The sequence below is a fragment of the Fretibacterium sp. OH1220_COT-178 genome, assembly GCF_003860125.1.
Classification (GTDB): domain Bacteria; phylum Synergistota; class Synergistia; order Synergistales; family Aminobacteriaceae; genus CAJPSE01.
Genome location: NZ_RQYL01000024.1, coordinates 1 through 47,742 on the forward strand (window position 1 = coordinate 1; position 47,742 = coordinate 47,742).

The 47,742-nt window shown below is 63.9% G+C and carries 42 protein-coding genes and 1 tRNA gene; 20 read left to right on the forward strand and 23 right to left on the reverse strand.

The genetic code is table 11. The features are described from left to right. Positions 1-289: 289 nt before the first annotated feature. From EII26_RS09860 to EII26_RS09920, 13 genes are all read right to left on the reverse strand, one after another. Positions 290-1,912, reverse strand: a complete 1,623-nt coding sequence (locus EII26_RS09860; RefSeq protein WP_124888992.1) for a dipeptidase — start codon at positions 1,910-1,912, stop codon at positions 290-292. A gap of 485 nt (positions 1,913-2,397) precedes the next feature. After that, the gene (locus EII26_RS09865) at positions 2,398-3,156 is read right to left on the reverse strand and encodes a hypothetical protein (RefSeq protein ID WP_124888993.1); all 759 of its coding nucleotides are present in this window, start codon (positions 3,154-3,156) and stop codon (positions 2,398-2,400) included. A 133-nt stretch (positions 3,157-3,289) separates the two neighbouring features. Further along, positions 3,290-4,417, reverse strand: a complete 1,128-nt coding sequence (locus tag EII26_RS09870) for an NAD/NADP-dependent octopine/nopaline dehydrogenase family protein (RefSeq protein WP_124888994.1) — start codon at positions 4,415-4,417, stop codon at positions 3,290-3,292. Between the two features lie 55 nt (positions 4,418-4,472). Beyond that, positions 4,473-5,765, reverse strand: coding sequence for a TRAP transporter large permease (locus tag EII26_RS09875; protein WP_124888995.1), 1,293 nt, complete (start codon positions 5,763-5,765; stop codon positions 4,473-4,475). After that, entirely contained in the window at positions 5,762-6,241 is a 480-nt protein-coding gene (locus tag EII26_RS09880; RefSeq protein ID WP_124888996.1) for a TRAP transporter small permease, read from the reverse strand. Before EII26_RS09880 ends, EII26_RS09875 begins: the two co-directional genes overlap by 4 nt. Before the next feature lie 150 nt (positions 6,242-6,391). Next, positions 6,392-7,393 (reverse strand): TRAP transporter substrate-binding protein, encoded by a 1,002-nt coding sequence (locus EII26_RS09885; protein WP_124888997.1) that lies wholly within the window; start codon positions 7,391-7,393, stop codon positions 6,392-6,394. Between the two features lie 151 nt (positions 7,394-7,544). Further along, entirely contained in the window at positions 7,545-8,222 is a 678-nt protein-coding gene (locus EII26_RS09890; protein WP_124888998.1) for a GntR family transcriptional regulator, read from the reverse strand. Between the two features lie 225 nt (positions 8,223-8,447). Beyond that, a complete protein-coding gene (rbsB, locus tag EII26_RS09895) occupies positions 8,448-9,323 on the reverse strand; it encodes a ribose ABC transporter substrate-binding protein RbsB (RefSeq protein ID WP_199735170.1) in 876 nt (291 codons plus the stop codon). Between the two features lie 59 nt (positions 9,324-9,382). After that, the gene (locus tag EII26_RS09900; protein ID WP_124888999.1) at positions 9,383-10,306 is read right to left on the reverse strand and encodes an ABC transporter permease subunit; all 924 of its coding nucleotides are present in this window, start codon (positions 10,304-10,306) and stop codon (positions 9,383-9,385) included. Beyond that, complete coding sequence (locus EII26_RS09905) at positions 10,300-11,841, reverse strand: sugar ABC transporter ATP-binding protein (RefSeq protein WP_124889000.1); 1,542 nt, start codon at positions 11,839-11,841, stop codon at positions 10,300-10,302. The genes EII26_RS09900 and EII26_RS09905 overlap by 7 nt, the downstream gene beginning before the upstream one ends. Positions 11,842-11,848: 7 nt before the next feature. Further along, positions 11,849-12,256 (reverse strand): D-ribose pyranase, encoded by a 408-nt coding sequence (gene rbsD, locus EII26_RS09910; protein ID WP_124889001.1) that lies wholly within the window; start codon positions 12,254-12,256, stop codon positions 11,849-11,851. A gap of 96 nt (positions 12,257-12,352) precedes the next feature. After that, positions 12,353-12,736, reverse strand: coding sequence for an MmcQ/YjbR family DNA-binding protein (locus EII26_RS09915; protein WP_158612259.1), 384 nt, complete (start codon positions 12,734-12,736; stop codon positions 12,353-12,355). Positions 12,737-12,796: 60 nt separating this feature from the next. Continuing rightward, the gene (locus EII26_RS09920; protein WP_124889003.1) at positions 12,797-13,588 is read right to left on the reverse strand and encodes a sulfite exporter TauE/SafE family protein; all 792 of its coding nucleotides are present in this window, start codon (positions 13,586-13,588) and stop codon (positions 12,797-12,799) included. Between the two features lie 187 nt (positions 13,589-13,775). On the opposite strand from EII26_RS09920, the gene EII26_RS09925 reads away from it, so the two are divergent. Both EII26_RS09925 and EII26_RS09930 read left to right on the forward strand, forming a co-directional pair. After that, on the forward strand, positions 13,776-15,086 hold the full coding sequence (locus EII26_RS09925; RefSeq protein WP_124889004.1) for a TolC family protein: 1,311 nt from the start codon (positions 13,776-13,778) through the stop codon (positions 15,084-15,086). A 50-nt stretch (positions 15,087-15,136) separates the two neighbouring features. Next, positions 15,137-15,676 carry an O-acetyl-ADP-ribose deacetylase gene (locus EII26_RS09930; protein WP_124889005.1) on the forward strand — a complete coding sequence of 180 codons (540 nt, stop codon included), beginning with the start codon at positions 15,137-15,139 and terminating at the stop codon, positions 15,674-15,676. Between the two features lie 46 nt (positions 15,677-15,722). On the opposite strand, the gene EII26_RS09935 is transcribed toward EII26_RS09930, so the two are convergent. The 4 genes from EII26_RS09935 to EII26_RS09950 form a co-directional block, all read right to left on the reverse strand. Next, positions 15,723-17,780: a methyl-accepting chemotaxis protein gene (locus EII26_RS09935; protein WP_158612260.1), complete on the reverse strand. Its 2,058-nt coding sequence runs from the start codon at positions 17,778-17,780 to the stop codon at positions 15,723-15,725. Between the two features lie 297 nt (positions 17,781-18,077). Then, entirely contained in the window at positions 18,078-19,154 is a 1,077-nt protein-coding gene (locus EII26_RS09940) for a hypothetical protein (RefSeq protein ID WP_124889007.1), read from the reverse strand. Positions 19,155-19,201: 47 nt separating this feature from the next. Continuing rightward, the gene (gene mrtS / locus EII26_RS09945; protein WP_124889008.1) at positions 19,202-19,747 is read right to left on the reverse strand and encodes a Synerg-CTERM system glutamic-type intramembrane protease MrtS; all 546 of its coding nucleotides are present in this window, start codon (positions 19,745-19,747) and stop codon (positions 19,202-19,204) included. A gap of 49 nt (positions 19,748-19,796) precedes the next feature. Then, entirely contained in the window at positions 19,797-20,072 is a 276-nt protein-coding gene (locus EII26_RS09950) for a hypothetical protein (protein WP_124889009.1), read from the reverse strand. A 205-nt stretch (positions 20,073-20,277) separates the two neighbouring features. Between EII26_RS09950 and EII26_RS09955 the strand changes: the two genes are divergently transcribed. The 10 genes from EII26_RS09955 (at position 20,278) to EII26_RS10000 (ending at position 30,508) form a co-directional block, all read left to right on the forward strand. Next, positions 20,278-21,186, forward strand: a complete 909-nt coding sequence (locus EII26_RS09955) for a peptidyl-prolyl cis-trans isomerase (RefSeq protein ID WP_124889010.1) — start codon at positions 20,278-20,280, stop codon at positions 21,184-21,186. Between the two features lie 175 nt (positions 21,187-21,361). Next, on the forward strand, positions 21,362-22,159 hold the full coding sequence (locus EII26_RS09960) for a nucleotide-binding protein (RefSeq protein ID WP_233572699.1): 798 nt from the start codon (positions 21,362-21,364) through the stop codon (positions 22,157-22,159). After that, positions 22,156-23,409, forward strand: a complete 1,254-nt coding sequence (locus EII26_RS09965; RefSeq protein ID WP_124889011.1) for a nitrogenase component 1 — start codon at positions 22,156-22,158, stop codon at positions 23,407-23,409. The genes EII26_RS09960 and EII26_RS09965 overlap by 4 nt, the downstream gene beginning before the upstream one ends. Then, positions 23,409-24,614, forward strand: a complete 1,206-nt coding sequence (locus EII26_RS09970; protein WP_124889012.1) for a nitrogenase component 1 — start codon at positions 23,409-23,411, stop codon at positions 24,612-24,614. The genes EII26_RS09965 and EII26_RS09970 overlap by 1 nt, the downstream gene beginning before the upstream one ends. Positions 24,615-24,676: 62 nt before the next feature. Then, positions 24,677-25,819, forward strand: a complete 1,143-nt coding sequence (locus EII26_RS09975; RefSeq protein WP_199735172.1) for an ABC transporter substrate-binding protein — start codon at positions 24,677-24,679, stop codon at positions 25,817-25,819. Between the two features lie 2 nt (positions 25,820-25,821). Then, positions 25,822-26,820 carry a FecCD family ABC transporter permease gene (locus EII26_RS09980; protein ID WP_124889032.1) on the forward strand — a complete coding sequence of 333 codons (999 nt, stop codon included), beginning with the start codon at positions 25,822-25,824 and terminating at the stop codon, positions 26,818-26,820. After that, a complete protein-coding gene (locus EII26_RS09985; protein ID WP_124889014.1) occupies positions 26,817-27,602 on the forward strand; it encodes an ABC transporter ATP-binding protein in 786 nt (261 codons plus the stop codon). Before EII26_RS09980 ends, EII26_RS09985 begins: the two co-directional genes overlap by 4 nt. A gap of 88 nt (positions 27,603-27,690) precedes the next feature. Then, on the forward strand, positions 27,691-28,785 hold the full coding sequence (locus EII26_RS09990) for an ABC transporter substrate-binding protein (RefSeq protein WP_199735174.1): 1,095 nt from the start codon (positions 27,691-27,693) through the stop codon (positions 28,783-28,785). A 176-nt stretch (positions 28,786-28,961) separates the two neighbouring features. Then, positions 28,962-29,489 (forward strand): peptidylprolyl isomerase, encoded by a 528-nt coding sequence (locus EII26_RS09995; RefSeq protein ID WP_233572700.1) that lies wholly within the window; start codon positions 28,962-28,964, stop codon positions 29,487-29,489. Positions 29,490-29,542: 53 nt separating this feature from the next. Next, positions 29,543-30,508, forward strand: a complete 966-nt coding sequence (locus EII26_RS10000; RefSeq protein ID WP_124889016.1) for a 2-hydroxyacid dehydrogenase — start codon at positions 29,543-29,545, stop codon at positions 30,506-30,508. Positions 30,509-30,562: 54 nt separating this feature from the next. On the opposite strand, the gene EII26_RS10005 is transcribed toward EII26_RS10000, so the two are convergent. Beyond that, on the reverse strand, positions 30,563-31,375 hold the full coding sequence (locus EII26_RS10005; protein WP_124889017.1) for an alpha/beta hydrolase: 813 nt from the start codon (positions 31,373-31,375) through the stop codon (positions 30,563-30,565). A gap of 564 nt (positions 31,376-31,939) precedes the next feature. Here EII26_RS10005 and amrA point away from each other — a divergent pair. The 4 genes from amrA to EII26_RS10025 all read left to right on the forward strand — a co-directional run bounded on the left by amrA (position 31,940) and on the right by EII26_RS10025 (position 37,445). Further along, positions 31,940-33,310 carry an AmmeMemoRadiSam system protein A gene (gene amrA / locus EII26_RS10010; RefSeq protein ID WP_158612261.1) on the forward strand — a complete coding sequence of 457 codons (1,371 nt, stop codon included), beginning with the start codon at positions 31,940-31,942 and terminating at the stop codon, positions 33,308-33,310. A 77-nt stretch (positions 33,311-33,387) separates the two neighbouring features. Then, the gene (gene ggt, locus EII26_RS10015; protein WP_124889019.1) at positions 33,388-35,166 is read left to right on the forward strand and encodes a gamma-glutamyltransferase; all 1,779 of its coding nucleotides are present in this window, start codon (positions 33,388-33,390) and stop codon (positions 35,164-35,166) included. Between the two features lie 84 nt (positions 35,167-35,250). After that, positions 35,251-36,357 (forward strand): deacylase, encoded by a 1,107-nt coding sequence (locus EII26_RS10020; RefSeq protein WP_124889020.1) that lies wholly within the window; start codon positions 35,251-35,253, stop codon positions 36,355-36,357. Positions 36,358-36,359: 2 nt separating this feature from the next. Then, complete coding sequence (locus EII26_RS10025; RefSeq protein WP_124889021.1) at positions 36,360-37,445, forward strand: deacylase; 1,086 nt, start codon at positions 36,360-36,362, stop codon at positions 37,443-37,445. Between the two features lie 103 nt (positions 37,446-37,548). Here EII26_RS10025 and EII26_RS10030 read toward each other — a convergent pair whose 3' ends face one another. The 4 genes from EII26_RS10030 to EII26_RS10045 form a co-directional block, all read right to left on the reverse strand. After that, entirely contained in the window at positions 37,549-38,337 is a 789-nt protein-coding gene (locus tag EII26_RS10030; protein ID WP_124889022.1) for an IclR family transcriptional regulator, read from the reverse strand. Between the two features lie 85 nt (positions 38,338-38,422). Then, positions 38,423-39,919: a sodium/pantothenate symporter gene (gene panF / locus EII26_RS10035; protein ID WP_124889023.1), complete on the reverse strand. Its 1,497-nt coding sequence runs from the start codon at positions 39,917-39,919 to the stop codon at positions 38,423-38,425. Then, a complete protein-coding gene (locus EII26_RS10040; protein WP_124889024.1) occupies positions 39,916-40,269 on the reverse strand; it encodes a YhdT family protein in 354 nt (117 codons plus the stop codon). The genes panF and EII26_RS10040 overlap by 4 nt, the downstream gene beginning before the upstream one ends. A 282-nt stretch (positions 40,270-40,551) precedes the next feature. Further along, positions 40,552-42,228, reverse strand: a complete 1,677-nt coding sequence (locus EII26_RS10045) for an amidohydrolase (protein ID WP_158612262.1) — start codon at positions 42,226-42,228, stop codon at positions 40,552-40,554. 541 nt (positions 42,229-42,769) lie between these two features. Here EII26_RS10045 and EII26_RS10050 point away from each other — a divergent pair. The 4 genes from EII26_RS10050 to EII26_RS10065 all read left to right on the forward strand — a co-directional run bounded on the left by EII26_RS10050 (position 42,770) and on the right by EII26_RS10065 (position 47,082). Next, positions 42,770-42,845, forward strand: a tRNA-Arg gene (locus tag EII26_RS10050). 335 nt (positions 42,846-43,180) lie between these two features. Then, the gene (locus tag EII26_RS10055; protein WP_158612263.1) at positions 43,181-45,232 is read left to right on the forward strand and encodes a methyl-accepting chemotaxis protein; all 2,052 of its coding nucleotides are present in this window, start codon (positions 43,181-43,183) and stop codon (positions 45,230-45,232) included. A 180-nt stretch (positions 45,233-45,412) separates the two neighbouring features. Then, entirely contained in the window at positions 45,413-45,721 is a 309-nt protein-coding gene (locus EII26_RS10060; protein WP_124889027.1) for a hypothetical protein, read from the forward strand. An 83-nt stretch (positions 45,722-45,804) separates the two neighbouring features. Continuing rightward, complete coding sequence (locus tag EII26_RS10065) at positions 45,805-47,082, forward strand: ATP-binding protein (RefSeq protein ID WP_124889028.1); 1,278 nt, start codon at positions 45,805-45,807, stop codon at positions 47,080-47,082. On the opposite strand, the gene EII26_RS13695 is transcribed toward EII26_RS10065, so the two are convergent. Beyond that, the gene (locus tag EII26_RS13695; protein WP_124889029.1) at positions 47,028-47,507 is read right to left on the reverse strand and encodes a nitroreductase family protein; all 480 of its coding nucleotides are present in this window, start codon (positions 47,505-47,507) and stop codon (positions 47,028-47,030) included. The two genes, EII26_RS10065 and EII26_RS13695, sit on opposite strands and share 55 nt — an antisense overlap. Between the last annotated feature and the right edge of the window lie 235 nt (positions 47,508-47,742).

The following is a 47,742-nucleotide window of genomic DNA, read 5'->3' on the forward strand; positions in this document are numbered from 1 at the left end:
TTACCCCCTGCTGCCATTTCTCAATTAATCCCTTGACTTTTTCTAGCAGGTCTTCTTTGAAGGATTCTCTGTTCCATCATAACATGGGACTGTACATCTAGTGTGGTTTTGTTGCAGCATTTTTCAGGTTCCACGGGCTTATCTGGATTCCGAAGGGAGATGACTCCTTGTTCGGGGTCGGGTAGGGTCATGAGGACTCTCCGTTTTCGCTTTCCGAATCGAACAAAAAAGCCGACGGGAGAGAAATCCCGTCGGCCCTGCTCTTGTCCTGTCACGCTTTGAACGTTGCTCAGCGGTTGTTGGTGTACTTCGCGATGCTGGTGGCGTTGAGCTCCCAATAGGCCTTCTCGGCCTTGCCCATGCACTCGATGGTGTAGTCGGTCAGGAACTGGGTGGCCTTCTCCGGGCTCTCCTTGTAGAGCTCGGCCGCCTTCTTCTCCACCTCGGGCTGTTTTTTGAAGAACTCGTCCTCGATCGGGTTGCGGACGGCCTCCAGGTCCTTGATGGCCTCCTGATAGCGCCAGTTCACGACGTCGTCCTGAAGCATGAACGCCCACTGCGCGGAGTCGAAGCTGAACTTGTCCCGGTCGAAATTGCTCTTCCAGCTCTCCTTCGTGTCCCGGGTTCCGGTGTAGACGGGCACGTAAAGCGTATGGGCCGGGTTGTCGTAGCCGAACCACAGGACGCCGCCCACGGGCTCAGGCAGGTCCTTGCGCATCTGCGAGACCCAGCTGTAGGCGCAGCCGTTGACCGCGACGCTGCGGGAATAGGGGATTTTCAAGAGCTTCCGCTGCAGACGGGTCGGGAAGGGGGTCGTCAGAGGGCTCTTGACGGCCTTGCCCTCCTCGTCCGCGACGATCCAGGCGGGGTGTGAGGACATGTCGAAGACGCTGTCGCAGTGGTAGCCGCGGATGAAGCTCATGACGTCGCGCACCGAGATCTTCTTCTCCGGCTTGATGGAGAAGGGATAGGCGTTCACGGGGGCGTAGGGGTCCCATTCCCGGCTGGGGGCCAGGGCCTTGTGGATGGAATAGAGGCGGTTTCGGATCCACATGGAGCTCAGGGCCCAGTCGTCGTTCCCGGTGGCGGGGGAGTAGGCGGCCTGGAAGTCGAACGGCTCGCCGCTCTTGGGGTCGTAAAGGCCGTTGTCGATGGCGTGTTGCATGTAGTTGTCGGAGACCATGAAGTTCTTGGTGTCCTTGGGGTCGATAAAGCGGATGCGGGCGATGTTGGGCACCACCACCACCTCGTCGTCCGGCACGCGCTGCGCCGCCCAGAGGGAGCCGGGTTTGCCGCTCTCGGGGGTCCAGGTGAACCCCGTGCTGAAGACGTGGAAGATCCAGGCCTCGTCGGGATCGGTGATGGTCAGGCACTCGCCCTCCGTCCCGCAGGAGGGGAGAAAACCGTACTTCTGGGACAGTTCCCCGATGACGGCGATGGCCTCCCGGGCGGTCTTGGCACGCTGCAGGGCGAAGACCTCCAGCTGTTCGATGGTCATGATCGCCTTGCCCCCGTTGGGCACGGTCTTGAGGATTTCCTTTTGGCCGATCGTCGTCTCGCCGATGGCGACGCGGTGTTCGTTCATCGCCGGGTAGCCGACGTGGAAATAGCCGTAGGTCTGCTCCACCTGCGGGATCTCGCCGATCTTGACCCAGCCGCCCCGCTCCTCCAGGACGATGTTGCGGAAGACGTCGGCCTTGGCGCCGGCGGGGAACTTCTGACCGGGGATGAAACGGATCTGGGCGTCGTAATAGGCTCCGTCCGCCGTGTGGCAGGTCATCACGGACCCGTCGGTGGAGGCGTCCTTGCCGACGACGACGTCCGTACAGGCCAGCGAGGGCAGGCAGAGGGCCAGAAGGCAAAAGGAACCGAGAAGGATGCGACCGAAAACGTTGCGCCTGGAGCGGATCATATCGATACGATCTCCTTTCTGAAGCGATTGCTTCAAGACTTACCCCAAAACCCTTCACGCACGACTCCAGAGATGTACGGCCCCGGGCTCCACCTCCTTCGCAGCGCTCCGTTCGGGAAAAGGAGCGACGACCTTCCTCTCTTCAACTTGTTCTCTTCAAGGGCAAAGCCCAAAACAGCTCTCCCTTGGAGACCTTCCTTCGTTAGTGTAGCACAACACAGGAAATATACACTTCTAATGTTGCATTATGAACAAACGTATTTTTTCATGTTCTATAAAACTGTCGAGAAGGTTCGATTTGTGGCTTGATTTCGTGCAGAGGGGGCGTTCTTTCATCCAAACGATTCCCCCCGCAAAATAAGACGAAGCTCGAGGAGGACGTTCCCTCCTCGAGCTCCGTCGTTCTGTGTGACGCCAAAGCCTGCCTGCCGAGAGTCCGCGGAGCGCTCCCTGCCGAGCCCGAAGATGAAGTGCGGCGGGGTCCGTCAGTCCAGGCTGCGCAGGTTGAGCACCTCGACCGGCCAGTCCGTATCGGCCTCGCCGGTCGAGCCCTTGTAAAGCTCGGCCTGTTCCACGATCTGAGAGCGCAGCGTGAAGGCCAGAGTCATGTCCCCGTCCGCGAACTCGTAGGAGAGGATGCTGACCTCCGGCTCTCCGCTTGGGGTCTCGCGGACCGTCGGGGTGCCGACCTTGGTCCTCAGCTCGTCCTTGCTCATGCCGATGGCCTCGAAGCCCAAAAACGTCTTGCAGGCCTCGGCGGAGTTGGTCTTGAAATAGACGTCCTCGGCCTTGGGGCCTTCTCCGAGGGTCTGCAGCACGGCCCCGGAGGTGGACCAGGTCTCCACCTCGGCTCCTTCCACCGGGGTGCTCTCCTGTTGAGTCCAGTTCTTGGGCGCTTTGCCGGCGATCTTCCGGCGGGCCGCGACGTAGCGCTTGTAGATGTTGACGGCCGACTTGCTCTTTGGCCCCATCTTCAGGCGGATTCCCTCCTGGAAGAGCCAGCCGGTCTTGCCGTCCACCTTCACCTTGTACCAGAGCATATCCTGCTTGTCGCGGATGGCGCTCGGGACGGATACGCCCGACTCCGGCAGGCTGGCTTCCCACGACTTCGCGCCCTTGTCGGGCTTGGCGTAGAGCGTAACCGGGTCCTCCAGGGCAAACGCCCTCTGCTCCGCCGCCTCGGCCCCCGTTGCCAGCGCCGCCGCCAGCAGCAGGAGCGCTACTCCCATCCATCGTGTTCTCATCGCTTGGCCTCCTGTAATGATGTCGTTTCCCTGAAAAAGCGGTATTGGGATCGCAGGGTCATTTTATTCCAAAGGGACGAGGGGGGAAAGGATGGTTTTCCCAGTCCCGCTGGGGTGGGGCGTTTTTCGGACCTTAGATTTCCCCTTCGTGCAGATAGCGGAACAGATCCCCGTTCGAGAGTTTCTCGAGTCCGAGGCTGCGCAGGGTACGTCCTCTTCGGGCGAAATCGATGCCGGACAGGGAGGCGGCGAGGGAGGCCACCCCCTTGTTGACGGGGCAGGGAATCTCGTGGCGCTCCAGAATCTCGATAAGGGGCAGCAGACCGAAGGGAACGTCCTCCGTCAGGTAGCGGTGCTCGAAGGTTTTCGGCAGTTTGCCCAGGGAAAGGCCGGGGTGGCTGCTCACGATTTCGACCAGGGATTCTCCCCGGACCCCGTGGTAGGCGTACCAATCCTTGATTGTGAACTTCCAGTCCTTCAACGACCGAAATACGCCTTTTTCGAGCAGCTGCATGCGCTCGGCGTTCATATCCTCGTTGACGCGGGCTACCGCTTCGCTCATGGCGCTCAGGTGTTCTCCGTCGTGGTAGAGCAGCACCTCGGCCTTCCGGTCGACGTAACACGCGTTGAAGACGACCGTGGTCGCATGCAGGGAGGGGTTGGGGTTCGATACCCCGGTCTGGACGATGTTCTCGAACTCCACGATCTCGGGATAGAGGGCCTTGAGTTTTTCCACCAGAGCCGTCGCCGATTTGCCGGGAAAGGAGGCGACACCGAGCCCGTGCTTGTACCCGCCTGCCCAGATCGTCGAGGGATTGGTCTTGAATGTGGCGTAGATGGTGTTGTTCATCTCGGCGACCGCGATGGGCTCGTGGTTGCCGTTCTTTTTGAGCGTCCGGGAGAATTCCAGGCTGCCGTACATGTAGCCCGAGGAGAGGTAGACGTACTGTTCCTTCCTCAGGTACGGGGCACAGACCTCCGCGGCTCGGGCCTCTCCGTATGCGGGTACAGCGACGATGACGATCTCCGCATCCTTCAACGCGGCGGCTATGTCCGTCGTGATGGTGCCGATTTCAGCGAATCCCTGGGGAAGGCCGTTGCCCTCGCATATCTCCATGTGGATGCCGCCCAGTTTTTTTATCTCGGCGACGGACTCCGAGAACTCCGGAAACTCGTAGAGGGCGACCTCGTGCCCCTTCAGAGAACAATGTGCGGCGGTCGTGAAACCGCAAGCGCCCGCGCCGATGACTGCTATTTTCATTTAAAAAGGCTCCTTTCGAAGAAAGCGGATCTCCGGATGCCGGCGTCCATCGGCCTCAGACCGAGGAGGGCATGAAAAACCGCGGAATGAACAGGAAAAGCTCCGGGAACAGGATGCCGAGGACGATGACCCCGATCGTGAGGAAGATCATGGGCAGAATCGCCAGGAAGGCACGCGGGGTGCTTATCCCCCCCAGTTGGGACGCGATCAGAAGGCAGATCCCGTAGGGGGGTGTGATCAGCCCCAGGGAGAGGGTCAGGTTGACGATGATCCCCAGGTGCAGGGGGTGGATTCCCACGCTGTCCCCCATGCGCTGGAGGATGGGCAGAAAGATGATGACGGCCGTCAGGGGGCTCAGGAAGGTCCCGACGACGAGGAGGAACAGGACGATCATGGCGTAGACGCCGTAATAGCTGCTGGTCATGGACAAAATCCAGTTCGCCACCATCACGGGAGCGTTCAGATAGGCGATGAGCCAGCCGAAGATACTGGCGTTCGCGACCGCGAACATGGGGACGGCATACCCGACCATGGAGTCCGCGAAGACCGCGGGGAGGTCCCTGACGCCGATATGGCGGTAGACCAGAAGGATCAGGACCAGGCCGATGAGTACGGCGACGGCGGCCGCCTCGGTTGCCGTAAAGTACCCCAGGGTGACCCCTCCCAGGATGATGAAGGGCAGGGACAGGGGCGGAAGGGCCCGGGCGGTCACCCTGAGGCGTTCGAGGTAGCCCTTACGCGGCAGGGAGGGATAATCGCGCTTTCGGGCCAGGCAATAGGTATAGACCATCTGGGCGATGCCGATCAGGATTCCGGGGACGATCCCGGTCAGAAAGAGAGCTCCGATGGAAAGCTGCCCCATCGCGCCGTAGACGACCATCAGGATGCTGGGGGGGATGATCCCGCCGAGCGTCGAGGAGGCCGCCGTGATCGCGACGGAAAAATCCGTGTCGAAACCGGCCTTTTTCATCGCCGGGATCAACATGGCCCCGATGCCGGCCGTGTCCGCCGAGGAGGAGCCGGAAAGCCCTGCAAACAGCATGCTGACCATGACGTTGACGTGCCCCAGACCGCCCTTGATGTGGCCGACCCAGGCGTCCGAGACCTTCATCAGACGGTCGGTGATACCGCCGTCGTTCATCAGTCTGCCGAGCAGCAGGAAAAAGGGCACCGCAAGCAGCGGAAAGGAGCTGATTCCACTGAACATCTGATTGACCATCGACATGAACGGCAGCCCCAGCTGGACTATGGTCAGCAGGGAGGACAGGCCCAAGGCGAAGGCCACGGGCACTCTGATGGCGATGAAAAGGAAGAAAGTTCCCAGAAGAAAGAGCAGAGGAGCGTTCATTTTCTCCCCTCCTCTCCCCCCTGGGGGGTCTTGAAGGCGCCGATGTCGATCAGAATGTTTTCAAGGTTGAACAGAAACATGAAGGCGGCGCTGATCGGCAGGGAGACAAAAAGCCAGAAGCGCGGGATCTCCAAAGCCGTTGTCAGCCGGTACCACCCGAGAAGGGCAAATTTCGTCCCTCCCCATATCAGTGCGAGGATGACGAGCGAGACAAGCAGTTCGGAGAGAACGAGCATGGCCTTGTTCAGTTTGACGTGGCGGGCGGGGATCAGATCGACCACGTAATGGCGCCTCGTCGACAGCGCTACGGCCGATCCCAGCAATATGGACCAGATGAATGCGAAGACGGCGACCTCGGAGGTCCAGTCCATCGATACTTTCAAAATGTTTCTCGAAAGAACTTGCAGCAGAACGGCAACCACAAAAATGCCCAGGAGCGATACCCCGGAGAACAGCAACAGCTTTCGGATCCTCATATTGAATCGGTGAAGAATATTCAAGAGGTCACCTTCCTTGTCGAAATGCGGGGCAAGGCATCCTTGCAGCCTTTCGTGGGCTCAAGGATGGAGCGCGCGCCGAATCTTGAGGCGTCGGGCGGTCGGGCCCGACGCCTCAAGGATTTTTCGTCAGTGGTCCCGGACCTCCCGCATCAGATTCAACAGGTCGGTGTAGCCGCCGTCCTTCGCAAGTTCATCCTGCAGAGGGCTGTAGAGCTTCATGAAGGCGTCCTTGTCCACCTCGTTGACGATGGCGAGTTTTTTGTCGATCATCTCCTGAAGCAGGCGCTCGTCGTATTCCAGGCCCTTTTGGGTCACGATGGCTCCGGCCTCCGAGCACACGCCGGCCACGATGTCCCGATAGGCTTCGGGCAGCTTCCTGTAGGTCGCCTCGCTCATGAAGACGCCGCTGATCATGTATTGATGCTGCGTTTTGCTGTGATATTTCGCAACCTCGTAAAGCTTGCTGCCGTAATAGCCGCTGATCGTCGATTCGAAGGCGTCCACGACCCCCGTCTGAACTGCGGAATAGACCTCCCCCCAGCTCGTCGGCGTGGTGATCGCCCCCGCCAGCCCCCAGATCTTGCTTTCGATGGGGGAGCCGGGCACGCGCATCTTCATCCCCTGCAAATCGTCCGGGATCCGGATGGGTTTGATCCTGTTGGAGTACTGACGGGTTCCGCCCCCGCCGAGGGCCAGAAGCTTGATCCCCAGATTGCGGTCCTGGAAGAGTTTTTGGAAATACTGCAGAACCTTGCTGTCCTTTCCCGTCACCTTGCGGAATTGATCGTAGTCCTTGAAGAAATAGGGGTAGGACAGCACGACGGTTTCCGGGATCATGGAGGACAGGACCATCATGCCCTCGAGGCCGAAATCGATGGTGCCCATGCTGATTTCGTCGAGGATCGCCTGAGAGGTTCCCAGGCTCGAGCTGTGATAAATGGTGATGCTGACCTTGCCGTCCGTTTTTTTTGCGACTTCCTCCGCAATGAAATTGGCGGCGTCGATCCAGGGATGGGGAGGCGTTGCCGTGACCGCCAGCCGAAGTTCGTATTCCGGGGCGGCCAGAGCGGGAGCGGCACAGTTCGACAAAAGGACCAGCAGGGCGAGGACGAACACGATCTTTTTCATGATACAGCTCCTTTCATGCTCTCTTTTTATTTATCCTGGGGAAAACAATGAGCTTCAATACTGAACGGTGCCGTGTATCGGTTGAGGATGGCAGGTTTTGCTGTCTCACCTCCTTGACAGGATTGCGTTGTGGATGGCTGTCCCCGGAAATTCAGGGATCCGTCTCCCAGTCTTTCCCCGGATTGCGCTGACGGGACAGACGTTGTGAGAGAAGACGCCGGAGGCCTTCGAGGTCCTTCGCCCTCAGGCAGTCCAGCATCGCGCGATGCGTTTGGAAGCTGTGTCGCATGTAGCCGTATTTGTAAAGCCAGCCGACAAAGGACAGGCGGATTTGGTAGGAAAGGTTCGTCAGTAATTTCCTGGTCCAAAGGCAGTGGTCCTTCGCAAGAGCGTGAAGCTGCATGTGAAATTCCATCTCCTTTTCCAGGAAACAATAGACTTTTTCAATGCCGTTCTCCTCCTCGGCGATCTCCCCCAATTCGTGGTTGATTTGTTCTGCGGGAAGGAGATCCGCCTCGGAGAAACTGGCGCGGTTGATGGCCGTCTCGAAAAGGGAGTGCTCCAGGAGCGTGCGGATGGTGTTGATCTCCAGGATCTCCTCCTCGCTCGGATCGGCGACGAACCACCCCTTGTACTTGATGGAGACGAGGAATCCCTGGGCCTCCAGTTCCTTGAAGGCCTCCCTCACAGGGGCCCTGCTGATGTTCAGGGCACGGGCGATCTCCCGTTCGTTGATCTGGCTGCCTGGGGAGAGAGCCCGCTCCTCGAATATCTGCTTTCTGACGTGGCCGATAATGACGTCCTTCAGGTCTTCAACAGGTCTGTACACTGTTCAGCTCCATCTGATAGAGTGTTCGGGTGGTCGACCGGTCGACCACCCGAACACTCTATCAGATGGAGCTGAATTGGTCAATAAGTGCGAAAGTTGCGTGCTCTGTGTCCGGGCAGGACAGCTGGAAGGGGCCGGGGCTTGGCGCCACCCCAAAATGGCGAATCCAAAAAGTTCGAATGCGAAAGGGGCGAGGCCTCTCAGCCCCGCCCCTTTATTTGCACCTCACTCCGTCACCAGCATCAGCTCCACGGGGATGAAGGCGGGGAGCTCCTTCTTGTTCAGGAGGTCGTCGGCGGCACCGACGCCCTTCGCTCCGATCTCCGCGGGCTTCTGCGCTACCGTGGCGGTCATCTTCTTCTCCTTGACGGCCTTCACCGCGTCGTCCGTCGCGTCGAACCCCACCAGGACCACCGCCTTACCCGCGGCCTCCAAAGCCCTCAGGGCTCCGAGGGCCATCTCGTCGTTGTGGGCGAAGACGGCGTCGAAATCCGGCTGCGCCTGAACGACGTCCTCCATGACCGTCAGACCCTTGGTGCGGTCGAAATCGGCGGTCTGGCGCGCCACGACCTCCAGCTTGCCTTTGACGGCCTCGTTGAAGCCCTGCCCACGGTCGCGGGCCGCGGTCGTGCCGGGGATGCCCTCAAGCTCAACGACCTTGCCCTTGCCGCCGAGCTTCTGGAGGATGAATTCTCCGGCCATCCTGCCGCCGGCCACGTTGTCCGAGGCGATGTGGGCAACGACGGTGCCTCTGTTCGCTCCCCGGTCCAGGGTGACGACGGGTACGCCCGCCTTGTTCGCCGCGGCGACCGCCGACCCCACCGCATCGGAGTCCGTGGGGTTGATCAGCAGGACATCGACGCCCTTCACCAGCAGGTCCTCGACGTTCGAAAGTTCCTTGGCCGGGTCGTTCATGGAGTCCAGAATCGTGAGGTCGTGCCCCAGCTCCTTGGCCTTCGCCTCCGCGCCCTCCTTCAGCGTCACGAAGAAGGGGTTGTCCTGCGTGGAGATCACCAGCCCCAGCCGCGCCGCTTCCGCGCTTCCGGCCAGAAGAAGCCCAAAAACGCAAAGCAATACCGCAATCCGTTTCATTCTCTTCATCTCCAAGACCTCCTTGAAATATGCCGGGGGGAGATCCCCCCGCCGAACGGATCCGTGCCTCAGACGCTCCTGCGCTTGTCGATCAGGACCGCCGTCAGGATGACGGCCGCCTGGATCATCATCTGGTAGTACGAGGTGACGTTCAGAAGGTTGAGGGCGTTGCCGAGCACGCCCATGATGACGACGCCCAAAGCCGTTCCGGAGACCTTCCCGAAGCCGCCGGCGAGCGAGGTGCCGCCCAGGACCACCGCCGCGATCGCATCCAGCTCGTACCCCGTCCCCGCCGTCGGCTGGGCCGACCCCAGGCGCGAGGTGACGATGACCCCCGCCAGGGCCGCCAAAGCTCCGGAGAGGCCATAGACCAGGGCCTTGACCCTTGCCGTGTCGATGCCCGAGAGGCGGGCCGCCTCCTCGTTGCCGCCGATCGCGTAGACGTAGCGGCCGATTCTGAAGCGGCTCAGCAGATATTGTCCCGCCGCGAACAGGACGACCATGAGGACGATGGGGACGGGCACGTTCAGGATGTACCCTCCGCCGATGGACGAGAAGAGCTCGCTGCCGCGCACCGGGATCGGACGGCCGTTTGTGAAGACCAGGGTGGCGCCCCGAAGGAAGGTCATTGAGACCAGGGTCACGATGAAGGGCTGCAGGCGGGCGTAGGCGACGAAGAAGCCGCTGCAGGCCCCCAGCAGGAAGCCCGCTCCGATCGTCAGAAACACCGCCGGGACGGCGCCGATCCCGGCCCCCAGCATGGAGGCGCACAGCGCCCCGGTGAAGGCCAGCACGGAGCCGACGGAGAGGTCGATTCCGCCCGTCAGAATCACGAAGGTCATTCCGATGGCGATGACCGAGTTGATCGAGGTTTGGCGCAGCACGTTGAGGAGGTTGCCCATCGTGAGAAAACGGGGATTGATCGCCGAAACCACGGCGGCGAACAGCATCAGACCGATCAGGGGCTTGTTCGTCCAAATCCTTTTCAGCATGGCTTCACCTCGCAGAGTTCCGAGCCGGAGGAGGGCGCGGCGTCCGGGAGGGCGAGGCGCATGATCCGCTCCTGGTCGAAGTCCTCGCGGAGCACCTCGCCGGATATCGCGCCGTCCCGCACCACCAGGATGCGATCGCTCAGCCCCATCAGCTCGGGCATCTCCGAGGAGATGACGATGAGGCTCAGCCCCTCCCGCTTCAGGTCGTTGACGACGTCGTAGATCTCCTTCCTGGCCCCCACGTCGATTCCGCGCGTGGGCTCGTCCAGAATCAGGATTGCCGGGTGCGTCAGCAGGGCCTTTGCGATCGCGACCTTCTGCTGGTTCCCGCCGCTCAGATTTCGGACGATCTGCTCCTGGGATGGGGTCTTGATGCGGAACGTCTGCACGAAGTCCTGCACGGCGGCCCGTTCCTCGCGGGCACGCACGTGTCCCCGGGGGGAGAAACGCGCCAGGGCGGAGAGGGTCATGTTCTCCCTCACGTTCATGCCCAGGACCAGTCCCGTGCCCTTCCGGTCCTCCGAAACGTAGGCCAGCCCGTTCCGCAACGCGTCGCGCGGCGTGTCGATCCGGCAGGGCCGGCCTGCGATCCGAACCTCGCCGGACGTTTTGGGCAGACTCCCGCAAAGTGTGCGGACCAGCTCCGTCCGGCCCGATCCCATCAGCCCGGCGATGCCCAGCACCTCGCCGCGGCGCAGGGAGAAGCCGACGTCGCGCGCGTGGGGGCCCGTCAAATGCGAAACGCGAAGGGCCTCGTCCCCCAGCGAGACGGAGACCTTCGGATACTGCTCCCCGAGGGGGCGTCCCACCATCTTCTCGATGATGAAGGGCTCTGGGGCGTGCTCCACGGCCTCCTCCACGATGAACCGGCCGTCCCTCATGATGGTGACGCGGTCGCAGATCTTGGGGATCTCCTTCAGACGGTGGGAGATGTAGACGATGCCCTTGCCCCTGGCGGCAAGCCCGCGGACGACCCGGAACAGGCAGTGCGTCTCCTTGTCCGTGAGGGCGCCCGTGGGTTCGTCCAGGACGAGGATCTGCGCATTCTGCGACAGCGCCTTGGCGATCTCCACCAGCTGCCGCTTGCCGATCGTGAGGTCCTTCACGAGGGTGCGCGGGCTCTCGTGCATGTCGAGGGCGGCCAGCAGCTCCCGCGCCTCCCGCTCCATCCGCTCACGGTCGATGCGTCCGAGGGTGCCCGTGGGCTCGCGTCCCAGAAAGATGTTCTCGGCGGCGCTCATCTGGGGGACCAGGTTCAGCTCCTGATGGATGACCGCGATGCCCGCCGCCTGGGACTCCCGGATGCTGCCGTAGCAGACCGGGCGCCCGTCGCGCAGGATCTCGCCCGAGTCCATTCGGTAAATTCCGGCCATGATCTTGATGAGGGTGGATTTCCCCGCCCCGTTCTCCCCCAGAAGGGCCATGACCCCGCCGCCGTAGACGCGGAGCTCGGCGTGGTCCAGCGCCTTGACCCCCGGGAAGCTCTTCTCGATGCCCCGCATCTCCAGCAGCACGGAGCCGATGTTCGGTCTCATGACGGCCTCAGAAGACGACCCCGGACCTCAGGATGACGTTTGCGTAGGGCGTGCATTCCCCGGTGCGGACGACGGCCTCCGAGTCCCGGGCCAACGCCTTGAATGCCTCGTGGGGGATCAGGGTGACCTTGGGGGAAAGGCCGTGTGAGGCGAACGTCTCCAGGATGCCCTGAAATATGGGGGCGTTTTTCTCGCGGATCTCCTCCGCCAGGACGATCTCCTCCACCATCATCTCGCTCAGCAGGGCGTCGAGGACGCGCAAGAAGGCGGGGTACCCGGGCTCGACCGCGAGGTCGATCCGACGCACGCCCGGCGGGATGGGAAGCCCCGCGTCGCAGATCGTGATGTGTGCCGTGTGGCCGATACGGCTTACAGCGTAGCTCAGTTCGGAGTTCAGCAACCGTCCTTTTTTCATCGAATCCCTCCCGACGTCTTCGGGCGCAAGGGCCTGAGGATGATGAGCTGTGGCACTGGATGGAGGTGCCCGTCGAGCCGCTGGACACCCCCTCAATTATACCTTCGGTTCCGAGGGGGGCGCACCCAGGGAATCCCGGACCTTTTGGGGGAGGCCGACGAGGACCAGGGCGTACGAGTCGTCGACCAGTCCGAAGAGCAGGATGTCCTCGAACGGGACGTCGAGAAAGATCGAGATCCAGTGTTTTTTGTCGGAATAATAGCCTGGAATGACGATCCCCTCGTAGGCCTCGCGCAGGATCAGCGCCTTCTCGGGGTTGGCCTTCAGCGTGACGATCGGCCGTCCGTCCCGATAGGCCCCGAACCTGGCGAAGGCCTTCCCGCCGACGGTCAGGACGTCGGCCTCCCAGGCCTCCTTGTATTCGTGTTCGGCGTGCGGTTTCGCCTTGGCGTATTGCAGAATCTTGTCCCTTTGAATCAACGAAATCCCTTCTTTCTTGCGAGCGACTGCGGCATCCCTGCAGGGAACGCCGGCGCGACGTCAGCCGGCAATCAGCTTGACTGCCGCACCCAGGGCCAGGAGGAGCACCAGGTTCTTGAAGGCCCTCTGGGGAACCTTCTTCGCGAAAAGGTGTCCTGCGATCCCGCCCAGGACCACCAGGGGCAGTGCCGCGGCGTCCAGGCTCAGCGTCCGTGCGTCGATCATCCCCAGCGAGACGAAGAGCGGGATTTTGAACCAGTTCATGAAGAAGGTGCAGACTGCGGTCGTACCGATGAATTCGAACTTTCTGAGGCGCGAGACCAGCATGTAGAGCGCGATGATCGGGCCGGCGGCGTTGGCGAGGGCCGAGAAGAAACCCGCGGGGCAGCCGAACGCCGCGGATGCGGCCAAGCTCGGGCTCTCCGCTGGGGGAGCCTCGTTTGCGCCCCTCGACTTCATCGCGTCCGCCACGAGGGTCAGAAGCAGGAGCAGGAGCACGATCCAGCCGATGAGGACGCGAAAGGCCGCGCCGTCGACGGATTCCGCGACCAGCGAGGCGAGCCCGACGCCGAGACCGACGAACAGAAGGTAGGGGAAGCAATAGCGCCAGCGGGCGAAGTGCCGATAGGCGAGGACGGAGATGACGTCCCCCATCATGAGCATCGGCAGCAGCAGCCCCACGGACAGCTTGGCGGGGAAGATCGCTGCCATGAGAGGAACGGCCAGAATCGTGACGCCGGGCAGTCCCATCTTGGAAAAGCCGACGAGGAACGCGGTCAGCCCGAAGACGGCCCAGGCCCAGGGGGCAAGCCCCCAGTCTCCGAGCCGGAGCAAATCGTAAATGGCGTTCATGGTCGGTGCTCATCCCCTCCCGTCGGAATATGCTTCGATTATACGACACTCCCGTCCCGGCACTCGTGCGTCTTGCGGGGACCATGCCCCCCTGCGGGCATTTGCGAGTTGTGCGCCCGGGCGCGATCCTCTATACTGCACCCGATAGATCCTGGGGCGCGTCCCCTGTCGGGAGGCGGAAAATCGCATGAGATCGGACGGAAAAGTACGGGCCGGGGCTTTTCTGCGGAGCGGGGCCCTCCTGCTCGGGCTGGTGTCGTTTTGCCTGCCGCTCCCGGCGTCGGGGGCCGGAGCGGCACGGATCCTGACGCTCGAGGAATGCCTGGCCCTAGCGGAGGAGAACCATCCGGACCTGGCGGGCGCCGAGGCACGGATTGCGGTGGAGCGGCACCGCCTCTCCCAGACGGCCGCCGAGGATCGCATGCGGGCTTCGGGCAGCCTTTCGGCCTCTCGCAGGGGGCGGGGGGACGCGACCTCGGGCAGCTATTCTGCGGAGGTGACTGCGAGCCTGAAGGTCTTCGACTCGAACCGGACGAGGTATGCCGTCGACGCCCGGAAAAGCGTGCTGAAGGCCTCGGAGGCCGAGGCAAACGGGGTACGCCTCCGGGTTCGCACCGGAGTGAAGACGGCCTGCATGGGCCTGCTCCTGGCCTTGGAGGTTCGGGAGCAGAGGAGGGAGTCGGTTAAGGCGTTCGAAAGGCATCTGGAACGGGCGAGGGGCTACTACGAGACGGGGCTCAAGCCGAAGATCGACGTCACGAAGGCGGAGGTGGAGCTCGGGAGGGCCCAGCTGGCCTTGACGGAGGCGGCCTCGGAGGTGGAGCTTGCCGGTGCGGCGCTGCGGAACGCGATGGGCGTGGCGTCGGCGGAGCCGTTCGAGGTCCGAGCCGCGGCGTTGAGGCTTCCCGAGTCGGCGGACCGGAGCGCGGAGGCCTTGGCCCTGGAACATCGCCAGGACTATAAAGCTGCGGTGTTGAGGACTATAGCCGGGAGGGCCGAGGTGCGCTCGGCCGCGCGCTACGCCTCGCCCAGCCTGTCGCTTCGGGGCGGCTATGCCGCTGCGGGCGAGGAGCCCTCGTCCCTGGAGTCGAGCTGGAACGCCGGACTTGCCCTGACCTTCCCCATCGTCGACGGAGGGGAGACGGCCGCGAGGGTCGGCATGGCCTCGGGGCAGCTCGGGAACCTGGAGGCCGCGCAGGAGGCCCTGCGGCAGGACATCCTGCTGGAGGTTCGCAAAGCCGTCCTGAGCATCCGTGACGCGCGCGAACGCATCCGCATCGCCGGGCTGACGGTCGTCCAGGCGGAGGAAAACCATGCCCTGGCCGAGGGGCGGTACCGAGCGGGGGTCGGCGCTTCTCTGGAGATCTCGGACGCTCTGCTGACGCTGACCGAGGCCCGTTTGTCCGAATACCGGGCCCGGCACGACCTGCAGGTGGCCCAGGTGGCGCTGGAAAGGGCGACGGGGTTGGAGCTGACGGAGCCGGACGGCGTCCGGTGAGGGAAGCGCTCACCCCGTCCGATCGAAGGGCCTTTGAAAGGGGGATCTCGATGGATGGTGCATTGGAGCGCATAAAGGTGGTGCGGGGCGACATCACCAAGGAGGTTGTGGACGCAATTGTCAATGCGGCGAACGAATCCCTGCTGGGTGGGGGCGGGGTGGACGGAGCGATCCACCGTGCGGCGGGCCCCGAGCTGCTGGCGGAGTGCCGGAGCCTGAAGGGCTGCAGAACGGGCGACGCCAAGACGACCAAGGGCTATCGGCTTCCTGCCCGCTGGGTGGTCCACACCGTGGGGCCGGTCTGGAACGGAGGGGAGTGGGGAGAGCCGGAACTTCTGGCCTCGGCCTACCGGCGGTCTCTGGAGGAGACTCTGAAGGTCGGTGCGCGGACCGTTGCGTTTCCCGCAATCTCGACGGGCGTCTACGGCTATCCCAAGGACGCCGCGGCGCGGATCGCCCTGCGGACGATCGCGGAATTTCTGACCGGCTGCGATGCCATTCGGGAGGTCCGCCTGGTCTGTTTCGGGGAGGACTCCGCCGAGGCCCACCGGGCGGCGCTCGAGGCGCTGAGAGGGGAGCGGAGGAGTTGAAACCGAGCCTCCCTTCAACAAAAAGGGAGGCTCGGCGAAAGGGCGGTCAGTTTTGCTTCCGGGGCAGGATGGCCGGCTTCTCGGTGAAGGTGAACGTTCCGACCAGCCGCTGGAGTTTGTCTGCGGTCGCGGACAATCCCTGAGCGGCCGTGGCGATGGCCTCCGCGGCCTTGGTCGTCTCCTGCGTGGAGGTGTGGATGGAGTCCGTTGCGTTCACCACGTTGCGGTTCGCCTCCGCGACGTGGTGAACGGCCGTGGTCATCTCCTCCGACGAGGCGGCCTGCTGCTGGGAGACGGCCGCGATGTTCTGGATCGCCTCGTTCAGGCGGGCGATGGCGTCCGTGGCCTCGTTCAGCTTTGTCTGGGTCGACTCCGCCGTCGTGACCGTCTCCGTCAGAAGCTGTTCGGTGGCCTCGGTCGCGGAAATGGACTCCTCGGAATGTTGCTGGAGCCCCTCGATCAGCTTTTCGACCTCCTGGGCCGCACGCGCCGATTCCTCGGCCAGCTTGCGGACCTCCTCGGCGACGACGGCGAATCCCCTGCCCGCCTCGCCGGCCCGTGCCGCTTCGATGGCCGCGTTGAGCGCGAGGAGGTTCGTCTGGTCGGCGATGGAGGTGATGGTGGCCACGAAGGAGGAGATGGAGTCCACGGAGCGGCCGAGCTCACGAATCTGGGCGATGCTGCGCTCGGATTTGTCCTTGGCCTTTTTCATGCCGTCCACGACACAGCTCACCTCGTCGGAGGCATCTTTGGACAGCTCAGCGACCTGCGCGGCCTGTTCGGCTCCCTCCGTGGCGTTGTGCGCACTGGCCTGGGCGCTGTCGGCGATCTCGCCGATGGAGGCGTTGGTCTCCTCCACGGCCGCAGAAACCGACCCCACGACTCCATTGACGCGCTCGACGGACGCGGCGACCTCCTCCATGGCGGCCAGGGTCTCCTCGGCGATCGCGGCCAGGTTGTCGGCCTCCCGCGTCGTTGCGTCGGCCTCGATTTGAATGCCGTGCAGCGTCTCGGATACAGAGCCGACCATGCAGTTGAGTTCGCGGGCCATGTGGGTCAGCTCGTCCCGGCCGACCTCCTCGAAACGGACGGTCAGGTCTCCTCCGCCCAGTTTCTGGGTGACGGAGCTCATGTTTTTGAGGGAGCGGGAGAGACCGCGGATAATGGTGAAAATCAGGGTGCCCGTGAGCAGGAGGGCGACGGCTGCGATGAGGACCAGAAGGAGCGTCAGGCCGTGGACCATGTCGTTGATGATCTCCACCGGGAAGGCGACGTAAAAGAAAAAGCCGTGCCCCACGGGGGCGTAGAAGATGCGCTGCATTTCTCCGTTCTCGATGCAGTCGGCGACGCCGGAGCCCCCGCCGACGATCTGGGGGGCCAGGGCGTGCATGGTGCCGTCGAACTCCTTGCCGCTCAGGATGTTGGCCTTGAATACGTGTTCCTTGTCCCGGCAAGCGACCAGCAAGCCGTTTTTCAGAACCAGCGCCCCCGCCCCCTGGCCGAATATCTGCCGCCCGACCACGAAGTCGCTCAGAGCGTCCAGGGTCACCTCGATGGCGGCGACGCCGATCAGCGCGTTGGCCTCGTCGTAAACGGCCTTGGTCACCGCGAGGACCGCTTTCCCCGACGCGGCCTCCACATAGGGCTCCGCCACCACCACGGAGCCCCGGGCCGCGACGGCCTCCCGATACCAGCTCCGGGGACGCGCGTCGTATCCGGCGGGCGCCGTCCATTCACCCTCCATGCTCGCTATGGAGAGCAGCCCCGTAGCCTCCCAGCCCAGAAAGAGGTTCATGATGTTTTGGTCGCCGACGTTCTTCAGCATGCTGCGGCAGAGTTCGCCGATGTCCCGGTGCCTCTCCTCCTGGCCGTCGACCCGGACGGCCGCGTGGCGCATGGCGCTGGCGGCCAGTTCCACGATCGAGACGTAGCGGTCGAACTGATCTTCGATGATGCGGGCCGAGTTCACCGTGATCTCCGCGCCGGCTCGGTTGAGAAAGTCGTCGAGCAGGGTTCCTGCGCGAAGGTAGGTGACGCCGGCCATCGTCAGGATCACGATGAGGACCGTAACGGCGATGAGTCGAAGTTTCCCCTTGATGCTCATTCTGGACATCCCTCCGTAATCTTTTCACAAAAGGCCTCTTCCGGGTGGCGGCCGAACCGGACAACGACGTAAGGTCAGTGCAATTGAGAGAGAAACTTCATCCCAAATCAAACAAGAACATACTAAAGTACGAAGAAATAAAAATCAAGATAAAAACAAGTTTCCCAGGGGTTTATATTGTGTTTTTTCCGCCCGCCTTTTGCCCTGCTCCCCACGGGAACGCGAAGGCAAGCGCCGGCAGCGCCCGCCGTGTCGAGCAAAAGAAGACGCCCGCCTCGTCCGAGTCCGGGTTTTCGTCTAATCTCCGCCCTTCTGGGGCTCCTCCCAGAAGGGGTGGTAGATGCGCAGGTGCGTCACGTCCCTCAGGGCGTCGTCCTGCCTGCCGGATACCGACGGCAGCTTCGTCCAGGGGCCGCCGTCGCGGCGGCAGAGGATCAGGGGGCGGCGCCCGTAGGTGCTCCACAGGTCGGCTAGCCGGTCGTCGAGCTGCGTGCCGGGGACGAGGGTGCCCTTGAACAGCGGCGCGCTTCCCTCCAGCATGGGATGTCCGGGCAGTGGGGCCAGGACCATCCACTGGGTGAGCTTCCAGGCGTTCGCCATCTCCTTCGAGCTCAGCGCGTGGACGAGCGGCATGATCTGGATGCCGCCCACCTCGCCGCGGGGGGAGGTGGCGATGTCGATCACGCCCGTGTGCGACGCCCGGATGCGGCCGACCCTCTGGAACTCGGTCCCTCCGAAGCGTCCCACTCCGCCGATGGGGCGGACGACCCGGGCCACGGTCCGGGGGCCGGCCTTCGTCCAGGCGGTCACCCGTCCTCCGGGGCGGTTCTCGATGTCGGTCATCCAGGTGTCGGGGCGGTTCGGCAGGGCGGTGCGGATCACCAGGGTCTCCCCCTCGCGGGGCGTGCCGTCGAGGGGGCGACGAGAGCCGTCCGGTGCCTCGATCCATACCGGGGAGCCCGTCATGGGAGCGAGCCCGCCGAAGAAGGCGGTGCCCGCGGGGCCGGAGAGCGCGAAGAATGCGCCCGGCGCCGCGGCCGGGGCCACCGTGACCGAGGGGACGACGCTGAGGATTCGTCCCCGGCCCTTCTCGACGTTCACCAGCATGTGGACTGCGTTGACGGCCGAGGCGCAGACGGTCCCCGGCTCGCCCCACTTGCTGGCCGTGTAGGCCGGCCAGTTCGTCTTGACCGGGACCATCCGCACCGTGCCGATCGGAACCGATGTCCCGTCGGGCATGAGGGCGTGGGCGGGGTCTCCGACGCGGCAGGGAATGCGCAGCTCCAGCACGCCCGGTCCGGCAAGCGCGGGGAGGGCGGAGAGCAAAAGACAAAATAGCGTCAACGTCAAATGGAAGCGGAAGTGTTTTTTCATCCCAAAACGGACCTCCTTGTTGCGTCGTTGCGGAAAATGGGTTGGAGTCAGGGCAGGGGAGCCCACCAGACGGCCCAGACGTTGCAGAGCGCGTGATAGACGACGGCGGGCAGCACCGAGCCGTTGCGGTGGCGAAGAACTCCCATCACCAGCCCCGGGAAGAACGTCGCCAGCCTCAGCCAGCCCGGCATCACGATCAGGTGGGACAGGGCGAAGGGCAGCGTTGCCAGAGGAATCCCCATCCATGGTCCCCATCGGCGTACGGTGAGGGTCTGGAGCCAGCCCCGAAAGAACGTCTCCTCGATGAAGGCGGCGGCCAGGCCGCCCCCCAGGAGGTTCAGCGCCCTGAGGAGCGATGGGGAGTGGGGTCCGGGACCGCCCCATTCGGGAGGCCAGTGCAGGGATACGAGGGTCAGGGGCACCAGCGTCAGGACGAGCGCGAGAAGGGTGTCCCGCCACGCCCCCGGCCCCATGAACCAGGCCAGCCCCCAGTCCTCCTCGCGTTCTCCCCTCACGCCGCACCACCAGTAGGGGAAGTAAAGCATGAAGGCGCCCACGGCCAGGCCGAGGACCGCAGCGGCAAGTCCGTTCACCTCGACGCCTCCGTATCTCGGAGAGGGATGCGGGCCATCCTCGGCGTCCCTAGAGGACCTTCTGGAAGTCCTCGAGGAGTTTCCAGGCCTCGTTTATGAAGAGCATCACGTCGAGGCGATGGACGTAGAGCGCGCGGGCCGCCCGCCAGAGGAGATAGACGATCGGGGTGGCGACGATGATGGCCCCGGTCTTGTAGAGCACCTTGGCGGGGATCGAGCCGAAGCGTTCGAAGACGACGTCGATCAGCCACCCTGCGGCCATGAGGGCGAAGCCCATGATCCAAAGCGATATCCCAAGAACCGTCCTCGTATCGATCAAGCGCATGTTCGCCCTCCTGTCCTTCCTCCCGAGAAAACCTTCGCGCAGGTGCCGCTCCGGTACGATTATATCCCAGTTGCGGGCCTGCACGGGCCTATGGGATGGATATACGCACTTTTACCTCGTTCCCGCGCCTTCCTTTGTGCTACAATGCCATACCGTGCCGGTCGTCGGCGCACAAGTCGAGAACAATCATGGGGAGGAAGAGAACGTGAAAGGATCATTTGCCAGAAGGACGACGTTCGGGCTGGTTTTGATGGCTTTGCTGGCTGCGGGATGGGCCTGGGCCGCTCCGACGGAACCGGCTCCGGAGCCCAAGACGGATCCCGAGAAGGTTTTGGCCAGGGTGGAGGGCCAGGAGATCAAGGAGAAGGACGTCGACCAGATCATCCGGATGATGGGGCCCCAGGGGGCCATGATGTACGACAATCCGCAGGGTCGCAAGGCCGTGCTGGACGAGCTCGTCTCCATGCGTCTGTTCGCCCTGAAGGGCGCCGCGGAGAAGCTGGACCAGACGCCGGATTTCCAGGCGGCGCTCGAGACGTTCCGCGTCCAGTCCCTGGCCCGTGCGGCCATCGACGCGGCTCTGAAGGACGTCTCCGTCACCGATGAGGAGGCCAAGAAGTTCTACGACGGGCATCCGGACCAGTTTACCCAGCCCGAGCGCGTGCGCGTGCGCCATATCCTGGTCAGCGACGATGTGACGAGCGCCGACACCATCGCGAAGGTCCAGGCGGAGCTCAAGGGGGGCGTCTCCTTCGACGAGTTGGCGAAGACGCATTCGCTCTGCCCCTCCAGCGCCCAGGGCGGCGACCTGGGCGAGGTCTCCAAGGGGCAGATGGTCCCCGAGTTCGAGTCCGCGGCCTTCGCGCTCAAGAACCCCGGCGACGTCTCCGAGCCCGTCAAGACCCAGTTCGGCTGGCACGTCATCAAGCTGGAGAGCCGGATCCCCGAGACCGTGGAGCCGTTCGATACGGTAAAGCCCCAGCTGCTTCAGTACCTCACCAATGAAAAGAAGGGGGAGGCCTTCAAGGCCGCCACGGAGCTCCTGAAGAAGACCTACAAGGTGGAGATGCTGGTGTCCGAGGACGTCGCCCCTGCGGAGTCGGGGAAGAAGTAGCGGTCGTCCGCAACAGTATCAGTAAGGAAAACAAACTAAGGCCGGCAGGGGGAGATCCTTCCTCTGCCGGCCTTTTTTCTGGGGCGTGTGCGACGCTTATCCAAAACAATGTTTGACCTACATTACTTTTATGCTATCATTGATGACTCGGTGACTGAGTGCAACGAGAAAGTGTTTGAAGACAATCGATATCTGGATTTTGGGGATGGGGAACCTGTTGAAAAAAATAGCGATTTACGGCAAGGGCGGCATCGGAAAGTCGACGACGACATCCAACCTCTCCGCGGCACTGGCGGAGAGGGGGCTTCGGGTCATGCAGATCGGGTGCGACCCCAAGGCGGATTCGACGAAGACCCTGATGGGCGGGCGCGCGATTCCGACCGTGCTGGACCGGATGCGGGAGGGAGCGGACTCCGTTGGCCTCGGGGATATCGTCTTCGAGGGCTATGGGGGGTGCCTGTGCGTCGAGTCCGGGGGGCCCACCCCGGGGATCGGCTGCGCGGGGCGCGGGATCATCGCCGCGTTCGAAAAGCTCGAGGAGCTCGATGCCTACGGGCGTTTCGAACCCGACGTGGTCCTTTACGACGTCCTGGGAGACGTGGTGTGCGGCGGCTTTGCCATGCCCATACGGGGCGGCTACGCCGACCATGTCCTCATCGTCACCTCGGCGGAGCGGATGGCCCTGTTTGCGGCCTCGAACATCGCTCACGCCGTCGAGAGCTTCGGCAGCCGCGGTTATGCGAGGCTCGCCGGGTTGATCCACAACTCGCGCAACATCGCCGACGAGGACCGCCAGGTGGCCGAGGCCGCCGAGGAGATGGGGACCCGGGTCCTGAAAAAGATCCCGCGCGACGGGGACGTCCAGACGGCGGAGAACCGCGGATGCACCGTCATCGAGGCGTTGCCGGAAAGCCCCATGGCGGCGGAGTACCGGGACCTCGCGGACCGTGTCCTGGAGGTGTGCGGGGGATGAGCGGCACCTTCGAGGACACGCTTCACTACACCTCGCCGGCGCACGGCGGCTGGGGGATGGTTCGGATCGGGATGCTGGTCCCGGAGAGCGTTCAGCTCTTCGTCTGCCCCTTCGCCTGCGGCCGGCACGGGGCCATAGGCGCGATGCGCCAAGGGTTCAAGGACCGTCTGGCGTACCTCTACGTCGATCAGAACGATATCGTCAGGGGGTACGACGACCTGATTCCCGGGGCGGTGGCCGATCTCCTGGAGGCCCTGACGTGGCGCCCGAGGGTCGTCCTGATCTTCCTGAGCTGTCTCGACGACCTCATCGGGACGGATCGTGACGCCCTTTTGGAGGTTCTGCACGATCGCTTTCCCGGCCTGCTCTTCCGGATCTGCCACATGAACCCCATATCGCTCGACTCGAAGTCCCCGCCCCCGGTGACGATCCAGAGGCGCATCTACAGCCTGCTGGAGCCCTCCGAGACGAGGGAGGCGGCGGTCAACAGCATCGGCAATCTCGAGGCGGTGGACCCGGGGTGCGAACTGTACCGTCTCCTGTCGGGCATGGGGGTGGAGGAGCTGCGGCACATCTCGTCCTGTGGGACCTTCGACGCCTTCCGGCGTATGGCGTCCAGCCGGGCCAACCTCGTCCTCCTTCCGGCCGGGGTTTGGGCCGCCCAGGAGATGGAGCGGAAGCTGGGGATTCCCTTCCTTTTTCTGCCGGTGAGCTACCGCGTCGGGGAGATTGAGGAGGGGTACGGGCGACTGAGGGATTTTCTGGATCCCGCAGGGGAGCAGCCCGACCTGGCCGCGGACCGGGCTGATGCGCTCGCCGCCGTGGAGGCGGCTTTGAAGGCCGTCGGGGACAGGCCGGTGATCGTCGACGCCTCCGCCACGGTGCGTCCCTTCGGTCTTGCCCGCGCGCTCCTGGAGTACGGTTTTTCCGTCCGGCGCGTGGAGGCCCAGAAGTGCATTCCCATCGACCGCGAGAACCTGGCCTGGCTCGAGTCGAATCGGCCGGACGTCGAGCTGATGCAGCCCCAGCACCACCGGGTCGTCCGGTTCGACCGCAGGATGGGGGAGGCCCTTGCGATCGGGATCGACGGCGCCTACATTGCGGGGGCCCGGCACGTGGTCGACCTCTTCGCCGACGGCGGGCTCTTCGGATTCCATGGGCTCCGCACCCTGATGGGACGGATACGCGCGGCCGCCGAGACGGAGACGGACCTCGAGCGCCTGATCGACGGTTACGGGCTGGTGGTGTGATGGCGCGCCTGTCGATATCCCTTCCGCCCTTTTCCCCGGACTACTCGGGGGTCTCCTCCGTGTTCTTCGACCTGCCCGCCGTGGTCGCCATCCACGACGCCTCCGGATGCACGGGCAACTACACGGGATACGACGAGCCCCGATGGTACGGGGCGCGTTCCGCGATCTTCTGCTCTGCCCTGAGGGACCTCGACGCCGTGATGGGGGACGACGAGAAGCTGATCGGCCGCATGATCGCCGCGTGCGGCGACCTGAGGCCGGAGATCGCGGCCTTGGTGGGAAGCCCCGTGCCGATGGTGGTCGGCAGCGACATGAAGGGGATCGCCGCGGAGCTGGAGGCCAGAACCGGACTGCCGAGCTTTGGGTTCGACACCACGGGCACGGCCTATTACGACCGGGGCGTTGCGGCCGCACTGAAGGCGCTGCTGGAGCGCTTTGCGGAGCCCGCTCCGGCCGTCGCGGACGGGGTCAACATCGTGGGGGCGACGCCGCTCGATTTCGGCGAGGGGGCGAACGTGCGGGACCTTCAGGCTGCGCTGCGGGAACGGGGGGTCGGGATCGTCTCGACCCTGGCGATGGGCTACGGCCTGGAGGACCTGCGCCGCGCTCCTTCGGCCCGCGTCAACCTGGCCGTGTCGAGGGGCGGCTTTATGGTCTCGGAGTGGATGCACCGCCGGTTCGGCACGCCGTATCTTTGCGGGCTGCCGATGGGCGGGGCCTGTCTGGAGGAATACTTCCGCGTGCTCCGCGCGATGCTGAGCGGCGAGGCTCCCAAGCCCCACGTACTGCAGGGCTCACCGCCCTCCTCCGAACCGGAGGTCCTGGTGATCGGGGAGCAGGTTCAGGCGAACGCCGTCCGATGGGCGCTGTCCCGGGAGTTCGGCGTCGATAACGTCGCGGTGGGGTGTCTGTTCGGCTTGGAGCCGGGGCTGGCCCTGCCGGGAGACCGCGACCTTCGGGACGAGGCGGCGATACGGAGCGCGATGAACTCAGGGCCTTCGCTGATCGTCGGAGATCCTCTGCTGGAGTCCCTCCTGCGGAAGCCCTCCGTGGAGTTCGTCCCGTTTCCGCTCTACGCGGTCTCCAGCCATCAGTCTCCGACCCCGGCCGTCCGGTACGTCGGGGAGCGCTTCAACGAGGTGTTTTGCAGGGCTTTTCGGACATGGAGCTCCCCCGGCCGGTCCGGCGGGGAGAGCTCGTCGTGACTCGGGGGACGATTTCCCCGAAAACTCTTTTCGATAGGTATTTGGAAAGGATGAGGTGTCGTATGAAGTCGTTGTGTGACCGTGTTTTTCGTCCGGCCGGCATTTTCTGTGCCGTCCTTCTCCTCTCCCTGACCCTGGGGGCCTGGGGGGCGTCCGCCTCGAGCGGCGCAGCGAAGGTGTCCTCCGAGAAGGAGACTCGGGTGGTCGTCGACCACACGGGCAAGGAGGTGCGCATACCGGCGAAGATCGAGCGCATCGTCATCACGGGGCCCTGGCCCCTTCCGTCCGTCTATTGCCTGTTCGAGGGGGCGGGCGACAAGCTGGTGGGCATTCATCCCGGTTCCATGTCCGCCGCCCAACATTCGTTGCTTCCGCGCGTGGCCCCCGGAGTGCTGAAGGCTCGGACCGAATTTCTGAAGGGAGACGTGCTCAACGCGGAGGAGCTTTTGGAATTGGAGCCGGACGTCGTGTTCTATAGGGTCGAGACTGCGGCGCATGCGAAGCAGCTGGCTTTGACCGGCATTCCCTCGGTGGGCTTTTCGACGGCGCTCTCAGGCTTCGACACCATCAAGACCTTCGAGAGCTGGGTCAAGCTCCTGGGCGAGGTCCTCCAGCAGGAGGACCGGGCGGGCGGCATCGTCGAATACGGCCGGAAGACCTACGACGAGATTCAAGCCGCGCTGAACGGCGCGAAGGACCTGAGGAAGCCGCGGGCCCTGATCCTGTTCAACTACGGGGACGGGATCATCAAGACGTCCGGCAGCAACTTCTACGGGCAGTACTGGCTGGAGTCCACCGGGGCGGTCAACGTCGCTTCGGGCCTGTCCGGGGTTGCGGAGATCAACATGGAGCAGATCTACGCCTGGGATCCCGACATCATCTACATCACGAACTTCAGCCGGCACATGCCGGAGGACCTGTACGAGAACGCGATTCCCGGCCACGACTGGAGCACCGTGAAGGCCGTCCGGGAGAAAAAGGTCTACAAGTTCCCCCTGGGCATGTACCGCTGGTACCCGCCCGCATCCGATACGCCGCTGGTGCTGAAGTGGCTGGCCCAGAAGAACCAGCCGGAGCTCTTCGCCCGGGTGGATATGGATGCCGAGGTTCGGAGCTACTACAAGCGTTTCTACGGCGTCGACCTGACGGACGACGAGCTCCACAGGATCTTCCATCCCGTGCGCGAGGCCGCCAACACCAAGTGATCATGCGAAGGCGAGGGCTTTTTTTCCTGCTGGCTCTCCTGCCCGTCGCCACGGCGTTGATCTGCCTCGGGGTCGGGCGCTATCACGTGAGCATTCGGGAGACGCTGGAGATTCTGTTCTCCGCGCTCAGGGGCGAGAGCGTCGCCTCCACCGCCCATTCGGTCATCTGCAAGGTGCGGCTGCCCCGGATCCTTTTATCCCTCTTTGTGGGGGCGGGGCTCTCGGCGGCGGGCGCCTCCTTCCAGTCCCTGTTCAGCAACCCCCTGGCGACGCCGGACACCCTGGGCGTCGCCACGGGGGCCTCGTTCGGCGCGGTGCTGGCGCTCCTCTTCTCCCAGAATCTCCTGGCCGTGCAGAGCTCGGCGATGGTCATGGGGCTGATCGCGCTGCTCGCGACGACCTTCATCAGCCGGGTCCGCGGCAAGAGCAGCGTCGTCATGGTGGTGCTGGCGGGGATGGTGGTCTCCGCGCTCTTCCAGGCCATGGTCTCGCTGGCCAAATACGTGGCCGATCCGGAGGAGGTGCTTCCCGCCATCACCTACTGGCTGATGGGGAGCATGTCGCGGGCCAGCTTTCACGGCATCGCGATGGGGGTGCCCCTGATCGCCGCAGGGGTGTTCGTCCTGTTTCTGCTGCGCTGGAGGCTGAACATCCTTTCGCTCCAGGAGGACGAGGCGAAATCGCTGGGGATCGACGTGAAGAAGCTGCGGCTTGCGGTGATGGGGGCGGCGACGCTGATCACGGCCTCGTGCGTCTCGCTCTGCGGCAACGTGGGGTGGGTGGGACTGCTGATCCCGCATGCGGCGCGGATGATCTGCGGAAGCGACAACAAGCGGATCGTGCCCGTCAGCCTGGCGTTGGGCGCGGCGTTCATGGTCCTCATCGACACGGCCGCCCGCAGCGCCACGGCGGCGGAGATCCCGGTCTCCATCCTGACGGCGATCATCGGAGCGCCGTTCTTCATCGTGCTGCTGCGGCGGACCAGGGGGGCCAGGCTGTGATCTTCGACGTTCGGAAGGGAAGTTTCGGTTACGATGCGGTTCCGGTGCTGAAGGACGTCACCTTCTCCGTGAAGGGGTGCGAGATCCTGGCGGTGCTGGGGCCCAACGGCGTGGGGAAGACGACCCTGCTGCGGTGCATGATGGGGCTTCTGCGCTGGAAGAAGGGTGCCAGCTACATCGACGGGCGCGACCTTTCCCGTCTGAGCCCGCGCGAGGTCTGGAGGCGCATCGCCTATGTCCCCCAGTCCAAGGGCACGGCGCTCTCCTATACGGCCGGGGAGATGGTCCTCATGGGACGTTCGGCGCGGATGGGGCTTTTCGCCCAGCCGTCCCGCGCGGACGAGGAGGCCGCGGAACGGGCCATGGAGCACGTGGGCGTGGCGCACCTGCGCGACAAGAGGTGCAGCTGCATGAGCGGCGGCGAGCTGCAGATGGTCCTCATCGCCCGGGCCCTGAGTGCGGAGCCGGAGATGCTGGTGTTGGACGAGCCGGAGTCGAACCTCGATTTCAAGAACCAGCTGATCGTGCTGGAGACGATCGAGCGCCTGGCGCACGAGCGGGGCATCGCGGCGGTCATCAACACCCACTACCCGGCGCACGCGCTCAAGATTGCGGACAAGGCGCTGATCCTGCACCGGGGCGGCGACAGCCTGTACGGTCCGGCCTCGACCGTCGTGAACGAGGAGAACATGCGGCACGCGTTCGACGTCCGCGTCAAGATTCTGGACTGTCTCTGCGACGGTCTGTGCTACAAGAGCGTCATCCCCATCGCGACGCTGTAGGGGGATGGCGCCTCATCTCGAGGAGGTCATTAGGTTGCGAACACGAAATTTCGGGATGTGCTCCTTTCGTTGTTTGGGATGTCTGACATTGCTTTTGCTGCTCCTGGGGATGCCCTTCGCCTCGGACGCCTCTGCGGCGACGCCGGAGAACAGGGCTTCCGGGGCGGGGACCCGTATCGTGGTGGATCAGGTGGGGAACGAGGTCGAGCTTCCTGCCGAGGTCAATCGCGTGGTGATCGCCTCCGCCTGGCCTCTCGCCTCGGTCTTCTGCCTTTTCGAGGGGAACGTCGACAAGCTGGTGGGCTTGGACCCCGCGATCATCAGCGCCGCGGAGAATTCGCTTTTGGTGAAGGTCGCTCCCAAGATCGTCCATGTTCCGAGCGGGTTCAGCAAAAATGGGGTCCTCAATGTCGAGGAGCTGCTGAAGTTGAAGCCGGACGTCGTGCTTTACGCCTCCGCCGTGCCGGGGGATTACGAGGCCTGCAAAAGGGCCGGGATACCCGCCGTGGGATTCAGGCTCGACGTCAAGGGCTTCAATGCGGTCGAGACCATCAACAGCTGGATGGAGCTGTTGGGCCGAGTGATGAATACGGCTATCGAGGCCGAGGATTTTGTCGCCTACGGAAGGGACATGCAGCATAAAGTGGCGGAGCGCCTCAAAGATGTTCCCCAGAGCGGGAGACCGCGCTGCATGTTCATCCACGGCTACGAGGCCTCGGCGGTTCGGGTTCCCGGGGCTTCGTCCTGGGCGGACTACTGGATCGGCGCTTCGGGGGGCGTCAACGTCGCCTCCGAGGCGGGCAAGGGGACCAAAAGCGTCAACATGGAGCAGATCTATGCGTGGAATCCGGAGAAAATATTCATCACCAATTTCCTTCCGCTGTTGCCGGACGACCTCTACGGGAACAGGATAACCGGGCACGACTGGACCCCCGTCGAGGCCGTCAAGCGGGCTGCCGTGCGCAAGCTGCCTCTGGGCATGTATCGCTGGTACGTCACCTGCTCCGATTCCGCCCTGATGCTGCTGTGGATGGCGAAGGAGAACCACCCGGAGCTTTTCGCGGACATCGATATGAACCGGACGGTAAAGGATTTTTACCGGAAGTTTTACGGGCTTGCGCTGAGCGACGGGGAGGTCGCCTCCATCTTTGAGGCCAAGCGTGAGGCCGCGGCGGGGATTTAGGGGTCGCACATGCCCGCCGCGGGCGACGTGGGAGCATGAGAGGCTTTTGGGCGCCCGGGCGGAAATCCCGGGCGCCGTGTTATCATGACGGTACCGGCGGCCCTGCCGCGGTCATCTGTCGAGAGGGGATATTCATGGTGAGAGAGTTTATGGAAATAACGTTCGTGCTTTTCCTGGTGTTGTCCTGTTTGCTTCTGCTGTCGCCGGGGACGGCCCGGGCCGAGGAACGCCCCGTCGCGGTGGTCCAGACCAACATGGGGACCTTCAGGGTCGAGCTGTTCAGCGATCTTGCGCCCAAGACGGCGCAGAACTTCATTGACCTGGCGAAAAAGGGCTTCTACGACGGCGTGATCTTCCACCGGGTCATCGACGGCTTCATGATCCAGGGCGGGGACCCCAAGGGGACGGGGACGGGCGGACCCGGCTACACGATTCCCGACGAGTTCGGCCCCGGCCTCAAGCACGACAAGCCGGGGATCCTGTCCATGGCCAATGCCGGTCCCGATACGGGCGGCTCCCAGTTCTTCGTCACCCTGGTCCCCACCCCCTGGCTGGACGGGAAACACGCCATCTTCGGCCAGGTCGTCTCGGGCATGGACGTGGTCGAGGCCATCGGCAAGGTCGAGACGGGGCGTCAGGATCGTCCGGTCAAGGATGTGGTGATGACGAGCGTCACGGTCGAGGGCCAGGGAAAGGCCGAGTGAGGCCCCAGTTCCTATTCTGAGTTCGAATTCTGAGTTCGAAGGGAGTGGCGACGATGGAGCGAAGGGGTAGCGTCTACGTCACACGGCTGCTGCCGGCCCCGATCATGGAGAGGCTGAGGGAGATCTGCGACTATGAGGTCAACGCGGAGCCGCGTCCGGCGACCCGGGAGGAGCTGCTCCGGGGGGTCCGGGGGCGGGACGCCGTGCTGTGCCTCCTGAACGATCGGATCGACGCGGAGGTCTACGACGCGGCGGGGCCGCAGTGCCGCCTGTTCGCCAATTACGGGGTGGGCTACAACAACATCGACGTCCCGGAGGCGCACAGACGGGGCGTGTGGATCACAAACACGCCGGACGTCCTGAACGACGCCACGGCGGATATCGCGTGGGCGCTGCTCTTCGCGACGGCCCGGCGCGTGGCGGAGGGCGACCGGCTGATGCGCTCGGAAACCTTCAGCTGGCAGCCCGAGTTCATGTTGGGCATGGACATTACGGGACGGACCCTGGGGGTGATCGGGGCGGGGCGCATCGGCCGGAACTTCGCGCGCAAGAGCCGCGGGTTCGACATGAAGGTCCTCTACGCGGGCCGGCGTCCCTCCCCCGAGTTCGAGGCGGAGACGGGCGGTCGATTCGTCCCCATGGACGAGCTCCTGAGGGAGTCGGATTTCGTCTCCCTGCACGTGCCCCTGACGCCCGAGACGCGCCACCTGATCGGCGAGCGGGAACTGGGGCTCATGAAGCGGACCGCCATCCTCATCAACACGTCGCGCGGCCCCGTGGTCGACGAGGGGGCGCTGGTGCGCGCCCTGGAGTCCCGTACGATCTGGGGCGCCGGGCTCGACGTCTTCGAGAACGAGCCGGACACGGCGCCCGGCCTGAGCGCGCTGGACAACGTGGTGATGACGCCTCACGTCGGCAGCGCCACCGTGGAGACCCGCGTCAACATGGGGCTTGTCGCGGTGGCGAACATCGCCGCGGCGCTCGAGGGCAGGGAGCCGCCGAACCTGGTGAGGGCCTGAACGACACGAAACAACTGCGATCGGACCGTCCATTCACGGGCGGTCCGATCGGTTTTACAGGCGTTCTGCCATCCAGGAGGCGATGCGGGAGACCACGGCGTCGCGTGCCGCGTCGTGAAGGATGTCGTGGTAGCAGTTCGGCAGAATCTCGATCGTTTTGTCGGCCGAGGACGAGCGGTCGTGGAGGATGCGCGAGGACTCCACCGGGACGAGCCGATCGTCGCCGCCGTGGAGGACGAGGCAGGGCAGACGATGAAGGGGCAGGGTATCCTCCAGGCTGTCCACGCCCCGGATGAAGACTTCGTGGAGCAGTCTGTTGGTGAAGGCGTGAAGGACCCACGGGTCCCGGTCGTATTCGTCCGCCACTCCGGGGTCGCGGCTCAGCAGGGCCGATCCGACGGAGGGCGACGTGCGCAGTGCGATCCTGTCGATGTGGGGGCGGCGAAAATTGCGGTACAGCGGGAGCTCGCAGGCGCAGGCGCCCAGAAAGATCTGCCCCCTCAGGAGCTCCGGGCGACGGATGCCCAGAAGGAGGGAGATCAGCCCCCCCATGCTGTAGCCGCAGGTGAACACGGGACCCGGAGAATCCCTTCCTGCGGCCTCCACGACGAACTCCGCGTCCTTCACGAGAATCGCGTAGTCGCTCACGTAGGCGCGCGCTCCTCCGGATCTTCCGTGCCCCCGATGATCGTAGCGGACGACGCACCACCCGGCCTCGCTCAGATGACGCGCGGGCTCGTCGAACCTTCGGCTGTGGCCTCCCAGCCCGTGGAGCAGGATGACGGTCCCGCGGGGCGAGGACGGAACGTCGGCGCACCGGTACAGTTCCACTCCGTCGAAGGAGCGGACGATCTCCTCCTGAAACATGCTCTCGTCTCCTCGTTCGTATGCGCTGAAGGGGGACGGAAATGCCCCCGGTTTTCCCTCCAAATTATAGCGTTACGGTGTGAGATAAAAGTCGGGGCTGTGATTTTTGTCCATGCCGGATGCGGGGACGATGTCGATCGACCCATGTAATGGCCCGCTTTGTGTTAAAAGGACCCGGATCCTGAAAGTTTGAATTTACCCCCTTGACATTATGCAAGTCCTCTGTATAATGTTTGGTGTCACGAACAAATGACGAACGCCGAAAGCTCCTTGAGCCCTCTCCTGGAAATACCGGTTCTGAGGATGTCGAGTAGGCACACCCCCTCGTTCTTGTTCGGTCGTTTTGGAACCCCCCCTCAAAAAGAAGGAGGCCGGCGATTGCGTCGGCCTCTTTCTTTGTTTGAAGAGTCGATATGGCGCGGTCGCCCTCCTTTTCCGCTGGGGAGGGTATAATGTTTTGAAGAGCCTGTTTTTTGTCGCTAACGTGTCCTGCTTCGCATGGGCGCCGCCGCGTCCGCGGAGGGGCTCCCCATTCCGCGTATGCAGGGAAAAGGAGGTGACGTCATGTCCTGGATCTGGGCGGCTTTGATGCCGCATCCGCCGGTCCTCGTCCCCGAAGTGGGCCGGGGAAGGGAGAGGGAGGCGGGGAGGACCCTGGAGGGGCTGGAGCGGCTGACGGCGTCTCTCGGGGACAAGAGGCCCGATCTGCTGCTTCTCCTCTCCCCCCATCAGCCCTACGCTCCCGGGGCGCTCTTTCTCAACACCGCCGAACGGCCGCGGGGGACGCTGGCGCCCTTCGGAGCCCCCTCCGTCGTCCTCGAGCCGGTCGCGTCCCCGGAGCGCCGCAAGGCCCTTGCGGTGCAGCTCGCCGGGGCCGGAACGCCGGTCCGGGAGGGGAGCCGTCCCGATCTGACGGCGGACCAAGGCTCCCTCGTGCCGCTGTATTTTCTGCGGCAGGCCTGGGGGACGCTGCCGCCGGTCGTCCTGGCCTCTCCCATCGGTCTGACGCCTCGGCAGGCGTTGAGCATGGGGGAACACCTGGCGGGCTTCGACGACGGCCTGCGGTGGGGGCTTGTCGCCAGCGGGGACTTGTCGCATCGGTTGATCCCGGGCGCCCCGGCGGGCTACAGCTCCGCGGGGCGAGTATTCGACGGCGCGGTCCTCGAGGCCCTGAAGTCCGGCGACGCCGGGCCCCTGATCGCGTTGTCCCCCGAGACGCTTGACGCGGCGGGGGAGTGCGGCCTGCGGTCCGTCCTGGCGATGCTGGGGCTCTGTCGGGCGCTCTCCGGGTCGCCCCGTGTGCTCTCCTACGAGGGCCCGTTCGGGGTGGGGTACTGCAACGCCCTTTGGGAGGCGCCCGGAGGGGCTCCGGTGGAGGGGAGGCCCGGGGCGCACCCCTGTGCGCGGCTGGCGCGGGAGACCGTCGCCCGGCTGCTTGGCGGTCGTCCTCTGCCCCGATCGGGATCGGAGGTCGCTTCATCGGAACTCTGGGCGGAGCGCCGCGCCTGCTTCGTCTCCATCAAGAGCCGGTCCGGGGCTCTCAGAGGCTGCATCGGCACCCTGGCCCCCGCGGAGCGGAGCCTGGACCGGGAGATCATTGCCAACGCCGTCTCCGCCTCGACCCGCGATCCCCGCTTTCCGCCCATGACGGCCGGGGAGCTGGCGGACGCCGTGTTCTCGGTGGACGTGCTCGCCGACCCGGAGCCGGTGGCGGGCCTCGAGGCGCTCGACCCCAAGGTCTGGGGCGTCATCGTCTCGAAGGGCGGCCGGCGCGGGGTGCTGCTGCCGGACCTGGAGGGGGTCGATACGGTCGAGGCGCAGCTCTCCATCGCGATGCGGAAGGCGGGGATCGCCGACCCCGAGGGGATGGCCGTCGAGCGGTTCCGGGTGGACCGCTACGGGGAGGACGGCCGGCCCGGGGGCGACGGCTCGTAACGTCCCCGCATCGCGTTGCCCGAAGTCGGGCGTAGAGAGGAGTCGTACCTATCCATTGCATCGAGGAGGAACGGGAGATGTGGAATCGCAGGTGGAGGAGAACGTGGTGTCTTGGTGTTGCGATGACGCTCCTTTCCGTGGTCTCGGCCTGCGCCGTGACCACCGAGCAGGTGCTGAGCTCGGACAAGGGAATGGTGGCCGCGGCGCATCCCCTGGCCGCGGCGGCGGGGGCCGAGATTCTGGAGATGGGCGGCAACGCCATCGATGCGGCCGTCGCCACCAGCCTGGCCCTGGGGGTCGTGGAACCCTATGCCTCCGGTCTTTTCGGGGAGGGCTACATGGTCGTCCGCATGGCCGACGGTCGTACGTATTCCATCGATTTTCGCAGCAAGGCCCCGGAGATGGCCACGTACGAACGCCTGAGGAGCGAGGATCTCACGATCAAGCAGATCAGCAGGATGCCGCAGGGCGCCTGTGTTCCGGGGGTGGTGGCGGCCATCGAGGAGGTCCTTTCCAGGGGCGCGACCAAGCCTCTGGCGGAGCTGGCCGCTCCCGCGATCCGCTATGCCGAGGAAGGCTTCGAGGTGAACAGGACCTTCGCTCAGATCTGCAAGGACAACTTTACGCTCCTCTCCGGCAACGCCCCGGATTTTCTCAACGACGGGTTGGCGTGGGAGCCGGGGGAGACGTTCAGGAACCCCAAACTGGCCGCCACGTTGAGGACGCTCGTCGACAAGGGGCTTCGTGAATTTTACGAGGGCTCCATCGCCGACGACGTCGATGCGTTCATGGTCGAAAAAGGCGGATGGATGCGCAAAAGCGATCTCTGGGATTACAAGGTCATCGAGCGTGAGCCGTTTCGAGGTTCCTACAGGGGGTACGACATCGTCGTTGCGGGGCTTCCGGTCGGCGGGCCCCGCCTTCTGGAGAACCTGAACATCTTCGAGAACTTCAATTTCGCCAACATGGGCTGGGACGACCCCCTTCGACTGCACATCATGCAGGAGGCGTTTCTCCTGACGCAGCAGGATCTGCGCGCCTACATCGGGGATCCCGCCTTCAACCGGACGTCGGCAAAGGGCATGGCGGCCAAGGATTACGCCAAGCTGCGGCTGATGAAGATCAAGCTCGAGGGGGCGACGACCGCGGACGAGTGGAAGGACGGAAAATCCAAGCCCGGCGACGCTCCCGCCTTCGAGGAGGGGGGGGAGTTCCGGAGGTATTTCGCGCTTCCTAAGGCCGCCGCCCTGGAGGTATGGGATGCCGAGGAGCGCGAATCGGCTTCGACGACGCATTTTTCGGTCATCGACCGTTGGGGAAACGCTGTAGCCTGGACCCAGACGATCTCCGGCTTTTTCGGGACCGGATGCTGGGTCGACGGCTTTTTCCTGAACAACGAGATGGGGAACTTCTGGAACGAGCCCGGCGGCGGCGTGAGCGATCTGGCCCCCGGCAAGCGCGTTCGGACGACGATCGCTCCCATGGTCGTCGAGAGGAACGGCAAGCTCCGCTGGGTTCTCGGTACCCCCGGCGGGGGACGGATCGTCCCCACCCTGACCCAGATGCTCGTCGACATGATCGACTTCAGGATGACGCTGGAGCAGACCATCAAGGCCCCGAAGATCATGAGCAGCTTCGTCGAAAAAGACGGCGTGTCCCTGATGGAGATGGAGAGCGGCTACGACCCCGCAACGATGCAGGCGCTGGAGAATGGTTTCGGCCACAAGGTCGATGTGAAGCCCTTCCCCCACCTGTACTTCGGCGGTCCCAACGCCATCGAGGTGGGGCTTGACGGCCTTCTGACCGGTGTGGGCTCCGTACGCCGCGGCGGGGCCGCGTCCGCTCCGGAGAAGTAGGGCCGGAACCGTGCCGCGTGAGGGGCGGGGAAGGGGCCTCCCCACTTCCCGGACCCGTTTTCCGAGATGAATGGAGGTACTTGCATGCGTATCCTGCGTTTCAGGCGTTTTTGGGCCCTGACTGCGGTCCTCGTCGTCGTCCTTTGCACGTCCGCATGGGCCGCTTTCTTCCGGCCGGACGTCCGGCCGGGCTATGGGGTGACCCGCCTGGGCTGGCTCTCCGATTATCACGCCCCCTTGAGGGGGACCCATCTGGACGCTCCGGTCTACTACATCGAGGGAGAGAAGGCCGGGGCGACCATGCTGATCCTGGGCGGTGCACACCCCCGTGAGCTCGCGGGGCACGTCGCGGCCCTCATCGCGGTCGAGAACGCCAGGGCCGTCGAGGGGCGCCTTATCGTCGTTCCAGCTCTGAACGCGAGCGGATACGGCATTCGCGACCTTGCGACGAACATCCCCAGGTTCCACAAGGTCGAGTGCCGTTCGGGCTTCCGGTACCTTCCCTTCGGCGACCGCCGCGTCGACGTTGCCGATCAGGGGCCCGATCCCGTTCAGTACAAACACCAGTCCGGGGCGATCATCCCGAACTCCAGGGGCAAGGACGGCAACGAGATGCGGAACATCAACCGCTGTTATCCGGGACTGCCCGACGGGACCCCGACGCAGCAGGCGGCTTATGCCGTGATGGAGCTGGTTCGTAAGGAAAACGTGGGGCTGGCCGTCGATATGCACGAGGCGGATACGCCGAGCTGGTACCTGTCCAGAAAGACCGGCGAGGTGCAGCAGGGGGGGCGCCTCGCCTACATGCTGGTCTGCAACCCCAAGGAGAAGGCCATGGAGCTGGGGGCGGAGGCGGTCATGAACGTGGGGGCGAACCTCGGCATGGAGCTCAAGATGGAGCCCTCCAACAGGGCGTTTCGCGGCTTGAGCCATCTGGAGATCGGCGACGCGACGGACTGTCTGTCCTTCCTGTTCGAGACCCCGACCCCTGCCCTGGACGATTGGCGGGAGAACCCCGATATCCTCACCGACAGGACCTATCCGATCGAACATCGTGCGGGGCTGCATCAGGAGGTCTTTCAGGAGCTGGTGCGCCTTTACAACGAATCTCACGAAGAGCGTCTCGTGCTCGAGGGACTGCCGACCTATCAGGTCCTCGTGGAGCAGGGAATCGCGGCCTGGCTGAACTGACCATGGCGACGAGTTTCCGCAAGGCGTTCCGGCTCGGCGTCACGGCGGTCGTTTTGGGGGCGTTGGCCGTTCAGACGTCCCTTGCCGCTTTTCGGATGGACGTGCGTCCCGGGTACGGCGTCACACGCATGAAATGGCTGTCCGACTACAACGAGCACCTGAAGAACAGCGAGTACGACACGCCGGTCCTCATGTTGGAGGGACGCGGGCAAGGAGCCGTCGCGCTCGTGATGGGCGGGACCCATCCCCGGGAGATCGCGGGCGTGACCGCGGCGACGCTGATCGTCGAGAACGCCCGCGTCGAGGAGGGAACGCTGTTCGTCATCCCCTGTCTCAATGCCGCGGGCATGTCCGTCAGCGATACGCTGGGGCGCCGACCCCACCAGATCGAGGTCGAGGGACGCTCGGGCAAGCGTTTCCTGTCGTACGGCGACCGTTATGTCCCGCTCCGTCCCGGGGAGCGGGACCCCGAGCATTTCATCCATCCGTCCGGTTTTGTCCACAAGAACGGCGCGGAGTGGCGGAACGTGAACAGAAATTACCCGGGGAAGGCCGACGGGACGCCGGCCCAGAGGATCACGTTCGCGGTGATGGAGCTGATCCGTCGCGAACGGGTGAACTTCAGCCTCGATATGCACGAGGCCAGGACCTTCGAGGACGCCCTCGATCCCCGCACGGGAAAGGTGGGGAAGAACAGTCTGTTGGCCAATTCCCTGATCGCTCATCCCAGAGCGGTCGAGATCGGTGCGGAGGCTCTGTTCCTGCTGGAGGACAGGGGAATCCATCTCAAGTTGGATCAATCGGCGCCGGGCTACCGCGGAATATGCCATTACGAGATCGGCGAGGGGACGGAGTGTCTGGCCTTCCTTTCGGAGACGCCCAACCCCGCCATGAACCTGTGGAGCGAAAATCCGGACCCCTTGGGGCTGAGGGAATATCCGCTCGAAGAACGTGCGGGGACGGCATTGGAGCTCTTTTTGGCCCTCTGCAGCGCGTACGGCTCCAATTTCGGGGCCCGAATCGTCGTCGAGGGCCTTCCCTCCAAGGCCGAGCTCGAACGGGAGGGGCTCAGAAGTTGGTTGAATTGACCCGAGGGGGGCTCCGGATTTGACGTTGGAGAGGCAGGCATCGCGCGTCCTGCCCTGCCGCCCCTCAAAAATCGGGGTTCCCCTCACTTGGGGGCACCCCGGCTCAATCGGCGTTCCCCTGGATCCCCAGGGAGCCCGTGAAGTTTTCCGTGGCCTCCAGCAGGAGGGGCAGCATTTCCCTCCACCTCTCCTCCGCACCGGCGTAGAGAAACTTGGGCAGGGCGATGCTCATGGCCGCAACCACCTCCCCATTCCGGCCGCGCACCGGTGCGGCGATACAGATGAGCCCTTCGACGTACTCCTCGTCGTCCAGGGAGAAGCCATTTTCCCTCACCGAACGTAGGTCCTCCTTCAGCGCCTCCGGGGTGACCCTGGTGTTGGGTGTGAATTTTGGGAGGGGAAAGGGGCCCAGCAGCTCCTCGACCCTCTCCTCGGGCAGCCAGGCGAGCAGGGCCTTTCCGAGCCCCGTGCAGTAGGCCGGAAGCCGCTTCCCCACGGAGAGGTCCACCCTGATGGTGGATCGGCTCTCGATTTTATCGATGAACAGGATGTGGACCCCGTCGAGGATGGCGAGGTTGACCGCCTCGTTCGTCCGTGCGGAGAGCTCCCGGAGGAATGGCGCGCACTGCCGGCGCAGCCCGTGGCGCCTCACCACGGTGTTGCCCATCTCGAAGAAACGGAAGCTCAGGGAATACTTTGCGTTCCCCGGATTCTGGACGAGGTAGCCGAGGTCCCTCAGGGTCGAGGCGATGCGGTGGACGGTGCTCCGCTCCAGACGAAGCCTGCGCCCCATCTCGGAGGCACCCATCTCCCCCTCCGTGTCGAGAAGGTCCAGCACCGCGCACGCCCGCTCGATGGATTGAACGCCGCCTTTCCTTTCCTTCGACTCCATCGTGTCCTCCTGAAAAGATTGTTGCCGAAAGGGCCGAGCGGCCGAGAGGGCGGAACGATCCGCCCCTCTCGGCCGCCTCGTTTCGCTAAAGCCCCCAGAAGAGCCGAATCACCCTCTCCGACGGTTTTCGGGTCATCTTTGCGACCACGACGAAGGCCAGGAGGGAGAGCGCCAGCGACGGCACGATGGGGTGCAGGCCGATGGGCCGCGGCATGAGGTAGTTGAAATAAAGATAGGTTCCGATGCCCGCCACCATGCCGGCGATGGCCCCCGGCGCGTTGGCCCTCTTCCAGTAGAGTCCCAGAATGGTGGGCCACAGGAAGGTCGAGAGCTGGCCCGCCGTGGCGAAGAGGTTCAGCCACACCATCAGCTCCGGCGGATTGAAGGCCAGGGCGACGATGATCACGCCCACGATGCAGCAGGTGGCGATGGTGATGGTGCGGAGGGCCTTGAACTTTTCCTTGAGGTCCGGCTTGATGTAGTTCACCAGCAGGTCGTTGACGATGGCCGCGACGACGACCAGAAGCTGGGAGTCGACCGTGGACATGACCGCCGCCAGGGGGCCGGCGAGGATGATCCCGGCCAGCACGGGATGGAACAGGGAGCGGATGAGGGTGGGGATGACCAGGTCCCCGGAGGCGATGCCGGATACCTGGGTGACCCCGAAGGCGCCCACGAGATGCATGCCCAGCAGCAGCACGAGGGAGACGGCGGTCCCGTAGAGGATCCCCGCGTGGAGGCTCTTCGAGTCCTTGTAGCTCATGGCCCTCTGAGCGACCGCGGGAAGCCCTATGACCGCAAAGCCCACGAGCACCCAGAAGCTCGACACCCACGGGACGGTCATGAAGCCCTCCTTGACCCCGTAGGGCGAGATCATGCCGGGGTTGACGGCCTTCATGTCCTGGACGATGTTGGCGATGCCTCCGCCCTTGACCACGATGGCGACGAAGAGGGCCAGGGTCGAGAAGGTCATGACCACGCCCTGGAGCGTGTCGTTGAAGACCACCCCGCGGAATCCGCCGATGGCCGTATGGACCACCACCGTGGCTGCGAAGAAGAGGAGCGCGAGCTTGTAGTCCAGCCCCGTGGACCCCTGGAGCAGACGCGAAGCGCCGATGAGCTGGGCGGCCATGGCCGCGATGAGGAAGAAGATGATGGACAGGGACGCGATGATGAGGACCGCGTTGCTCTCGTAGCGGGCGCGGAGGAAGTCGCTGATGGAGTTGGCCCCCGTCTTTCTCGAGATGATGGCGAACTTCTTGCCCAGGGCCATCAGGGTGTAGTACCCCGTGGGAATCTGGGACATGGCCAGGAAGACCCAGGCGAGCCCGTGCGTGTACGCCGTTCCGGGGCCGCCTATGAAGCTGCCGGCACTCAGGTAGGTGGCCACGAGGGTCATGGCCAGGACGAACCCCCCGGTGCTGCGTCCCCCGGTCATGTACTCCTCCATGTAGGCCGAACCGCTTCCCCCCTTGCGGAGGCTGGCCCGGTTCACCAGGTGCAGGGCGTAGACGCCGATGAAGTACATGAGCGCGAAGTAGCAGACGATGGGCAGGAGCGTGGACCACTGCACCGTGTTCATAGCCGACCTCCTCCGTTGCGAACGAACGCCTCGGCCTCATCCTCGGTCATGGGGTCGAGGGGCATGTCCCGCATCTTCTTCCCGACGATGTAGGCCGTCGCTGCGATCGCGAAGATGGAGTTGGCGATGCAACTGACGAAAAACCAGGCCGGGAAGCCCATAATGTAGGAATAGCCGTCCACGGGGCCACTTCCGAGCCCGTAGCCCGTCACCGCCCATATCACCAGGTTGACGATACCGAGAAAGATGCCGTACCAGGCCTCTTTCTCGCACACTTTGTAGCGGGGGTCCTCGATGAAGCCGTACTCGTTTTTCTCGAGAACCCGGGTCTCTCCTGTCTCTGTCGTCATATCGTGTCCCGATCCTCCCTTTGACGTGATGATATCCGTCCGTGCTTTTCCCTACTGCCCGGCGGCAGGGCGAAGCCTTGGCCGTATGGGCGGGTCCGCTCCTCCACCGGCGATGGACGCGGCATTGCAGCCGAAGGCCGCTGCGCGGCCGAGCCTGCCGCCTCCCGGAAATCAAGGCCCGCCGCGTTCCTTCCTGTCCTTCCCTTTTTATTTAGCCTCCCTTCGTGCGGCTTTCACGCGGAAGCTCACTCCGCGACGCCGAGCAGATCCGCTGCCGTCGCCCTATCCATGTTGGGGTTCCCGCTCGTATTCCACCACGCCGTCGATGACGGTGCAGTCCACCCGAAGGGTATGGATGTCCATGGGGTCGATCGACAGGATGTCCCCCGAGAGGACGATCATGTCCGCCAGCTTCCCGACCTCGATACTCCCCTTGATCCCCTCCTCGAAGGAGGAATAGGCCCCGTTGTACGTGGCCGTCCGGATGGCCTCCAGGACCGAGATCGCCTGGGTTTTGTCGCACTGGACGTTCCGGCTCCGGTCGTAGCGGTTGACCGCCCCGTCGATGGTGTGGATGCCCTTGGGCCCCGACGGCCCGTCGCTCGCCAGGGAGCACATGATGCCCGCGTCGAGCATGCTGCGAAGGGCGATCAGGCAGGCGTTGCGATGCCCGTAGAACTTCATGTAGTTGGCGCCGATCATCTGGATCATCCCCGCGTTGACGGAGGGGCAGATGTTCATGGCGGCCATTCGGTCGATCAGGTCCTGGTCCGTCAGGGTGCAGTGCTCGATGCGGTGGCGCATGCGCCTGAACTTCTCCGGGTTCTCCCTAAAGCAGCGCTCGTACCCCTCGACCATGAACTCCACCGCGAGGTCGCCGATGGCATGAGCGGTACACTGGCATTCCGCATCCACGATCCGCTTGATGTAGTCCCACACCTCCTCGCGCTCCCAGCCCCGCTCGCGCACCAGGGCCGGGTCGTGGGAGTAGGGCTCGCGGGTGGCGCAGGAGGGACCTCCCGATCCCCCGTCGATCATGAACTTGCAGGGCCCCACACGAAAGCGTTCGTCTCCGAGCCCCGACAGGAACCCCAGGCTCATCCAGTGCCCGTTCTGCTCCAGGGAGTATGCTTTCCCGAAGATGCTGTGGAGCGCCATGTTGACCCGCACCTTGAAGACCCCGTCCCGGCAGAGCTTCTGCATGATGTGGTAGGAGGTGGGGCCGCACTCCCCCATGTCCCCGATGGACGTCACCCCCGCCTCCAGAGCCTGTTGGTGGGACTTCATCGCCGCGCGGACCTGTTGTGCCTCCGTATAGTCCACCATCCCCCACAGCTTGAAGTGGGTGTGGCCGCGCACCATTCCGGTGAGCCGGCCGTCCGCGACCTCGACCTCGTCCGGGGGGTACTTCGACGCGTCCTGGGGACCGTGCACGTCGAGGTGCGTCAGGGCCCGAGTGTTGTACATGCAGATGTGTCCGCCGCCGTGCATGCAGTGCACCGGGTTGTCCGGGGCAATGGCGTCCAGCTCCTCCAGGGTGGGATGGCGCCGCTCGTCGGAGAAGAGCTCAGGCTCGTATCCCATCATGGAGATCCACTGGCCCCGCTCCTTGCGTCCGACCGCTTCCCGGAGCATGTCGAGCATTTCTTTCAGAGAAGCGCAATTCCTCCTGGTGGTGTCGATCATCCCCGAATCGAGATCCGACCCGAGAAGCCCGTTGAGGATGGGGTGAAAATGGGTGTCGTTGATGCCGGGCATGAGGGTGCGCCCCCGAAGGTCGCGGACCGCCGTGTTCTCGGACAGGTAGGGGGCGATGCCCCCGGAGCTCCCGACGTAGGCGATGCGGTTTCCCTTGACGCCCACCGCCTCGGCGATCTCGTCCCCTCCGTTCACGGTGACGACGCTGCCGTTCACGAAGGCCATGTCCAGTTCGTTGCAGGGCGCGAAGTTCTCTTTCACGGAAGCCTCTCCTTTCTGTGCCTCTCCGGCCGGTCCCTTCCAGGACGGCCGGGGGCCGTTTTGCGCCTCGGCGGCGTAGGCCGAGTGCCGACGAATCGGCCTGAGGAGCATTTCCGCCGGACGGCTTTCGTTGAGTTCAGATCCGCTTCTGCAATTCGATTTGTTTCTCTGAGGGTCTACCGTAAAATGTGCGTTCTCGCTGCGTCGGGGCTTGGGAGAACAACCCCGCACCGGCCCGACCGGCCGAAGGAATGTGTCCCGTATGGCGGGACAATGTTGATCTATTCGCACTACTTATTGCAGTATACCCGTTCCGCTCTTTCTGTCAACGGCCCTGGAGGGTTTTCGGCGCCGCAGGAGCGGTGATTTTTTGAGGATGAAATCCATCATTTTGTGGATCGGCCGGCCGATTTTTCTGCGTCGGACGGGTGGTGCGGAACGAAACGTACGGGACCTGTCTTTGTCCCACACTGAATTTGGGGCTGCAAACACGGAATTTGACAGCCGGATTTTTTATGCTATATTCATTCGGTACGTTTGCGGGCTTGTAGCTCAGTGGATAGAGCGACGGCCTCCTAAGCCGTAGGTCGGGCGTTCGAGTCGCCCCAAGCTCGCCATAATCCAACCGAAGGGATTATGGCAGGACGGTACAGAGCAAAAAGCAGGCTTTTCTTGATGGAATCTAAATACGGGATTCTGCCTCGTTTGCCCAAACAAAGGCCCGTTTTTCCTGGACATGGAGAAACGGGCCTTTTTATTTTGCTCTGAAGCCCGAATGCCGATGGAGGGGCAAGCTCCTCTTACCCCGGGAGCGTTGCGCCGAATCCCGTAAAACATAAATGATTCTGGAATTGGGAAGGAGGTTCTCATGGCAGAGCCTCTTCGAATGGGGCTCGTGTCCTGTGGATGGGCCTATGGGTTTGGCATCGACACAAAATATTTGAAGGGAAGGTTGTTTGCATTGACTATCCGCAGGAAGCTCTATCTGATGCTGTTTGTCGCTCTTTTTGTGATTACGGCAATGACGGGCGTGACCTATTTTCACGGCAGTGCGGTGATCGGGGATCTGGCCGATGCCGTGGGGATGCAGACCGTCGACGAGGGCGTCAGGATCATCGACAATCAGTTCTCGCGCTACGTGGCGTCCTTGAACACCGCTGCGGATTCCGTGCAGCACGTGCAGAGGGCGTTCGGTATCGGGGACGAGGCGAGGGTGGAACAGCTGCTCCATTCCATGTCGGAGAGCACCACGAAGGCCGGGTTCGTGAAAGTCTTCATGGGATTGGAAGCCACGGGAAGGCTGGCCGACGGCTCGCTCTGGCAGGAGCCCGAGGACTTCGATGCGCGGCTTCGGCCCTGGTATCGAAAAGCGGTCGAGGGCAAGGGCAGCGTCGTTTTCTCCGATCCTTATTCCGATGCGCAGAGCCAGAAGATCATCATCTCCCTGTGCAGGGCCCTTTATGACGGCGAGGGCAAATTGCTGGGGGTTCTCGGAGGAGACATCTTTCTGGACGAGCTCAACGACTACGTCGTCTCCCTGCAGATCTTCGGGAGGGGAAATGGAATCCTCCTGCTGAAGGATGGGACGGTATTGGCCGGACCCCATGCGGAGGACATCCTGAAGGTCAACCTGGCGGAAGCGCCTCAGCTTCCGGAACCCCTCCGAGCGGTTGCCCGGAGGATGATCGGCGGGGAGAGGGGAAGGCGGCACTACAGCTACGGCGGATCGGACCGGGAGATGTTCTACGCGCCCACCAAACAGGGGTTCTACCTCGGCATCACCTTTCCGTCCAGCGAGATGAAAGCGCTCGTCAACTCGCTCACGATGGTCCTCCTCGTCATCGCCGCCGTGGCGCTGATCGGGACCGGGGCCGTCATCGTACTGGTCAACCGCGGCCTGACGCGCAGCATCCGCTCCATGCAAAGCGCCACCGAACGGCTCGGCGAGGGAGACCTCACCGTCCGCTACGACGACACCGGCAAGGACGAGTTGGCCTACATATCCGGGAAGCTCAACGCGACCGTGGCGTCCCTTCGGGCCAGCATGACGGACATCCGAATCACCGCGGACACCACGGCCCACCAGTCCGAGACCCTCGCCGCTCTTTCCGAGGAGACCCTCGCCTCCATGGAGGAGGTCTCCGCGTCCACGGAGCGCATCCTTCGGAGTCTGGAGGACAACGTCGCGACGTTGCAGGTTACGGACTCCTCCATCGAGGAGATCGCCTCGGGCGCCCAAGCGTCCGCGGAGGCGGCCACTCAGGGCGCCGAGGGGGCGGCCAGCGTCTCCGAGAGGGCCGAGGGCTCCTCCGAGGAGCTGAGTCGGGCTCTCGAGGACATCAGGAAAGCGGAGGAGGTCTCCGTGCAGAGCATCGAACGCCTTCAGAGGCTCGAGAGGTCCGTGGACGCCATCGCGGGCTTCGTCAACACCATCACCTCCATTGCCGACCAGACCAACCTGCTGGCCCTGAACGCCGCGATCGAAGCCGCCCGTGCGGGCGAGGCCGGGCGTGGATTCGCCGTGGTCGCCGACGAGGTCCGTAAGCTGGCCGAGGAGTCGGCCCGTGCCGCCTCGCAGGTCGACGTGCTCATCACGGAGCTTCAGGAGCACTCCAAGAGCTCCATCGATGCGACCGAGAGGACCGGTGCCCTGCTGGGCGAGACGACGGCGAGGACGACGGACGCTCAGGGAAAGCTCAAGGATGCCCTGAACGCCTTGAATCGCTTGACGGAGTCGATCCAGAACGTTGCTGCGGTATCCGAGGAGCAGGCGGCCTCCAGTGCCGAAATGAGCCATTCCGTCCACACCGTGGTCGAGACCACGGAGCGCATAGTGGAGTCCAGCCGCAGCGTGGAGACGGCAACGCACGAGACGACCCGTGCGGCGGAATCGATTGCGGGCGAAGCGCAGCGTATGGCGGAGACGTCGGAAAACCTGCTGGCGATCGTGCGGCGTTTCGTTCTGGATGCGGGAGAGCCCGGCCTCGTGCCCTCGAAGAAATAGCCGGGAGAGGTCGTCCCCTTTTCGTGAGCGGGGGATTTGAGCTGGTGTTGAAGCGGCCCCCCGGTTGAGACGACCGGGGGGCCGCTTCAGGCTGTTCTACGGGCCGCTCAGGCCGGAGGCGTGAGCGGGACCGGGGGATCGTGGGGGCAGGGTATGGAATGGAATGAGGGAGGGGAAACGATGGCTTGTTTGGGGGATGACATCAAAAAGCTGGGTTTCGGGCTGATGCGCCTGTCCGAGAAGGACGACCCGAGCTTCCGCCCGTCCATCGAGGGCATCGTCGAGACCACGGGGCGGAGCGTTCTGCGCTTCGTCCCCCTGAAGCCGAAGATGACGGCGCGTCTGGTTCTCGCCTGGAAGAAGGACGCCCTGTTCTCGCCGGCGGCGGAAAAGTTCTTCGAACTTGTGCGCGGCGCTCCGACGGATCGATGCCCAAGAGCGGGGCTTCGAAAAACACGCGGGTTGAAAATCGAAAATCCGAGTGGATGAAATCATGAAATTTGAAGGAATGATATTTCAAAATCCAACGGAATGAGATATGATAAAGGCAGCAAACTCTGGAGGAAGCGTATATGAAACGCCCCGGTTACAGACCCCGTATCATCGACCGCAAAGTGGAAGAATATCTCTCCGTCTTCGGTGCCGTCTGCATCGAGGGGCCGAAGTGGTGCGGCAAGACTTGGACCGCTTCCTGTCATTGCAGGAGTGCCGTCTATATCGGCGACCCGGCGGACAATTTTCAGAATCGGAGGCTGGCGGAGCTCTCCCCCGCGTTGGTGTTGGAGGGCGAGTCGCCCCGCTTGCTTGATGAATGGCAGGAGGTTCCGTCCCTTTGGGATGCCGTCCGCCATAAGATCGATGCGACCTCCGGCAAAGGGCGCTTTATCCTCACCGGTTCCGCGACTCCAAACCATAAGGGTATCCTTCACAGCGGTGCGGGGCGGATCGCCAGGCTGCGGATGCGCCCTATGTCCCTCTACGAGTCGGGCGATTCCAGCGGCGAGGTCTCCCTGTCGAAACTGTGCAACGGCGAGCTGACGCCTGTGGCGACCGGCGAGGTGAATCTTGGGAAGCTCGTCGATCTGATTATCCGCGGTGGTTGGCCCGGCAGCCTGGGGCTTCCCCCGGAACGGGCGGCGCTGCTGCCCGGGGAATATTTGAACGCGATCATCGACGACGACGTGCACCGCGTCGACGGCGTCAGGCGGGACTCGTTCAAGATGCGCCTGCTGCTGCGCTCGCTGGCCCGGAACGAGAGCTGCACCGCAACCAACAGGACGCTGATGAAGGACGTCAAGGGTGTGGAGGACGGGGATATCGACGCCGGCACCGTCGCCGCCTACCTGGATATTTTCAGGCGGCTGTTCGTCACGGACAATCAGCCGCCGTTTTCCGCCGGTATACGCTCGTCCGTCCGCGTCAAACAGGCGGAGAAGCGGCACTTTTCCGATCCTTCCCTCGCCTGCGCCCTGCTGAAGGCGACGCGCACCGGCCTGCTGAACGATCTGAAGACGTTGGGCTTTCTGTTCGAGGCGCTTTGCGAGCGGGATCTGCGCATTTATGCCGAGTCCTTTGGGGCTGGCCTTTATCACTATCAGGACTACAGAAATCAGGAGATTGACGCGGTCGTCGAGCTGCCAGACGGCCGCTGGTGTGCTTTCGAGATCAAGCTGGGGGCGAATCAAATCGACGCAGCAGCAGCAGAGCTGTTGGCGATCCAAAGGCGGATGGCGGAGGATCCCAAGGGGAGGCTGCCCGATGTCCTCTGCGTTCTCTGCGGCATGGCCGCCGCCGCCTACCGACGTCCGGACGGCGTGTTCGTGGTGCCGGTTACGGCGCTGAGGGAATGAGCCCATTGGCCCTTGACCGAGCGGCCCCCTCCCCCGTGATGGGGTGAGGGGGCGCTGGGCATCGGGGGAATCAGAAGGTGTTGCGGCGCGTCGTCTTCTCCGGGGGCAGGCGCTCGGCGTGCTTCGGGCTGGGGACGTTCGTCCCGTGGGGGTAGCCCATCGGCAGGATGGCGACCGGGGTCACGTTCTCCGGTAGGGTGAAGGCCGAGCGCACCTTTTGCGGATCGAAGTGTCTCACCCAGGTGGGCGCCCAGGCCGAGGGCCGCCTCCGAGTCGAGCGCCGGGCCCCGCTGCGGCTGGTAGTTGCACGCGGTGGGGGCCAGCCCGCCGGCCTCCAGGACCGCGTTCAGCTTCTCGCGTTCCACCTCTTTTCCGGCGAACCTCCGGACGGAATGGCATTCTCTCGCCAACTCCAGAAAATCCATGATTATCCCTCCCGATTTTTTATCGTTTTGTTGAGGTGTACGCCGCCTCCTGTTACCGGGGAGAGGCCGATCGGCTTGGCCTTTGGGAGAGGCACGAGCCTTTCTTCCTTTTCCCCCTGTCAAGGGACAGAGAAAATCCCAAAACCACAGGTTGTGGTGCGCTTATCGAGAACGGAGTATGTTATTGCATAGTTTAAGCGAACTTTAGTTTTGCACCCGTCGGGTGCGGCAAAAA

Coding starts and splice junctions, on each gene's coding strand:
- EII26_RS09860 (WP_124888992.1), bottom strand. CDS start 1,912: ATGATCCGCTCCAGGCGCAACGTTTTCGGTCGCATCCTTCTCGGTTCC.
- EII26_RS09865 (WP_124888993.1), bottom strand. CDS start 3,156: ATGAGAACACGATGGATGGGAGTAGCGCTCCTGCTGCTGGCGGCGGCG.
- EII26_RS09870 (WP_124888994.1), bottom strand. CDS start 4,417: ATGAAAATAGCAGTCATCGGCGCGGGCGCTTGCGGTTTCACGACCGCC.
- EII26_RS09875 (WP_124888995.1), bottom strand. CDS start 5,765: ATGAACGCTCCTCTGCTCTTTCTTCTGGGAACTTTCTTCCTTTTCATC.
- EII26_RS09880 (WP_124888996.1), bottom strand. CDS start 6,241: ATGAGGATCCGAAAGCTGTTGCTGTTCTCCGGGGTATCGCTCCTGGGC.
- EII26_RS09885 (WP_124888997.1), bottom strand. CDS start 7,393: ATGAAAAAGATCGTGTTCGTCCTCGCCCTGCTGGTCCTTTTGTCGAAC.
- rbsB (WP_199735170.1), bottom strand. CDS start 9,323: ATGAAGAGAATGAAACGGATTGCGGTATTGCTTTGCGTTTTTGGGCTT.
- EII26_RS09900 (WP_124888999.1), bottom strand. CDS start 10,306: ATGCTGAAAAGGATTTGGACGAACAAGCCCCTGATCGGTCTGATGCTG.
- EII26_RS09905 (WP_124889000.1), bottom strand. CDS start 11,841: ATGAGACCGAACATCGGCTCCGTGCTGCTGGAGATGCGGGGCATCGAG.
- rbsD (WP_124889001.1), bottom strand. CDS start 12,256: ATGAAAAAAGGACGGTTGCTGAACTCCGAACTGAGCTACGCTGTAAGC.
- EII26_RS09920 (WP_124889003.1), bottom strand. CDS start 13,588: ATGAACGCCATTTACGATTTGCTCCGGCTCGGAGACTGGGGGCTTGCC.
- EII26_RS09925 (WP_124889004.1), top strand. CDS start 13,776: ATGAGATCGGACGGAAAAGTACGGGCCGGGGCTTTTCTGCGGAGCGGG.
- EII26_RS09930 (WP_124889005.1), top strand. CDS start 15,137: ATGGATGGTGCATTGGAGCGCATAAAGGTGGTGCGGGGCGACATCACC.
- EII26_RS09935 (WP_158612260.1), bottom strand. CDS start 17,780: ATGAGCATCAAGGGGAAACTTCGACTCATCGCCGTTACGGTCCTCATC.
- EII26_RS09940 (WP_124889007.1), bottom strand. CDS start 19,154: ATGAAAAAACACTTCCGCTTCCATTTGACGTTGACGCTATTTTGTCTT.
- EII26_RS09950 (WP_124889009.1), bottom strand. CDS start 20,072: ATGCGCTTGATCGATACGAGGACGGTTCTTGGGATATCGCTTTGGATC.
- EII26_RS09965 (WP_124889011.1), top strand. CDS start 22,156: ATGAGCGGCACCTTCGAGGACACGCTTCACTACACCTCGCCGGCGCAC.
- EII26_RS09970 (WP_124889012.1), top strand. CDS start 23,409: ATGGCGCGCCTGTCGATATCCCTTCCGCCCTTTTCCCCGGACTACTCG.
- EII26_RS09975 (WP_199735172.1), top strand. CDS start 24,677: ATGAAGTCGTTGTGTGACCGTGTTTTTCGTCCGGCCGGCATTTTCTGT.
- EII26_RS09980 (WP_124889032.1), top strand. CDS start 25,822: ATGCGAAGGCGAGGGCTTTTTTTCCTGCTGGCTCTCCTGCCCGTCGCC.
- EII26_RS10000 (WP_124889016.1), top strand. CDS start 29,543: ATGGAGCGAAGGGGTAGCGTCTACGTCACACGGCTGCTGCCGGCCCCG.
- EII26_RS10005 (WP_124889017.1), bottom strand. CDS start 31,375: ATGTTTCAGGAGGAGATCGTCCGCTCCTTCGACGGAGTGGAACTGTAC.
- amrA (WP_158612261.1), top strand. CDS start 31,940: ATGTCCTGGATCTGGGCGGCTTTGATGCCGCATCCGCCGGTCCTCGTC.
- ggt (WP_124889019.1), top strand. CDS start 33,388: ATGTGGAATCGCAGGTGGAGGAGAACGTGGTGTCTTGGTGTTGCGATG.
- EII26_RS10020 (WP_124889020.1), top strand. CDS start 35,251: ATGCGTATCCTGCGTTTCAGGCGTTTTTGGGCCCTGACTGCGGTCCTC.
- EII26_RS10025 (WP_124889021.1), top strand. CDS start 36,360: ATGGCGACGAGTTTCCGCAAGGCGTTCCGGCTCGGCGTCACGGCGGTC.
- EII26_RS10030 (WP_124889022.1), bottom strand. CDS start 38,337: ATGGAGTCGAAGGAAAGGAAAGGCGGCGTTCAATCCATCGAGCGGGCG.
- panF (WP_124889023.1), bottom strand. CDS start 39,919: ATGAACACGGTGCAGTGGTCCACGCTCCTGCCCATCGTCTGCTACTTC.
- EII26_RS10040 (WP_124889024.1), bottom strand. CDS start 40,269: ATGACGACAGAGACAGGAGAGACCCGGGTTCTCGAGAAAAACGAGTAC.
- EII26_RS10060 (WP_124889027.1), top strand. CDS start 45,413: ATGGCTTGTTTGGGGGATGACATCAAAAAGCTGGGTTTCGGGCTGATG.
- EII26_RS10065 (WP_124889028.1), top strand. CDS start 45,805: ATGAAACGCCCCGGTTACAGACCCCGTATCATCGACCGCAAAGTGGAA.
- EII26_RS13695 (WP_124889029.1), bottom strand. CDS start 47,507: ATGGATTTTCTGGAGTTGGCGAGAGAATGCCATTCCGTCCGGAGGTTC.